Consider the following 57,671-nt stretch of genomic DNA (forward strand, 5'->3'; position numbering starts at 1 on the left):
TAATGCACGAGCGCAATGCTCACAACTTCCCCTTAGATTTGGCAGCAGGTGATTTTGCTCCTGTAGCTCTTAGTGCTCCTGCTATCAACGGTTAATCATAATCTGATATCCGCTCTTCACACTTATCTATAAGTAAAAGACGCTCTCCCGAAAGGGGGGCGTTTTTGCATTGGGTTAATTGGGACATTAAGCATCGCATTGGACACTTTTTTGAAGTGCAAAAATATTGATTGGTGTTGCACCAAAACTAGAACGCTATAGTTCAGAACTTAGGCAATAATGATCAAAAAGTAAATTTTACGGGTAATAATTGCTAGCAGCGCAGATAATTGCCTCAAAGCTCAAGATATAAGGATAAGCCAAGAATGATTTTACACCGTGGGCGGAAAGTGGTAGCTGCTTTGTTGCTGTCAGTGTTACTACTGACAACAGCCTGTACTGCAAAGGTACCTGGACGTTTTGATCAGGTGCAAAAAGAAAGCACTCAACAAAGAAAGGGTCAAGCGGTGACTAAGACCGCAACTCAGGGTAGCGAATTTAATAAACTTTTCCCTGATGCAGGTGATGGCTACCAGCGCGTCTATACCCAAGAGAAAAAAGGCTTTGCGGAAGCCAAGTTGAAAAAAGGCGGTAAAGAAGTAGCGTTGCTGTCTATTTCTGATACCACCAGTACACCAAGTACAGCAGCCAAGTTCTCGAAAAGCACCAAAAAAATTGGCGGTTATCCCGCAGTCGAAGTTGGTAAGACGCAAACTGCAATTTTGGTAGGAAAGTACCAAGTAAAAGCACTTTCTCGCGATTCGTCATTTACAGCTAGCGATCGCGCAGATTGGCTAGAGAAGTTTAATCTTAGTCGTCTAGCTAGCTTGAAATGAGCCGCATTACCGACATTAAAGATAACAAAACCTAAATAAGGAGATTTTTGTGAGCAAATCGATTTTTGAGTTGGTTGATCAATTGCCAACTAGTGGCTTGACCATTTCTATGTTGAATTCTCTCGATTTTGTTGCTCCTGGTCAGTGGCAAAATACTGTCGGTTTTGTCAATACTATTAAGACCGTTACTGGCGAAGACGACGAAGATTTAATTCAGCAAATTGGTGAAAGAGCGATTTATCTATTCAACGACAAATCCCAAGGATACCAAACAGCTTTGTGGCTATATCAAACCGTTGATGGTACAGATAAAGCACTTGGTGCAGCAGCTTTAGCTAACAAAGTTGGCGAAAAAATTCCTTTATTGGGTTTTTTAAATTCTGTCACTCCCAAACCTGATAAAGCCCAAACCATCGATTTGACATTGAAACTAGTCGCTGAGTTGGTAGCCTTTTGTCAAATTAACGGCATTCCTGGAGACAGTATTGGGGATTTTGTCGCCTCTTTAGGAGAGTATAGTGGCGAGTCACTCATCCGCATGGTGGCGTTAGTTTGTGTTGATGGTTTGATACCTTTGGGGCCAGACTTCATCAGCAAAGCGATATCCGGGCTTAATCAAACAAATCCACAGGAGTTAGAAAAAAACTCGACTTTTCAAAACATCAAAGATGTGATTCCAGGGGAGAATGCTGGTAGTAAACTCAATTTTATCGGCGAAAGCTTTGACTCAGTTAAAGGTTGGATGAGTGATATTGTCAGCGCCAATAATTTAACGCCACAAAAGGTAGTTGGCAACTTGCAAAGTTTTGTCGATATTGCAGATGACAAGTTAGACTACCTCGCTGCGTTCCTAGATGTAGCAACAAATTATTATGAACATACTGGCACGCAAACTTTAGCACGTCGCTTGATTGAACGGGCGGTGGCTGAAATTTAAGTTGATTGGGGGACTGGGGAGTGGGAATTTTAGATTTTAGATTTTGGATTTTAGATTGAAATTTAATCTAAAAGACGTTCGCGGACTCGCTCTACTAAGCGTTGGCGCAGCCTCTCATAGAGAAGGCTTTACGCTGCGCTGTCATCAATCCAAAATTCAAAATTGAATTGCCCAATGCCTCATGCCCCATGCCTATTAGGGTAAACGCAAATCTGCTGCGATCGCATATAAGTAAGGTTGAAAAATAGCCAAGTTTTCCAGTTTTTCAAACTTACCTGTTTGCGTACCTGGGTCAAAGGCAGTGGTAATTACGTAAAGTTTAGTGCCATCAAAGGCAACATGACTGATATGTTGCTCTTGTACTCCACCTTTTTGCTTAAGTCCGGCAAACCCATAGCGGATTCCCTGAAGCTTACCAACAGGTACTGGTTGCGGTGGGTAAGCTAAGAAAGTAATCTGTTTTCCATATTTATCCTGACGGTCTTTCGCAAAAGCAGCGTAGTTATCTTCAACCCAAGCCTTGAGTGCTGATAATACCTGGGTTTGGTATTTGGAACTTTGGTAATCCACTTGGGAACCAGCTGGTATTCCAGCTGCTATAAGTTTCTTTTGGAAATCCTCGTTGTTTGCTAATGGGTAAACGTTAATCTCAACTGTACCCAAAAGTTCCTCTTTGGAGGAGACACACAACAAAGGCGTATTTCCCTTACAAGCAGCAACTTGCCAGTTAGTTGGAGCAGCAGCATTTCCCAGGATTTTCTGCCAGATATTTCCTTCATTAGGGTTGGGAAGTTTTGCCACGGCAGGGGGTTTTACCACTTTGGGTGGAGAAAATTGGGGAAGAAAAAATTTTGCTCCCAGTGGTATTAACACCAGCAAAATAGAACCTAATAATAAATGATAAAGTCGTAACATTTTCTTGAAAATCCAGAGCCAAGGATTGCAGACTAACGATATTTACAATACTTTATGGGTATAGAGGAAGAATAAATTTATATTGCTGCGAGTTCCGCAAATGGAACTCAACAAACTATAGCGCTTCTTTGTGGAATGAGGTAGAAGATAGGGGCGCACAGCGGTGCATTACAGCTATTTTCAGGTAAATAGACCACGCGGTAGGGGCGCAAGGCCTTGCGCCCCTACGACAGATGTGGTTCAAATACATGAAAACTACTCAGGACTTACGCAAAAATAACGTAATTTCGTCATTACGAGCGATAGCGAAGTAATCCCCCCTGACGCCCTTGATTGCTTCCCTACACTCCGTTTCGGTCGCAATGACAATATCGGCGTTGCGTAAGTCCTACTACTGTAAACACACGGCTATTTGACTTGCTCTCAATAAACTTCTCTAATGAGAATATATATTGTCGGCTGTAAAAATGGAAAGGACAGAAGTTAGGTTTACCCTGCTTCTGTCCCATTTAGGATTAGTTACCGTTCACAAAGTCAAGCAAGTGGCTATGCAGGCACCATTTCCTTTTGAAATCTCATCCAATGGCGATGTTGAGCGATCGCACTGATAAAATCATCAGCTACAGACTTCAAGTCAGATTCACTAGAAGTCACCACACCCTTGTCAGAGCGCGCACCATCTTGCGACAACTTCACGCCTGCAATATCAGCCACCGATAGGAGTTCAACCCCTTCGCTAGTCGCGGCGATTGTTTTATAGTGCTTGAATGCCTCGTTAATGAAGTTAATTGCTTCTCCCTCCTGCTTGAGCGTCTTAATGCTCTGCGCTCCACCAGGTACATACACCGCATCAAACATCACAGAAGCAGCTGTGACAAAGGTCATCTCAACTGGGATTTCCTGGCCATCATCGCCTTTGATTTTACCGTCATGAGTCGCAACGATTTTCGCCTGAGCGCCCTCTTGCATTAGTGCTTGGTGGAGTGTGTTAAGTTCCTGAGCATTTACACCATCCGCCGCTAGAATTGCAATCTTGCGACTCTTAATCGTTTTTTCTGGCATTTTCTCTAGCATAGTTTGGATACTGAGCGCCGGAGATTTTTGCCCGTGATTCGGTGTGACTTCTTTAGGAACAGGTAAGCCCAGTCCTTCTGCAACGCGGGTTACCAGCTGATGATCGACAGAGTTAAATAACTCCAGCATCCGCTCTTTGACGGCGGGGTTCATCACTTTGCCCAGTTCAAAATGTGCGGCTTTCACCAAGTGTTCTTTCTCCGGATCAGACAAACTGTTCCAGAATAAAGTCGCCTGACTGAAGTGGTCTTGGAAACTAGGGCTGCGTTCTCGGATTTTATTACCTTCCATCCGCTCCTGATAGCTGACAAAGCCGCCGAGATTTTCCGGAGCCGTCATCGGGCAACCATTACCGAGGGAATTGGGATAGTAGTTCACCTTTGAAGTGGGAATGTTGTACTGCATAACGCCGTCCCGTTGGTTATTATGGAACGGACAAACGGGGCGGTTAATTGGTAGATCGGTATAATTTGCGCTTCCTAAACGGTGTACTTGCGTATCAGCGTAGGAGAAGATCCGACCTTGCAGCAGTGGGTCATCCGAGAAGTCGATGCCCGGTACAATATTGGCAGGTTGGAAAGCAACTTGTTCGGTTTCGGCAAAGTAGTTATCTGGGTTGCGGTTGAGTACCATTTTGCCGATTGGCTTTACAGGAACCAGTTCTTCGGGAATGAGCTTGGTGGAATCAAGGATATCAAAATCAAATTTAAATTCGTCCTCTTCCTCAACAATCTGCACACCGAGTTCAAATTCAGGATAATCGCCCATTTCGATCGCGTCCCCTAAATCGCGGCGATGAAAATCAGGGTCTTTTCCGCCTGCCTTCTGCGCCTCATCCCACACTATTGAATGAACGCCCAGAATCGGCTTCCAGTGAAATTTCACAAACCTTGCTTTGCCTTGTTCGTTGACAAAGCGGAAAGTGTGAATACCAAACCCTTGCATCATGCGATAACTTCTGGGAAGGGTGCGATCGGACAGTATCCACATAATCATGTGCATTGATTCCGGCATCAACGAGATAAAGTCCCAGAAGTTATCATGAGCGGTTCCCGCTTGGGGTATCTCGTTGTGCGGTTCGGGTTTCACGGCATGAATCAAGTCAGGAAACTTAATCGCATCTTGGATAAAAAATACCGGAATATTGTTGCCGACTATATCGTAGTTGCCATCTTCTGTGTAGAACCTAACAGCAAATCCACGTACATCGCGGGCGGTATCAGCTGAACCCCGGAACCCAGCAACCGTCGAAAATCGAACGAAGACCGGAGTTTTAACGGAGGGATCTTGGAGAAATTTTGCCTTTGTATACTCTGCCAGGGATTCATAAGGCTGGAAGTACCCATGAACACCTGCTCCTCGCGCATGAACTACCCGCTCTGGAATGCGCTCTCGGTCAAAGTGTGCCAGTTTCTCGCGGAAGTGAAAGTCTTCTACCAATGTGGGACCACGCGATCCAGCTTTGAGCGAATCATTTGTGTTGCTAACCCGAAGTCCCTGATTGGTGGTCAGATATTCCCCGGCTTCTTGACGAGAAGAGTCTAGATCCTTCTGCTTGCTTTGCTCGTTGATCGGATTGTGTTCAGTCATATTTAGGTGGTGTGAAGTGCTATTTAACAGTTGAATTAATACGCTACGCAAATTAATTAATTTTGTTTAGCAGGTAAATGAGTTTGCCGGGATAGGTCGTTGCCGCTCCTCATCCCTTTTAAGGTAAGTCATTCAAAGCAACTCTACTATCTTCTCTAAGATAGTACAATGGTACCTCTGACTGAAGACGGAGAGAAGCTACGCGTGTGTCATTTGCTAGTTGCTAAGTGGATTACTTACCCAGAAATCCAGAGCGCAGTCCAGCTGCTGCTTCCCTAACCGCCTGCTTCGCCTTATCTACTACTGCTCCGGTGCCAAAGAATTCATGAGTCACGCTGTTATAGTTGGTTGCCTTTACAGCGGAACCCGCCTCACGCAAACGCTTGGCGTAGGCTTCTCCTTCACTACGCAGTGGATCAATTTCTGCTGTAATCACGGTCGCAGGTGGCAGACCACGCAGGTTTTCTGTTCGCAGTGGTGAAGCATAGGGATTACTGCCATCAGATTCACTGTTTAGATATTGCCTCCAGAACCATATCATCATCGCTTTGTTGAGCGGTTTGGCGTTGGCATTCTCCTGGTAGGAAGGTGTGTCAAAGGCGTAATTGGTAACAGGGTAGATTAGCATCTGATGTACAGGCATCTTACCACCTCTGTCACGTGCCATTAAGCAGGTGACAGCTGCCAAGTTGCCACCTGCGCTCTCGCCACCGACTGCAACCTGCTTTGGGTCGCCATTAATTCGGGTAGCATTCGTTATAACCCATTGAGTTGCAGCATAAGCATCTTCCGCCGCTGCGGGAAACTTATGTTCTGGGGCTTGGCGATAGGCGACAGATACAACTATACAGTTAGCTGCATTAGTCAAAGCGCGGCACGATGAATCATAGGTATCTAAATTGGCGATTACCCAGCCGCCACCGTGGAAGTAAACTAGCACAGGGAAGGGCCCCTTTCCCTTTGGTAGATAAATGCGCGCTAGAAGATCGCCCCCCGGTCCTGGTATAAGTTGATGGTTGACATCCCCGACCATTTCCACCGCAGGTTTACGACGTTTGGCAAGCACGCCCATAACTGCATCTGCCACAGTCGGGTTGTTGCGAGCATTCATGGGCGACAATTTCTCAATGGGCGGTGCGTTAAAAGAGGTAAATTCATCTAATACGGCTTTCATCTGGGCATCAGGTGTGGATACAGCCTCTGCTGACTTTGCCAAAAGTGGATTACCTAAGGCGATCGCCACCACCCCTGACCCTGCTAGCGTGGCAAACTCTCTTCTCGATATTTTTTGATTCATAAACTCCTTAAAAAGGTACTACAGCAGAAGTACAATTTAAGTCTGACTGGTTTTTCTATCCAATTCCAGGCGACGCCGATAGCGTAGCGTTAGCGACGCAGGAGCGTCATAGCCCGTCGTAGACATCGCTACTGACATCATGTGAAGTACTGCATCATTGCCCGTCTGATACAAGTGGCTCATCTCGCAGTAAGCTTACTTCTGGATGGCATTGAAGAGACTTACTCAACCTTTAAAAAGTACCTCATCAGTATTAATCTTAAAAAGCTAGAAGCAATCCTGCCTCTAGCATTGGTCAGTAATACCTAAGTTATTCAACTGGAATAAACTACTGCTAAATGCAGATGTGATTATGAATACAAAAGAGTTAACCAAAGCGTTGGCATTGAAGCAACATGGTATTTGCTCTGTTTCGGCTGCTTGGCTATTAATTTCTCTCAAATGTTAGAAAATAATTACATACGTATTTAGTATAATAATCCTTACGCAATTGAAAATATATACGGCTAGTAGGGCTAAAAACAAATACAGCACTACTATGAACAATGTTGTTTATTTATGTATGTCTAATTACTTGTGGCTTACCAGAGGTATGTCCACGATGAAGAGATGCTGGCTGCATGTCAAATCGAAAGGCAAATTTACTTGCACTTGTTATTAGTTAAACAATTTCATCCCAAGTTAAACCCCTTTGATTATACTTGACTATATTCTGTTTAAACTTTTAGCATACCTTCATTTTTGCCTAAAACTACTTGTGTCATTTTCATTCCTCTTTAATGTGGATGAATTAATCAAGACTAAATACAAAATAAAATATTCCAGCAGAGTGGAGCCTTTAACTTTATCTGCTGGAGACTCTAAAAGTGAAATTTTCAAGAATCGACTTAGTAGCGATTACTGTTGCGACGGGCATTACCGCCACCCCAGCTACCACGAGAGGAGTTACTTCTTTCCTCACGAGGTTTAGCTTTGTTCACTTTCAAATCACGTCCCATCCACTCAGCACCATCAAGTGCATCAATGGCAGCTTGTTCTTGTGTGTCTGATTCCATTTCCACAAAAGCGAACCCACGCGGCCGGCCTGTTTCCCGATCTGTGGGTAGTTGAACACGATTTACTGTTCCGTATTCTGCAAAAGCCCGCTTCAGGTCCTCTTCTGTAACCTGATAAGACAGGTTTCCGACGTAAATTGACATAGAAATCTCCGAATTCAGGGAGTGTAGAGAGTTAAATTCGGAGAGACACTTTTTAGAAATCAAAAGGAGTTACTCAACCGAAAATAATCCTTATGTCCATGAGTTTAGCACAGCCTTCAGCCTTTGAATATCGTCTCCTAATGAATTTTATTGCCAAATAAAACTCATTAGGACAGGTCTACAGACCTTCCAACGACGGGCTTTTGTTGCTTGTACTAGATAAAGTCACACTATTAATAGCAAATCGGTATCAACTAGCGATCGCCCAGTTATTTAGTGTTTTGAAAATTAAGCTGTGGACTAAGGAGTAAAGATTATTATCGGTAGTGGGGCTAATTATACCATGACTGAGTGTTTTAAAAGCAAATTAAAAAATATTCATCCTCGCCCCATTAGCTATGCTCCAACTGCGCTAAAATCCTTTCTGCTTCCTTACACAGCACCTGATGATATTCACCGTTACTAGCCAGCAAGCCTCCCCATTGATTGATATCATCGGTGTTATACTGCAATGCAGTGCCGTCGAAGTGGGTGAATTTACCACCAGCTTCTGTTAAAATCAGTTCTGGTGCTGCTATATCCCAGTCTTTAGGCGCAGACTTACCGGAAAGTGAAATGTAGATATCTGCCTGTTGCTCGACAATGGTGGCGATTTTGCAGCCTACACTACCCACAGCTTTCTGGTTTTGACAGGGTAAGTTTTGTAGTAAGTAATCTAAGCGTTGGTTGCGGTGAGAGCGACTAACGACTAAGGTTAAATCCTCAACTCGTTTGCCTGACGACACTTGTAAAGGAACAGATCGATCACGGGTTTCTACAAATGTACCCCCACCTTTTGTCGCGTAATATAACTTTTGAGCCTCTGGTACTGCCACCACTGCTAACACTGGGCGTGTTTCCTTGACTAAAGCAATGTGAACCGCATAGTCCCCAGTTTTTTTGATAAAGTCTCGTGTGCCATCCAAAGGGTCAATTATCCATACCCAAGGGGGAGAAGGATGTGCGCCCGTACTTGGCGATTGATAGGTTTCTTCGCTGATGTAAGCAAAATCTTCATTACCCAAAGTTGCTTGTAGCCTCTGCAAAATGTATTGACTCACTGCTACATCAGCAACGGTAACAGGCTCATCCTGTTTATATTGTACTTCTAAGTTAGGGTCTTTTGCAGTACTGTGGTAATAAGATTGCAGGATATCTGCTGCTCCCCAACCTACCTCACGAGCGATCGCTAATATTTCTTGTAAGTCTTTCATTAAATTTGACCTGATATAACTTTACTAAATATAGTTTTGCGTAAAAGCGTAGTGTTTTTAATGCAGAGGAACGCATTAACATTGCATCGGGATGCATTGGCATTGTAAAGGGACGCATTCGCAATGCAGAGGAACGCATTAACGTTGCATCGGGATGCATTGGCATTGTATCGGGACGCATTCGCAATGCAGAGGAACGCATTAACGTTGCATCGGGACACATTCTACAATGCGGACGACGCATTGGCGTTGTATCGGGACGCATTCACAATGCATCGGCATACATTGGCATTGCAACGGATTACCAAATTTAATTCGCTACGAATTAATGAAATGCTGTACTAAACCGACTACTCAGCCCTTTAAATCCATCCAGCGTCGGCTACCAAAAAATTTGCACGAATCAGCAGCAATATTAGCTGCCAGTGCCAGGGCATCAGTAAAACTTTCCCTTAAAATATAATTACAAAAGGCTCCGTGAAAAATATCTCCAGCCCCTAATGTATCAACCGCTTGCACCTGTGGCACATCTACGATACCAGTTTTAGTGCAACTTAAGTATTCAATTGGTTTTTGTCCGTGGGTAATGGCGATGTCACGAATGTAAAATCCGCCCAGATAGGCAAAAACCTCCTCTTCAGTCTGGCAATTGGGGGGATAAAAATTAGCCGAACAAATGGCATAATCTACAAATGGCAGAACTTGCTCAAATCCTGCTTTCCAACTACCACCATCAATTACTACAGGGATATTCTTGGCTTTAGCCATTTGGGCTATGGAATAACTAACTGCCATCTGATGTCCATCAATGAGTACTATATCGACATTTTGCAAAATATCTGGCGGGATAGATGCGCTGCTAGCTTGAGTTTTGACAGCATTGATGGAAACTACAGCTCGTTCACCCGTGTCTTGGGTGACAATGATCGAAGAGACAGGCGGTGCTAAATCAATGCTAGGCTCAAGGTCTGCGATCGCAACTTTATAATTTGCCAAATCAGCTCGAATTAGCTGCGTCATGGGGTGAGAACCCACTACACCCAAGACTGTAGCCTGATTTCCTAAATAATTGAAAGTCACAGCCGCGTTTGTAGCTGGGCCCCCTGCTGCTACAGTATAGTCAGTAGCAACAATCTTCTGATTATTTTTAGGGGCAGACTCAGCAAGGTAAATCAAATCCAAGGTTATTAAACCTACAAATAAACCATGAGCCGATTTTGGATTTTGGATTTTGGATTTTAGATTATCCATTTATCATATATTTTCGTATAGGTGCATCAATTATTATTTTTAACTCTTAACTCTTGTACAGACGCGATTAATCGCGTCTCTCTTACTCATGCAAACCGATCCAAAACCAGGAACACTTTACATTGTCGGCACACCAATTGGCAATCTGGAAGATATTACCTTTCGGGCGGTGCGAATTTTGCAAACTGTGGATATGATTGCGGCAGAAGACACGCGTCACACAGGGAAACTGCTACAGCATTTTCAAGTTAAAACACCACAGGTGAGTTACCACGAACATAATCGTACCAGCCGCATCTCAGAATTATTAGAGCATTTAGTTAACAATAAAGCGATCGCCCTTGTGAGTGATGCTGGGATGCCAGGTATTTCCGATCCTGGATATGAACTGGTGAAAGCCTGTATTGAGGCAGGAATTCCAGTAGTTCCTATTCCTGGTGCTAGTGCAGCAATTACCGCTTTGAGTGCAGCTGGATTACCAACGGATCGGTTTGTCTTTGAAGGCTTTCTGCCAGCGAAAAGTCAACACAGACAAGAACATTTAGAATCTCTGCAAACAGAATCTCGCACATTGATTTTCTACGAATCGCCCCACCGCTTACGAGAAACTTTGCAAGACTTAGCAGACGTTTGGGGAAGTGATCGCCAAATCGTGCTAGGGCGGGAGTTAACAAAATTGTATGAGGAATTTTGGCGGGGGACAATTGCTCAAGCGATCGCTTACTACAGCGAACGAGAACCCCAAGGTGAATATACATTAGTAGTGGCAGGAATTCCACCCAGTCAGCCCCAACTGACACAAGAGCAATTGAAAGCCGAATTGAAACAGTTAATTAGTCAGGGAATATCGCGATCGCAAGCTAGCCGTCAGTTAGCAAAAGCCACTTTCCTTCCCCGTCGCCAACTCTATCAACTAGCTCTTTCTATAGTCCTTACTTCTGAGTCTTGAACAGCTAATAGGTGGATGAGTGTAAATAAATATCATATGTCATTATGCCTGCCTACTTACCGCTTTGAGAAAATCCCAATATTTGCAAAGGTTAAGATCCTACCGACTAGAAGTTATGGTTGTAGTAACTTCTAGTCAGATTTTCATGTGTGTAGGCTAGCAAAAACCGCAGGCATCACCTGAATCAACGATTACAAAGCAACCAATACTTGGATTATATAGTTAAAGTAAAGAAAGTATCAGTTAAAGTAAAGAAAGCATGACTACTATACCAAATACATTATTGTTACTAAGTTACTAAGTTATATATTCATCCTCAAAGACTACCTGGTGAATATACAAATGATATCTAAAGATTTTTAATATTAGTTCTCTAGATAGATTATAAAATTTGTCGAAAAACTTTAAGATGGAATAGTCAAGAGCAAACAAACCACATTCTCCTGAAGGAAAAATTATATGATTACTAACATTATTGCTTGGCTGGTTTTGGGTTTAATTGCAGGTGCATTAGCTAAGTTATTTTATCCTGGAACCCAAGGTGGCGGTATTCTCTCCACTATTGTCTTAGGAATCCTTGGAGCGATAGTTGGAGGTTATTTGGGTCAAACTTTGCTAGGAAGTAGTTCGGCAGCGGCTGCATCTGTAGGAGCTTTTTCCCTTGGAAGCATTTTATTTGCTGTTCTTGGTGCGATGCTACTGATTTTCCTTTGGGGTTTATTTACTCGTCGAGCTGTGTAATTACTTGATGTCTATTACCTCAAATTAGCAAACAGTCTTGGGAATCACTTCTAGTTGCAATCAACCGATAAAATGACATTAGAAAATGAGCGAAGAACCATAGGAGTTTTCGCTAAATGTTCGGATGCACAATTGGCACTTCAGGAACTAAAAGCTTCTAATTTTCCAATGCATAATATTTCTGTAATTGCACGGAATGCAGAAGACCAAAGTGATATTGCTGGTGTTGAAATTAAAGAGCGCACCGGCAATATATCCTCAAAAGATGCTGCTAGAGCCGTTACTGGTAGTGCTTTAGGCGGTGTTACTGGCTTATTAGTCGGTTTAGTCCTCTGGGTAATTCCTGGTATAGGCCGAGTCATCCTAGCCGGAGCAGAAGCAACAGCGATCGCTACCACTTTAGCAGGTGGTTTGCCTAGTATCTTGCTAAGTTTAGGAATTCCTAAAGAGCAAGCACAGGGTTACAGCGATCTTGTCTGTAAAGGTTACTATTTGGTGATAGTAACCGGTATAGACATAGAAATTCGTCTTGCTAAGAGGATTTTTAATCGCCGTGATATTCAACAGTGGGGTGTTTATCAGCCATACTCGACCCCAAATAGTCGCTATAAACAAGCAGTCGGTGTTTTTTACATCCGCCAAGACGCACAAAGAGCGCTTACTGAACTGAGATCAGCTGGCTTTCCGATGAGTCAAGTATCTATAGTTGCTAAAAATATAAGCAACCTAAGTGATATTTTTGAAGTAAATATCAGCAGTTACCAAGATAACTATACCACTTTAGGAATTCCTGATGAGCTAGCTAAATATTATGAGCATCAGGTGTTCCTTGACCATTACCTAGTAGTTCTAAAAGGCACTGATATCTACATAGCAGGTGCAAGAGCTATTTTAGAAAGTAATAACATCCAACATTTTAGTATCTATAGCCAATTTGAACTTGATGCCGCTAGAAGCGATCGCCAGATTACTACTAACTTCTAGTTAAACCTCAAGTTAATTTCAAAAGGTTTGATGGCATATCGTGATTGTGCATATTTCGGTAAGTTTATAGTAAAAATATATTTATATAAATATAAATTCCCTTTTGAAACCTTAACTTACCACTAGAACACTGCTTGCAATAACTTACCTTTTGCATAATTTTGGTCTTGCTAGATTAATTATTGTACTCATAAAAACTACCATTTTTTAGTTAAAGTCTGTTTTAAATTTATAATTTAATAATTAATTATCCACTGCCAGATTAAATTAAAAAACCAAGTGACTACTTTTTTTGAATGAAAAAAGTCATACTGTTTCAATGTTTAAACTTCAGCTATAGCAATCTTAAATAAGTTATAAGAAAATTCACCTCCCGACGCTTTGAGGAGCCAGTGTGGTCTAGGAGGTTTCCACGCCACTTGACGCCAGTCGCCTCAAGTTAGGAAGCCCGCCCGCGCTGGCTCCTTTATGCCGGAGAACCCGTTTACCGCAGTGGCTTCATATTAGCTACTGGCGTTCTCCGGCGAGCTACTCTTGTTGCATCTCGCGTGGGACACAGGGGGTCGCAATAATTTTAAATTCTGCGCGTTTGATTTAGGACTGCTAAAGATATCAAAATGTTATTAAATGATATAATTAGTATTATTTTTTTACAAAAAGGTTGTATTTATAAAGGTATTTATATATTAAGATACAATTAATATTGTTTAACGTGTAAAAAATTAGACATATGCCACGTTAACTAAATATTATAAATCTGTATAACTAAAACATAATCCGAAGAGTGCCAAAAATATAAATAATTGGAATAACTGCCTGGAATAATGTTTAACCGTTTGAAGATTGGAACCAAGATTGGAGTAAGTTTTGCCCTGAGTTTGGCAACTCTGACCACCATTGGTTTAATCTCCTACCAAAGCACCAATGACCTAATTGAAACTTCGGTCAATGAAAGCCATACCTACCAGGTGCTAAGTCAACTCGAAGACCTGAACTTGCAACTAACCAATGCTGAGACTGGGCAACGTGGTTACGTAATTACTGGAAGACATAACTATCTGGAACCTTATAATGCTGCCATTAATGTATTGGATCAAAAAGTCAACGAACTTCAGAGATTAACGGAAGATAACCCCAACCAACAGCGGCGACTGGATATTTTACAGCCACTAATTGCTAAGAAGCTAGCCGAACTTAAAGAAACCATTGACTTGCGCCAAAATCAAAGCTTTGAAGCTTCCCAGAACGTTGTGCTGACAGACCAGGGTAAGCAACTGATGAGTGAAATCCGCAAAGTCATTTTGGCAATGGAAAATGAGGAGAATGTACTCCTGAAGCAGCGCTCTCAAAGGGCACAAGCAGCTGCTAAAAAAACACTCGCTAGCATTATCTATAGTATTCCCCTATTTTCTTTGATCTTGGTTCTGATCGGATTCATCCTGACTAGACATATCTCAGTACCGCTGAAGCGAGTTTCGGAATCGGCAGAAAAGTTAGCGGATGGGGATTTATCGGTAAGTTTACCACATAGTGATCGCCATGATGAAATTGGCGTATTGACGCGCACCTTCAATCAGATGATCGTTAATCTGCGAAACACAACTCGAAAAAATGACGAGCAAAATTGGCTAAAGTCTAATTTGGCTGAATTTACCCAGATGCTCCAAGGGCATCGAAATCTAGAAAGTGTGTCTCGCCTGATATTGTCGAATTTAGCACCAATGGTTGGGGCATCGCAGGGCGTTTTTTATTTTATGGACTCAATAGACGACGAGCCTATATTGAAGTTGTTGAGTAGTTATGCTTATAAAGAGCGGAAAAATCTGGCAAATCAGTTTCGTTTGGGTGAGGGACTGGTGGGACAATCTGCCCTAGAAAAACAAAGAATCCTCCTAACGGAAGTTCCTAGTGACTATATCCGCATCAGTTCAGGCTTGGGAGAAGCTCCACCGCTAAATATTATTGTGTTGCCTATACTGTTTGAGACGCAGGTGAGTGCTGTAATTGAACTTGCCTCTTTTGGGCCTTTTAACGAGTTGCACCTGAGATTTCTAGAGCAATTGAGTGAAAATCTGGGTGTGTTTTTGAATAACATCGCCTCACAATTGCAAACTCAGCAACTACTTGAAGAGTCTGTTACTTTAACAGAGGAACTGCAAAGCCAGCAAGATGAACTACAGCAGAGCAATCAACGCCTGGAAGAGCAGGCGCAGGAGTTAGAAGAATCACAATTTATTGTCAAGCAGTCTAACGAGGAATTACAACAACTAAATGAAGAGTTAGAAGAAAAGGCAGAATTGTTAGAAGTTCAAAATCGGGAAGTTGCTCGCAAGAACCAGGAAGTTGAGCGGGCAAGGCAGTCTTTGGAAGAAAAAGCTGAACAACTAGCGTTGTCTTCCAAATATAAGTCGGAATTTCTCGCAAATATGTCCCACGAGTTACGGACACCGCTAAATAGCCTGTTAATTTTAGCAAGGCTGTTAGCAGATAACTCTCTTAGCAACTTGACCGAGAAACAGGTAGAGTACAGTCGGACTATTTACTCCGCTGGAACTGATTTGCTGGAGTTGATTAATGACATTCTAGATTTGGCAAAAATTGAGTCAGGTACTATGGTGCTCGATATTGAGCAAATTGCTTTTGCAGATTTAGAGACATCTATAGAGCACACTTTTCGGCAAGTTGCCCACAATAAACAACTCAGTTTTACTATTGAACTGGATAAGAAGTTACCCCCGACAATTTCTAACGACTCCAAACGTCTGCAACAAGTGCTGAAAAATCTCCTGGCTAACGCCTTTAAATTTACTGAAAAGGGAGGCGTGAAGTTACAAATTAGTATGTCTTCTGAAGCAGATCAATTCCATAATCCGATGATTGCTTTTGCAGTTAGTGATACGGGCATAGGCATTGCAGTCGAGAAGCAGAAGATTGTTTTCGAGGCCTTTCAGCAGGCAGATGGCACAACCAGCCGCAAGTACGGGGGAACTGGCTTGGGCTTGTCCATCAGCCGCGAACTGGCTCAACTTTTGGGGGGGAGAATTGAACTAGTCAGCCAACCAGGACAGGGAAGCACCTTTACTCTTTACTTACCCAAGCGACAGGAAAATAATGATAAAAATCCTCTCACCACAGCACCCCCTGAGCAAACTACCTCTATCCGCACAGCATCGACCATAAAAGAAGTGCCAATGGTCGAAAACAGATCCACTGTGGACACTTCTCCAACCGCGAAAGTACTTACCACCTTGGCCAACGAAATCCCAGATGACCGGGAAATGATTCAACCGGGCGATCGCATTTTGTTGATTATTGAGGATGACGATAAATTTGCCCGGATCTTACTAGATATGGCCCGTGAGCAGGGTTTTAAAACCATTGTTGCTTTACAGAGCAAACAAGGGCTAGCACTAGCGCAACAGTTTAAGCCCGATGCGATTATGCTAGATATCCATATGCCAGAGATGGATGGTTGGACGGTGCTCGATCGTCTGAAACATAAGCCAGACACCAGACACATCCCAGTACATATCCTTTCTGTTGATGAAAGACAGCAACGGGGATTACAGCTAGGAGCGATTACCTATCTCCAAAAACCCGTCTCTCCAGAAGCGCTAACTCAGGTATTGACTGAGATTAAAGGCTTTATTGAGCGTCAGGTAAAAAATCTCCTAATTGTAGAAGATGACCCCGTACAAGCCCAAAGTATTATCGAACTGATCGGTAATGGTGATGTCCAGAGTACAGCAGTGGGTACGGGGGCAGAAGCACTTTTGATTTTGCGATCGCATCACTTTGATTGTATGGTATTGGATCTCGGTCTGCCCGATATGAGCGGGTTTGCACTAATTGAGCAGATAAAGCTTGAACCCAGGCTTTTGAAACTGCCGATCATTATCTACACCGGCAAAGAACTCAGCCGACGAGAAGAAACCCAACTGCGGGGACTAGCAGAGACTATTATCATTAAAAATGTGCGATCGCCAGAGCGGTTGTTAGATGAAACTGCCCTATTTTTGCATCGGGTGCAAGCAAATTTGCCCCCACCAAAGCGTCAAATGCTAGAGCAACTACACCAAACTGATCCGGTGCTAGCTAATCGGAAAATTTTGATTGTGGATGATGACCTGCGAAATATTTTTGCCCTTACCAGCTTTTTAGAAAGCTATCAAATGCAAGTGCTGTTTGCCGAAAATGGCAGAGATGGCATAGAGAAGCTGCAAGCTAATCCTGACATTAATATAGTTTTGATGGATATCATGATGCCGGAAATGGATGGTTACGAAACCACCCGCGCCATCCACCAGCAACAACAGTTTCGCTCACTACCAATAATCGCTTTAACTGCTAAAGCCATGCCAGGCGATCGTGAAAAGTGCATCGAAGCTGGAGCCTCTGACTACATCACCAAACCTGTAGATACTGAGCAACTGCTTTCACTACTCCGGGTTTGGCTGTATCGCTAAGTACAGCATTTCATTAATTAGTAGCGAATTAAATTTGGCAATACCTGGCAATGCCAATGCATCGAGATGCAATGTCAATGCGTCCCGATACAATGTTAATGTGTCCCCCTGCAATGCCAATGCATCGGCTGCAATGTTAATGTGTCCCCCTGCAATGCCAATGCATCTCAATGCATTAAAAACGCTACGCTTTTACGCAAAACTGTACTAAGGGAGTAAGGAATCAGGGTAGGGGGCAGGGAGAGAAAAAGTTTTCTGTAACCCAGTTTGGAAGCTCGAACTATTTATATTTAGGACTTACGCAAAAAACCTCTCAAACTCTCATTCCTCCGTGTACTCTGTGTCTCTGTGGTTCGTTCTTTCATGACCCGTGCCTAAGTCCTGATATTGTAATCTCAGTACAGAAATTTTAGAGATGTTAAAAACCCACACTTTACCCGATGAAGGGGTGAGTGTGGGTAATTTATGCCTGTAACACGAATGACAGTCTTTTATCGGTTAGCGGAACATACTACTGACTGAAGTATCTTCATGAATCCGCCAGATAGTTTCTCCTAACAGATTAGCTACTGACAGCACCACTAATTGTGGAAAACGATTGTTTTCTGCTATGGGAATCGTATTGGTGACAATGACTTCCTCAAACAAACCACTGGACAACCGCTCCCTCGCTGGTGGAGAGAACACTGCATGAGTTGCACAGGCGTATACTTGACGCGCTCCTTCTTCACGCAGTAATCGCGCTCCTTCTGCGATCGTGCCCCCAGTGTCGATCATGTCATCCACCAACACTGCCGTTTTGCCTTTAACATCGCCGATGACATTTAACACTTCTGCAACATTATGTGCCTGACGACGTTTGTCAATAATTGCCAGTGGAGCATCATTCAGTTTTTTCGCAAATGCTCTGGCTCGTGCTACACCGCCAACATCGGGGGAAACAACCACAAGATCGGGCAGTTCTTTGCTTGTGAGATAATCCAGCAATACTGGCGAACCGTAAACATGGTCAAAGGGGATATCGAAATAGCCTTGAATTTGAGCCGAGTGTAAATCCATTGCTAGAACGCGATTGGCACCTGCTTCGGTAACCAAGTTAGCAACCAGCTTGGCGGTTATTGACTCTCGTCCTGCCGTTTTGCGATCGGCACGGGCATAGCCATAGTAGGGAATTACTGCCGTCACCTGTCGCGCAGAAGCTCGACGACAGGCGTCAACCATAATCATTAATTCCATCAAATTATCGTTTACGGGTTGACAAGATGGCTGGATTAAATAGACATCACAACCCCGAATTGATTCTTGGATTTGAATGTAAAGTTCTCCATCCGCAAATCTTTTGCGAATCATTGGCCCCAAGTCCATGCCCAGATAACGAGCGACTTCTTGAGACAGTTGTACATTGGCAGAGCCAGAAAACAGCCGCAGGCGATGATTATCGGTCAGTCCTGTTGCAGATGGTTGCATTTTGAAAGTTGCAGAACTGAGTACAGCAGATCCTCTATGTGCATTCATAGCAATATTATCATTAGAGATTTAGTAGATTTAATCAGGAAATCGCCTAAAAAAACATTTGTAAGTTTTGTTGAAGATTTCATACAAAATTTAAACATTTTTCCATACAATTATCATTTGCTAACTGTCTAATTTTCTTGGCAAGCAAACTATTGATAGCTTAACGGACATCAAGTCCGTCCACTAGGTCTATACTTCAAGTTTTTTAGGTTGAGGTAAATGACCCTAATCTCTTTAAAGATTGGTGTGATAGATTGCTTCTTCTAACTACCTCATTTATAACTGACAGTAAAGCATTTACAACTTAAGTAATATTGAACTTTGTTTTTAGACAGCAGAACACTTGCGACTAAGTGTTAAACAGGTATCTGATTATATTCTATGATACTAGCGGTAAATAAATAAACTAGCAGACTTAATTTTTAGTTTTAATTAACCCAATAAATTCCCAGATAACATTGGTATTTATACCAGTTTTTTCTGAAATCCTTGCTAGATAAAGGGACTATTCTATGTAGGCTCACATAGAATTGGTATTAACAAACTCTCACTTGCGTGGGTTCTGGTGCAGGGCTGACAGCAGTTCCAAGCGTTCAGAGAAGAAGAAAAGGGGCAGGGGGCAAGGGAGAGGACCCGATACATAAATTACTCTAAACACTTAAGAGAGTTGCGTAAGACACTTGAAGTGTGACTTTGCGTATACTCCTAACTATTATGTAAGGTAAAATATCGCTGCATGTGACTGTGTCGCCTCTTGGACTTAATCTTTGTGGGTGACTTCCTCCTCAGTTGCTAATACACTCAATCAATCGATCATGCAACCACCGATTAAAGTTGGCACTGTCTTGCAAAACCGTTACCGCATAATTCAAATTCTCGGACAAGGAGGATTTGGTAGAACCTATCTGGCAGAAGACCAGAGGCGCTTTAACGAACTTTGCGCGATCAAGGAATTGATTTCAACAGCAACGGAGGCTTTGGCTTGGAAGAAGGCACAAGAGCTTTTTCACCGAGAAGCTGCCATTTTATATCAAATCGAACACCCACAAGTGCCTAAATTCCGGGAAAGATTTGAGCAAGACCAACGCTTATTTTTGGTGGAGGACTACGTTGCAGGTCAGACGTACCGAACTCTACTCGCTGAACGTCAAGCTGTGGGTAAAACCTTTACAGAGGCTGAAGTATTGCAGCTAATAAAGTTGTTGTTGCCTGTTTTAGAGCATATTCACAGTCGAGGGATTATTCACCGAGATATCTCCCCAGAAAATATTATTTTGCGAGATAGTGACGCTAAACCTGTATTAATTGACTTTGGGGTGGTAAAGGAACTGGCAGAGCGTTTACGATCGCCAAATAGCCCAATGCCAGAAACCACTGTGGGAAAATTAGGCTACTCTCCTAGTGAACAAATGCAAACAGGGGGAGCTTATCCTAGTAGTGACTTGTATGCATTAGCGGTGAGTGCGATTGTTTTGCTGACTGGTAAAGAACCAAGGGATCTATTTGACGAAAACCAACTAACTTGGAATTGGCAGCGGTGGGTAAGAGTGAATCCGCGATTTGCTATAGTGTTGAATCGAATGTTGAATCATATACCGAGCGATCGCTACCAAAGTGCTGCTAATGTATCCCAAGCACTGCAATCTTTGGCTCAACCCAGTGTCTCTACCCCTAATAATGTATCCAACTTGGAAACAATGGCTGTTGGTCGCCGGCCTAACTTAGTACCACCAACTGCTTCGCCCAAGAAGAAACAACCCGCTCCTGTGATTCCACCAAGTAATACTAGCTCAATCTTGGATAATCCGTTAGCGATCGCAGCAATTGCCATTGCTGTAGTGATCATCGCCGGATTTGGTTCTTGGGCATTGGTAAGTTCCATCCGCAATCAGTCAAAACCATCAGCAAGTGAGACACTTCCACAAAATTTCCCTTCACCAGTGATTTCTGGTGGTACTACATTCACATCCACACCCACCAACGATCAACCTGTTGTATCTAGTAGGCGGCTCAATCTGCAAGCATCTAATAACACAGCTACGGTTAAAGATACTCTCAAAACAAATCAAATAATCCGCTACACTTTTTTTGGGCAAGAAGGTGACAAGTTAACTGCGTTTCTTGACCCAGGAAGCAGCGTTTTGCTAACAGTCTTCAGTCCCAATCAACAACCAATTGATCAGAATATCCAGCAAGTAACATCTTATGAAGGTACATTGCTGGTTACTGGTAGATATACTATTGAGTTAACACTGCTTTCAGGAGTTGCCGAAAGCAATTACAACCTCAATGTTGCATTAGAAAAAACAGTCAGACCAACACCGACAGAGACACCTCTGCCAATTCCGACAGAAACACCCTTACCAATACCGACACAAACACCTAACCCAATTCCGACAGAGACACCTAACCCAATTCCAACAGAGACACCCCTGCCATTTCCGACAGAAACACCCTTGCCAATTCCGACACAAACACCTAACCCAATACCGACAGAAACACCCCTGCCATTTCCGACAGAGACACCCCTACCAATTCCGACACAAACACCTAACCCAATTCCTACAACTGGTGAAACGCCAACTTTTCCGCCGACTGATGGAACACAACCATTTTCTGGCCAATGAAATTAATGTTAAACACACTACTGATTACTGGAACTGATACAGAAGCTGGTAAAACTGTTTTAACAACAGCATTAGCAACCTATTGGCAAAAATATTACCCGCAGCGTAGCTGGGGAATCATGAAACCGATTCAATCGGGAATTGGCGATCGCGAGTGGTATCAAAAGCTATTTGCACTACAACAATCTGCTGAAGAAATTACACCTTTGTACTTTCAAGCACCTTTAGCCCCTCCCATAGCAGCAGCACGGGAAAATCGCCGAGTAGATTTAGCACTTGTGTGGCAAGCTTTGTCTAAGTTGCGATCGCATCGTGATTTTGTGCTTGTAGAAGCTTTGGGAGGGTTAGGTTCGCCAGTAACAGAGGAATTAACGGTAGCTGATTTAGCCGGGGAATGGCGTTTACCAACGGTATTGGTAGTGCCAGTTAGATTGGGTGCGATCGCTCAAGCAGTGGCGAACGTAGCATTAGCTAAACAATCGCGCATCAATCTTAAAGGCATTGTTCTAAACTGCGTACAACCTCGAACGGATGCAGAAATAGCCGACTGGACACCACACCAATTGATTCAATCACTCACTAACACGCCAGTTTTAGGCTGCTTGCCCTATTTAGATAACCTGACTGATTTAGATAAACTTGCTCAAGTAGCATCAGATTTAGATTGGGAAACACTAACACTTTAAATTGGGCATTGGAGAAAAAGACTTGAGTAACTGATCGTAGTGAACGTTTAATCCCTGTTTACAACTGATACAGTCACAGTTCTGACATAACTCGGTAATAGCTTTGTAAATAAGATGTGCAATGGTAAGAAAAGATGAAATTAATCTAACTTTAGTGACACACAAGGCAGGTAAATCCTGCCTTATTTAATTTTTGGGCATGGAACGGGAGACATCTGCCCGATTTCTTTTTTGTTGGGCTTACCAGCCGTGATTTTGGCAGGTGCTGTAGAACTCCACACTCTTTTCATGGACGCGGATGTGATTGTTGCCGTAACCGGACCACATGTCATCTCTGCTGACCAATAGGTGGTACAAATGGAAACACTCATGAATAAAAACAAAAATCAATCGGTTTACGATGTAATCATTTCTGGGGCTGGTCCAGTAGGACTTTTCCTAGCCTGTGAACTGGCCCTGGCCAAATGTTCAGTCCTAGTACTCGAAAAAGCGGAGAACCCGCACTCGCCCCTGAAGCAAATTCCTTTCGGGATACGGGGACTCTCAGCGCCTACTATTGAAGGGCTTTACCGCCGTGGCCTGCTAAAAGAACTGGAGGTACATAAACGTCTTAAAAACCCCCACCAAAATGCCGGACAAGGGCCACGCCGTCAGGTAGGGCACTTCGCGGGCATTCCATTTCATGACGGAAATATTGACACCTCGCAGTGGAGGTATCGCCTGTCAAGCTCTACCGACACCAGTTTAATTTCTGAAATGGAGGAGCTTGAAACGGTGCTGTCTCGCCGCGCAGAATCCTTGAGTGTAGAAATCAAGCGCAGGCTTGCCATTACTGACTTTCATCAAACCGAGGACGGGGTAACTGTTCTGTCAGGCGACCAATCTTTTCAAAGCAAATGGCTTGTGGGTTGTGATGGGAGTCGTAGTGTTGTTCGCAAGGCGGGCGGTTTTGAATTCGTCGGTACGGAGCCAGAATTTACTGGCTACTCTACTCAGGTGGACATTGCAGACCCGGAGAAACTAAGCCCGGGCCGAAATGTAACACCAACAGGTATGTATTTGCAATCGCAGCCAGGTTACGTAATAATTCAGGATTTTGATGGCGGGGCATTTCATAATTCAGAAAAGCCAATTACGCTTGAACACGTTCAGGAAGTGTTACGTCGCATCTCGAATACCGACGTTACCATCAGCGCCCTGCATATCGCAACCACGTGGACTGACCGAACACGGCAGGCTACAACCTACCGCAACGGACGTATACTTTTAGCCGGCGATGCCGCGCACATTCATTCGCCGTTGGGAGGCCAAGGGCTTAACCTTGGACTGGGCGATGCCATGAACTTGGGCTGGAAGCTCGCCGCAACCATCCATAATATTGCGCCGTCAGGCTTGTTGGACAGTTATTATACCGAACGTCACCCAATTGGTGCACAGGTTCTGGATTGGTCACGCGCCCAGGTTGCAATCATGAAACCATGCCCACATGCCCGCGCATTGAATGCAATTATCCGCGACCTTATGAATACGCACGATGGTGCCACCTATATTGCAGGAAGGGTGTGGGGCGTTTTCACACATTACAATCTCGGTGGCGACCACCCTTTAGTAGGCCACAGCGTTCCCAATTTTGAGTTCAAAGATGGTACAACGATTGGCGAGCTAATGCGCGATGGCCACGGGATACTGCTTGATTTCGATATGAATGCTTCACTTAAAACTTTGGCGGGTGAATACGGCGACCGAATGAAGTATGTTTCGGGCCGGGCGAAAGAACAATTAGGCTTGAGCACTGTACTGATACGTTCTGATGGGATTATCGCCTGGGCTTCTGACAGCGAACCTAATGAGCAATCAATCAGACAAGCGGTTGCTCTCTGGTTTGCTCTATAGCCTGGAGTTCCAACATCATCTAACCGCGCATCATCCGGTTCAAATTGTAGTCCTGAAGAAGATTCTGATAATGATTCTTCGCCATTCCCTACGATAAACTAAGTTAGCTGTATTTAAACTAGCTTGTCTTCATAATGGTTTCTACCTTTCCCAATCCCTCTTCTGTTGACCTATCTCGCATCCGACTTTCAATCCGCTCATTGCAACCACAATTGATCGAGTGGCGGCGGCGATTGCATCAACAACCAGAGTTAGGTTTTAAAGAAAAACTGACCGCTGATTTTGTATCACAAAAGTTACAAGAATGGGGAATTGAGCATCAAACTGGCATTGCTCACACTGGCATTGTTGCCACCATCAAGGGTAACAAATTAGGCACAGAGAAAGTTTTAGCGATTCGGGCAGATATGGATGCTTTGCCAATCCAAGAACTCAACGAAGTGCCGTATAAATCGCAGCATGATGGAGTGATGCACGCTTGTGGACATGATGGACATACAGCGATCGCTTTAGGTACAGCTTATTATCTCCAGCAGCATCGTCAAGATTTCTCCGGTACCGTGAAAATTATCTTTCAGCCAGCGGAAGAATCACCAGGAGGCGCAAAGCCAATGATTGAAGCTGGAGTCCTGAAAAATCCTGATGTTGACGCAATTATTGGTTTGCACTTATGGAATAATTTGCCCTTGGGAACAGTGGGTGTGCGGGCTGGGGCGTTGATGGCAGCTGTGGAGTGTTTTAACTGCACAATTTTGGGCAAAGGTGGACATGGCGCACTACCTCATCAAACTATTGACTCCGTTGTAGTTGCTGCTCAAATTGTGAATGCTTTGCAAACCATTGTCGCTCGGAATGTTAATCCCATTGATTCGGCTGTGGTGACAGTAGGCGAACTTCATGCTGGAACCAAGCGGAATGTGATTGCTGATACAGCGAGAATGAGTGCCACTGTCAGGTATTTTAATCCTAGTTTGAAAGGCTTTTTCAACCAGCGTGTCGAGCAGATTATTGCTGGAATTTGTCAAAGTCATGGTGCGAGTTATGACTTAGAATACTGGTCACTTTATCCACCAGTAATTAATGATATTAAGATGGCAGAATTGGTGCGAACTGTAGCAGAAGAAGTGGTAGAAACCCCGATGGGTATTGTGCCAGAATGTCAAACTATGGCTGCTGAAGATATGTCATTCTTCTTGCAAGAGGTTCCTGGTTGCTATTTCTTCTTAGGTTCTGCTAACCCTGAAAAAGACTTGGCCTATCCTCATCATCATCCCCGGTTTGATTTTGATGAAACGGCGTTGGGAATGGGTGTGGAAATATTTGTCAGATGCGTGGAGAACTTTTTAAATTAATTGAATGGGTGTAAATTAGCTGTTTTTAATAACTACAATTTTTTAGTCTGGCTTAGGCTCAAAGATTTAGCTTATCAAACTGGTCAAACAATCTATCAAATTATTTAGTTCAGCAACTAAAACGTTCGGCTATTCCCATGTTTTTCGCCTAGTTGTTTGGCGCGCGGCGCATCTACACCGCGCCATTGCTTGTCACAGTTGCCTAAGTCCTGACTACGCTTACTTTGTTACTCGTGAGTTGATATTTCTTGCTGCGATAAATTTGCTAACTCTGATGCTAAGGTTTCTTCCAATAAGTCTACAATTGCGTGTGCATCAGTAGGGGACTTCATTATTTCAGCCTCCGAGTCAGAGCGATTTTTGACATTGGGAATATCTTGGCGTAATTCCTCAATCAAAGCGATGAGTTTAGCGATTTTCTGCTCAGAGAGCAGGTTGAGTTGAAGGCTAAGTTGCGCCCGTTGCTCTGCTAACTTTTCTTGTCGCTCCTGTTTAATCAATACCCCTGTTGTCACCAACAATGAACCCGCAGTCAGTGAAAATTGTAACCAAGGAAATGGAACTTCCTCAAATCTAGGTACACCAAAACGTCGTGGTAAGACATTAGGTGCTACCCAGAGAATAATCCCAAGCAGAATGCTATACAGGAATATAGGACGACCAAAAAAGACGGTTATCGTTTCTACAAGGCGCTGGTGTCGTGGGACATTTTTTTCAGAACGTCTGTGCAATGCGATGATAGTCTCGATATTTTGACTAATAGATTCTGGTAATGGGGCAGTAGGCAGAATTTTTTGCGATACCTGCGGTGAAGCAGTCGGAGTCTTGGCGGCTCCCGTCGAGTCCGAACTGCCGAACGCGGAGGGTGAATCACTTGGATTTGGTTGATTGTTGGTTTGCATTGGTAGTCTAGCGTTATAAATGATTCCTTCAACTGACTAACTTCAATTTTGACTGGAATGCGATACTTGAAGGTAAAAAAAATGCATGAAAGTACCCACAGATAGATTTTGGTAGATTGCTATTGAATCAAACAAGGTTTTTGGAGTTTATTTATGGTCTTCTGGTTGCTGCTGAACCAACTATTGGAGTCGCAAAAGCAACAAATGCGACTTTAAAACTAACTTTTGGAGTCGCAAAAGCAACAAATGTGACTTTAAAACTAACTTTTGGAGTCGCAAAAGCAACAAATGTGACTTTAAAACTAACTTTTGGAGTCGCAAAAGCAACAAATGTGACTTTAAAACTAACTTTTGGAGTCGCAAAAGCAACAAATGTAACTCCAAAACTAACTTTTGCGTAGACGTGGCCTACTACCTATTTTGTGGTTGAGTGGAAGACAATGGGGTTTGTTGTGTCGGGGGTGCTGGTTTGTCTGGAAACCAATCTTTGAATAAGTCTGTGCCATATCAGTATTTAATAAAAAAGGGTTAAATGTCTACTAGTTTAGAGAATAAGTTTTTTACAAGTCTGAGATGATCTCTTTGAAAATTTATTTTTCATTAGTGACACTAACCCTAATTATTTGCTTCGAGATACTTAATCTGTCAGCCAAGACAATATGTACTGATATCCTGGGCGAAAAGCTCTTTGAGCATCAACAATTCGATACATATTTGTATGAACTCCGAATGTTTTCGCTTTGCTCAGAACCAGGTCGTATTTGCCTAACTCATCTATATCTGTTGCACCATTTGTTTGTGAGGGATCGTTGCCTTGCAATTCTGCTATAGCTCGAAAGGAATTATTACCTTTGCGGTTAAATAACAGTAAACCTTTCCACCAACTTACAGGCTCTTCAAGACGTAAGATGAACTTAATTTCTTTACTAGATTCATCAGGACCGACAACGCTTATGCTAATAGTATCTCCATCAGGGAGTTTCTTTTTATCATAAAGGTCTGCGGCATTGATCTCATAAACTGCATTGCTCATAATCATCTCCTTTCTCTTTGTAATAGATAATTCAATCGAAGTAAGTCCAAGCTACTGTTATTTAAATTTTGAACCAATTGATACAGCCATCGAAGAAATAGAAAAAGCGCTCAAAGAAGTTATCCCAGATAAAAACAATGAGGCATAACTTGTGTTGCACATCCCAATATTTCCCTGCATAGATGGGAATTATATCTTCTCTTGTCCGTCATCATGTATTTGACAGACTACTAGTTTGTAATCCATCTTGCAACTAACTGATTACGCTTTCCGTTAAATTCATTTATCCAGATCATAGAGAGTTTAGTTTGAGTTGTTTTTGTATTCTGATTTAGAGACTTGTCTGACCACACTGCTAGCTGTGGATTAGGTAAAGACTTGCTAGAAGTACTTAAAAGTTGCATAAGTTTGTACCTTTGATTGTTTGAGAACTAGTTGACTTGGTGTCTTCGTAACCTGAATCTAAATTAAGCTTTTAATAAGAAAAACACAGCCCGAAAAAGACTTTAATAGTATGAAGTCGAAAATAAAATTCAAATTGCTTGGTATTACTTAGTCATAAAAAGTCTGTTTTGTTCAAGAAGGCAGTTCGAGCTTGCGGCTAATCCTCCAAACCCTTATGGGTCATAGTTTCTAGCCAACGATTCGCACCCTACTCTCTACTCCCCACTCCCTACTCCCTTCTTCATGACTTTTCCCGTTAAGTCTCAAAAAGCTTTCTCACAAAGGATTTTGGGTAAAGTAATCCGGTACAGTAATTAAAATTCGGTGTTAAAGGTGACAAGCAATGTTGGACTGGTGGGAGAAAAATTTTGCGACTTGTGAGTTAGGCGATCGCTTCGAGGTACCAAGTCCTATCAAAAAAGATGTTGTGACGGAACGCTAGTGTGGTAACTGTGAGAAATGGCACATTTACCCAAAAAAATAATCTCAGAACGAATCGACGATGTTGTTCTGTTGCTAGAGGTGATGAAAAAAATGGGACTGCCAGAAATCCTCAACTAATATTTGCCACGTCACTGGAAACAGGAAGGGCTAGATTTGGGGTAAGTGGTATGTATTTGGCTATCGTATATTATCTCACAGGGCGACCATCGGAAAGTCTGGGTAAGGGAATGGGTAGAACAACGACGCTACACCATAGAGCAAGTTTGCTCAATCAACATTAGAGAAACAGATTTTACCGATGACCGTTTAGCTATTCTCTTGAAGCGGTTAAGCAATCCCAAAACACCATCCGCGTTTATGACTTATCGGTAGAGAAAGTGCGAATAGAAGCAACAACAATCAGTGGACACCATCTAATCAGCGAGGAAGGTTTATTCCAATTTGGACACAGCAAGGATGACACCAGCTAACCACAAGTAAAATTAATGATGGTAATGATAGATCCATTGGGGATGCCTCTTGTAACCCAGGTGGTATCTGGAGAACAAGCAAACGATGGATTGTACATTCCCGCCTACCAAAAAATAGATGTAATACACCTTTTTCTCAAAAATGTGCTGTAGCTTGTACCCTGACATCTAATAGTGAAGCTGTTATGCTTCAAAAAATACAAGATGACGCGATCGCAGAAGTTGTGTTATAAAAACGGGCAACCTCTGAGGATTTCTGTATTTTTCCCTACTCGCTAAGGTATACTCGAATTTTTCCTTAAATGCGTAATTCCTACACCAATGGAATCAAATGCTACTGTAAGCAATCAACCTTTAGCGTTTAATTATTTAGTAATCTTTAAAAATCAAAAATAATTATGTTAAGTATCCCTATTAACCTAAATTTACCTCGTACACCCCGCCTTATAACTTCCTTACCTGGGCCTGGTGCTCAAGCAATTGTACAACGTGATCGCGCTGTAACTTCCCCTTCTTATACCCGCGATTATCCCTTAGTTGTATCTCGCGGACAGGGCTGTATGGTAGAAGATGTGGATGGCAATGTATTTCTGGATATGACCGCAGGTATTGCTGTTACCGCCACCGGACACGCCCACCCGGAAGTCGTCAAAGCAATTCAAGAACAGTCAAAGCGTCTACTGCACATGTCAGGGACGGATTTTTATTATGAGCCGATGGTGGAACTAGCGGAACAACTTGCGATTCGTGCCCCTTTTCCCAATCCACAGAATAACGCTAAGTTCCCTGCAAAAGTATTTTTCACCAATTCCGGGGCAGAATCCAACGAAGGAGCCATCAAACTAGCTCGATATTACACCAAGCGATCGCTAATCGTAGCCTTCTTAGGTGCATTTCACGGACGCACCTATGGGGCAATGTCTCTCACCGGTTCCAAAGCAGTGCAGCGAGCTAATTTTGGGCCTTTAGTTCCTGGTGTGACTCATATTTCCTACGGCACTCACGCTAGCTTAGATTACTTGGAAAAACAGCTATTTACGACAATTTTACCAGCGCAAGAAGTAGCAGCGATCGTAGTTGAAGCGATTCAAGGGGAAGGTGGGTATATTGTACCAGAGGATGGTTTCTTGCAGCGGATTCGGGATATTTGCGATCGCCACGGTATTCTGATGGTAGTGGATGAAGTGCAAGCGGGAATGGGGCGAACTGGTCGCTTATTTGCGATCGAGCATTGGGGAGTGATGCCTGATATCATTACTACTGCCAAAGGCATCGCTAGCGGTCTGCCATTAGGAGCGATACTTGCTAGACCAGAGTTAATGACTTGGCCTCCCGGTTCTCACGCTACCACATTTGGCGGTAATCCCGTAGCTTGTGCTGCTGGTATTGCCACACTGCGACTGCTGGAAAGTGGTTTGATGACCAACGCTACCCAGATGGGAGAATTATTACAAGCTAGTTTGACCAAGTTGCATCAAAGATTTCCCAGAGTATCGTTGCCACGAGGTAAGGGTTTGATGGTAGCGGTAGATTTATTTGATGAACAAGGTAATCTCGATTATAAATTGCGCGATCGCATTATCCAAGAAGCTTTTTTACGGGGTTTATTGTTATTAGGTTGCGGTAAAGCAGCAATTCGTTTTTGTCCACCTTTAGTTATCGACAGCGACCAAATTCACATAGCCCTTGAAATTATTAGCGAGGTGTTAAGCTGCTAAAGAAAGTAGATTTAATCAGGATCTAGGATATATCTAGTTTAAATTTATTTAAGCTCTAAGCAGTGCTGAGAACGAAAAATGTAAATTGTTGACGATGATTTCCAGTTCCTCTATAAAGTGGTTTTTTGGATGGAAACTTTGAGCAAGTTTTTTTGACAACTCTGGGTGACACTTTTATGCAGAAGCAATGACACTCGGGCGCTGCTCAATTTTTATTTGCCATTCTGTCAGGCTGGTGCATTCAACCGGGATCATAATTTTGGCCAAGTTAACACAGGCTAGCCCAGCAAAAACTGTGATATCAGCCATTGTGAAGTGCATCCCAGCCACAAAAGGCTCTTTTTCCAATACCTTGTTAAGGTAATGCATACCTTCAATAGCACGTTCACGCTGTTTATTTCCCCACTCCGCGCACTGGTATGTTTCTATCTTCGATCCCAGTCCAGGGGTTGCGTGATGAAAGTATGTAGCTGCTGCATCAAGAAGACATGCTTCAGCTCGACGCTGCATCATGTGTATCACAGCCTTGTCTTTGGCTGTATTACCAGTTAACGTTGGTTCACCGCGAAGGTTATCAATATATTCTGTAATAGCTGTGCATTCAGAGATAATCGTTCCATCATCAAGTTCGAGAATGGGCACAAGACCGAAAGGGTTCTTAGCTAGAAACGCAGCGCTCTTGTGCTCACCCTCAGGTAGATTGACATTAATGAATTCCACATCATTTGTCATGCCCTTCTCGGCCAAAGCGTGGTTTGCGGCAAACTGCAACTCAAGCAGTAACGGAAATGGTCACAGTGTTAGATGATAACAGTGGCGCAGAAATTCAGATCCCTTGGACTTACGCTTATTATGAAATTGGCCAGCGCTATCTAGTAGAAGTGGAATCTGGAGAGCAGGTACTTTTCGATGCTTTTTTAGGAAGTAATGCCCACCAATTATTTGAAATGACTCGTCTATCTAAATAGCCCAAAGTTGTTAGTGAAGAAATAAGCTTCAAGGTTCTGAACTCGAAGTTTTATGTTCTGAACTCGGAGTTTGGTGTTCTGAACTTGGAGTTTGGTGTTCAAAGCTCGGAGTTTGGTGTTCAAAGCTCGAAGTTTTATGTTCTGAACTCGAAGTTTGGTGTTCAAAGCTCGGAGTTTGGTGTTCAAAGCTCAATGTTTCGTGTTCAAAGCTCGAAGTTTCGTGTTCAAAGCTCGAAGTTTCGTGTTCAAAGCTCAATGTTTCGTGTTCAAAGCTCAATGTTTCGTGTTCCAAGCTCAATGTTTCGTGTTTTGGGCGAACTAGGCTTGCAACACAAAATCAGATGCCGTGAGAGTTGGCGCACCAGTTAGAGTCGCAAATTGACCACCGCTGCTAAAACCAGTGTTTCAAGCTTGAAGTTTCGTGTTCCAAGCTTGAAACTCTTTGTTTTGGACGAATTATGCTTGCAACACAAAATCAGATGCCGTAAGAGTTGGCGCACCAGTTAGAGTTGCAAATAGACCACCACTGCCAAAACCAGTCGCGCTGCCATTTTGGTTGTAGAACAACTGCCCACTCACAGAATCGTATACAATTTTCGCCGTGCTAGTCCCCGCTGAAGAAGTGATTTGAAAATCACTCTTGTTACTAAAACCAGTTCCGGCAGCTGAAGTAATTGCATTAAAGGTAGTTTTATCTAGGATAATGTTGTCACCTTCAGAACTCTTGAAGTCACTAATGGCATCTACACCAACAGCAGTCAGGGCAAAGGCTGCATCGGTGTTGTAAAGGAATCTGTCAGCACCCGCACCGCCAACGAGAACATCATTGCCTACACCACCCACAAGAGTATCATTATCTTCTCCACCGATGAGAATATCATCGCCTGACCCGCCCCGCAACAGGTCATTGCCACTGTTGCCATTAATAATGTCATTACCCCCTTGACCATTAATCACATCATTGGAGTTGTCAAAACCCGCAATGTTATTGTTTAAGTCATTTAGGAAGGTGACAGTGTTTTTATTGAAAATGTTAGCTTGAGTAGAGTTGGCAGTAATCACATCAAAGCTGTCGGTGACGCTGCTTTGCCCATCAAACTCTATATTGCCGAGTGCAGGTCTTGAAGAACTTGCTGGCAGGTTATCCAGGTTTGGTAATTTGAAGTTTTGCAGAGTTACTTTGGTGGATGCCACATTTTCAAAAGTGACTTCTAAGTTGTTGCCATTTTCAGTTAGTTGTAAATTTCGAGCAGTTAGTCCCGAACCGATAAATTGCAGTGTATCAACATTGGCAATTACTGCTGCTGATGGGTTTGAGCCTTTACCTCCGACGCCACTAAAATCGGTAATGATGTCATTGCCATCGCCGAGGCGAATCACAAACTTATCTTGACCACCGTTGCCCGTGAGGATATCGTTACCAGCTTTGCCGTCGATGATGTTGTTGCCAATTGTGCCGAAAAGAGTATCTGTACCAGCAGTTCCCGTTAGGATAGGGCTGGTGCCACTGCCGATATTTTTTCCACCAAACAGCACGTAACTTTGCCCTGAGCCGTTGCCGTTGGGGGAGGCATCAGGTGCCCCAATAATCAGGTCGTCGATGCCGTCGCCGTTAATATCTCCTGCACTGCTGACAGACGTGCCTGATTGGTCAGATTCATTAATCCCGTTGATGGCAAAGCCATTACTGCCGTTGAGTGTGGAAAGGTTGAATTGAGCACCAAAACCCCCCTTGCTGCCAAACAGCACGTAGCTCTGCCCTGAACTAAAGCCGTTGGGGGAGGCATAAGGTGCCCCAATAATCAAGTCGTCGATGCCATCGCCGTTGACATCTCCCGCACTGCTGACAGAGTTGCCTAAACCGACAGATCCATCAATGATACTGTTGATGGCAAAGCCGTTAGTGCCGTCAAGGGTGGAGACGTTGAATTGGGAATAATAAACCTTATTGGTGCCAAACACCACGTAGCTCTGCCTTGAAACATCAGGGTTGGGCTCGGCATAAGGTGCCCCGGCGATAATCAGGTCGTCAATGCCGTCGCCGTTGATATCTCCTGCACTGCTGACAGAACTTCCTAACTGACGTGTATCGATGCTGTTGATGGCAAAGCCATCAAGGTAAAGGTTGAAGAGGTTGAATTGGGCATCAAAACTTGCATATCTGCTTTTGCCATATACCACGTAGCCGCGCCTGCCACCAAATGCCCCGATAATCAGGTCGTCGATGCCGTCGCCGTTGAAATCTCCTGCACTACTGACAGGATAGCCCTCGCCGTTGATGGCAAAGCCATTACTGCCATTGAGGGTGGAGAGGTTGAATTGGGCACCAAAACCCCCCTTGCTGCCAAACACCACATAGCTCTGCCCTGATAAGGTGCCGATAATCAGGTCGTCGATGCCGTCGTTGTTGATATCTCCCGTTCTACTGACAGAGATGCCTGATCTGTCATATGCATTGATGCCGTTGATGGCAAAGCCATTACTGCCGTTGAGGGTGGAGAGGTTGAATTGGGCACCAAAACCCCCCTTGCTGCCAAACACCACATAGCTCTGCCCTGAGTATTTGCCGTTGGGGGAGGCATCGCTTGCCCCGATAATCAGGTCGTTGATGCCATCGCCGTTGATGTCTCCTGCACTGCTCACAGATACGCCTGAATTGATGCCATTAATAGCAAAGCCATTACTGCCGTTGAGAGTAGAGAGGTTTAGTTGGGCACCAAAACCCCCTTTGCTGCCAAACACCACGTAGCTCTGCTCTGATGAGGTGCCGATAATCAAGTCGTCGATGCCGTCTGAGTTGATATCTCCGGCACTGCTGACAGAGTTGCCTGATCTGTCAGATGCATTGATGCCGTTGATGGCAAAGCCGTTAGCGCCATTGAGATCGGAAAGGTTAAAAGTTGATTTTGCCATCATTTCTCCGGTGTTAGTTTTCAATGAGTTACTTGTCGTTAGTCATTAGCAAAGACACTAATGCCGCAAGGCGTAATTCATAATTTGTAATTACGATCGCCTAAGGGTTTTAGAGATTTCAAATGGGTGGCATATTTACGCGGCCACTGTACTAGGAGGATGAATATCAAGCTACTCGGTCAGAATTTTTCACAAAAATCCTAATCCAATTTACTCCCTCAGCCTCCCCCGCACGCGTTCTACACAATTAAAACCACAGCCTTAGTACAGTTTTACGTAAAAACGTAGCGTTTTTAGTGAAAAAAACACATTAATATTGCAGCCGACGCATTGGCATTGTAGAGAGATGCATTAACATTGCAGCCGACGCATTGGCATTGTAAAGCGATGCATTAATATTGCAGCCGACGCATTGGCATTGTAGAGAGATGCATTAACATTGCAGCCGACGCATTGGCATTGTAGAAAGATGCATTAACATTGCAGCCGACGCATTGGCATTGTAGAAAGATGCATTAACATTGCAAGGTATTAGCAAATTTAATTCGCTACGAATTAATGAAATGCTGTACTTAGTAAGGACAATTGCAATATTTGTGACAAACCATCGCGATGTTTATAACCACAATCGCGATGTTTGTCACCAAAACCAGGGTAGATGTTCAGAGAGTGTCGCGCTTTGCGAGATATTGGTACATCTGCCAACGTGCATCAACCTCAGCTTGCGCTTGTTCTAACAAGTACTTGGCAACGTCGGGTTTGCTCTTGGTGAGCATCTTGAAGCGATTTTCTTGATACATCGAATTTTCTACAGATTGCTTAGGCGATCGCATATCCAATTGCAATGGATTTTTACCCTGGTTAAGCAACTCTGGATTATGCCGATACAGCAACCAACGACCTGATTCTACCAGAGTTTTCTGATGATTCATCCCTGTGGTCATGTTGATGCCGTGGGCAATGCAATGGCTGTAAGCAATAATTATTGATGGCCCATCATAAGCTTCTGCTTCCAAAAATGCTTTCAGGGTATGTTCATCTCTAGCACCAAGGGCTACACTCGCTACGTAGACATTCCCGTAGGTCATGGCAATCATCCCTAAGTCTTTTTTTGGTGCTGGCTTACCACTGGCGGCATATTTAGCAACTGCTGCTCGTGGCGTAGCTTTAGAAGATTGACCGCCTGTATTAGAATACACTTCTGTATCCATGATCAAGATGTTCACATTTCGACCACTAGCAATTACATGATCGATACCGCCAAAGTCAATATCATAAGCCCAACCGTCACCGCCAACAATCCAGACGCTTTTTCTCACTAAGTAATTTGCAAGAGATTTGAGATTTTGGATTTTGGATTTGAGATTGGGGTCGAAAGTGACAATTTCATCTAACCTTTGCTGCAACAGTTCTATCCTTTCGCGCTGTTCCCAAATATCAGCTTCAGATTTTTGTTCAGCTTTCAGGATGGAGTAGACAAGGTTTTCATCTATTTCACTCCTCAACTCGTGCAACAATTCCGCCGCAAACTCAGCTTGTTTGTCGAGGGAAAGGCGAAAGCCATAACCGAATTCGGCGTTATCTTCAAATAGATTATTAGACCACGCCGGGCCGCGTCCTTCGGCGTTTGTTGTCCAAGGAGTTGTGGGGAGGTTACCACCATAGATTGAGGAACAACCTGTAGCATTGGCAATAACGGCGCGATCGCCAAACAATTGTGTTAATAATTTCAAATAAGGTGTTTCACCACAACCTGCACAAGCACCAGAGAATTCAAATAAAGGTTCTTGCAGTTGTTGTTGGCGAATCTGGTTTAATTTTAGCGATCGCCTATCAGGATTAGGCAAACTCAAGAAGAAATCCCAGTTTTCCCGCTCTTGCTCTTGTAAAGGCAACTGCTGTGCCATATTAATCGCTTTCAGCAATGGCTCAGATTTATCTTTAGCAGGGCAAATATTTACACAAATAGTGCATCCGGTGCAATCTTCTGGGGCAACTTGAATGGTAAATTTTTGATTGGCAAAGTCTTTATCTTTTGCACCAGTTGACTTGAAAGTTTCTGGTGCATTAACTAACTCATCCGCTTGATAAGCCTTTGCACGGATAGCACTGTGCGGACAAACCATGACGCACTTACCACATTGAATGCAGACATCCGGCTTCCATACAGGTATCTCTTCGGCAACGTTACGTTTTTCCCACTTGGCAGTACCTACGGGAAAGGTGCCATCAACAGGTAGTGTACTAACAGGTAAGTCATCACCTTCCCAGACCATGATTTTGCCCAGAACTTCCCGGACAAATTCGGGAGCAGAGTCTAGCAATTTTGGATTTTGGATTTTGGATTTTGGATTATTGATTGTCTGTGGGACATGTACTTTATGTAAGTTGTCTAAGGTGTTGTCTACAGCTTGCAAGTTCATGCGGACAACTTCTGCACCTTTTTTACCGTAAGTCTTGTCAATCGCTTGTTTGATTTTAGTGATCGCTTCTTCTTGTGGCAAGACACCCGCTAAGGCAAAGAAGCATACCTGCATAATAGTGTTAATACGCCCACCCATGCCACTTTCACGGGCAACCTGGCTAGCATTGATTACGTATAACTTCAAATGCTTCTCAATAATTTGTTGCTGCACCTTCAGCGGCAGATTTTCCCAGACGCTATCTGCATCATAGGGACTGTTAAGTAGCAAAGTCGCCCCAGGAATAGCAGCCTTTAAAACATCTATGCGTTCCAGAAATCCCCAATGATGACAACCAATAAAGTTGGCTTGGTCAATTAGGTAGGTGGAGCGAATTGGTTCTTTGCCGAAACGTAGGTGAGAGACGGTCATTGAGCCAGATTTCTTGGAGTCATAGACAAAGTAGCCTTGGGCGTAATTATCGGTTTCTTCACCAATAATCTTGATGGAGTTTTTGTTAGCCCCAACAGTGCCATCAGCACCTAATCCATAAAACATTGCCCGAACAACGTTATCCGATTCTGTGGAGAAATTAGGGTCAAAACTCAAGGAAGTATGACTAATGTCGTCATTAATCCCAATAGTAAAGTGATTTTTTGGTTTAGCTTGGGCCAGGTTGTCAAAAATGCCCTTCACCATCGCCGGAGTAAATTCCTTAGAAGAAAGACCGTAACGACCACCAATAATTTTGGGGGATGAGAAAGTATTTTCTCCCCCTGCCTCCCCTGCTCTCTTATCTTCCCACGCCTCATGAATAGCAGCCACCACATCCAAATACAACGGTTCCCCGGCGCTACCTGCTTCTTTGGTGCGGTCAAGAACTGCGATCGCTTTTACACTAGTTGGCAATACTGCAACAAACCTTTGGACATCAAAGGGGCGGTAAAGTCGCACTTTCACTACACCAAGTTTTTCACCACGGGCGTTAAGGTAATCTACTGTTTCATGGACGGTTTCACAGCCTGAACCCATGAGAACGATAACGCGCGAGGCATCGTTGGCGCCGTAATATTCATAGATTTTGTAATGCCTTCCCGTGCGTTCTCCAAATTCATCCATGATCCGCTGGACAATTTCTGGACAAGCATTGTAGTAAGGGTTAGCACCTTCACGTCCTTGGAAGTAGACATCGGGGTTTTGGGCAGTTCCCCGCAAAACTGGACGATCTGGGGTGAGCGCACGGCTGCGGTGGGCGAGTATGAGGTGATCGTGGATGAGCGATCGCAAATCGTCATCTGAGAGCAGTTTGACTTTCTGCACTTCATGGGAAGTGCGGAACCCGTCAAAGAAGTGCATAAACGAGACTCGCGCTTCTAGGGTAGCAGCATGGGCGATGAGAGCAAAATCTTGACTTTCCTGCACCGAAGCGGAACACAGCAAAGCAAAACCAGTAGCACGAGCTGCCATCACATCGCTATGATCACCAAAAATTGATAAAGCGTGGGTAGCCAGGGAGCGGGCTGCAACGTGAACCACAGCGCTAGTCAGTTCACCAGCAATTTTGTAGAAGTTGGGTATCATCAACAATAATCCCTGAGATGCCGTGAAGGTGGTACTCAGGGAACCTGTTTGCAATGCTCCATGCACTGCACCTGCGGCTCCTCCCTCGCTCTGCATTTGCACCACGCTGGGAACAGTACCCCAAAGGTTGGGACGATTTTCTGCTGACCAAGCATCTGCCCATTCACCCATTGCTGAAGAGGGGGTGATAGGATAAATGGCAATCACTTCATTTAATTTGTAAGCAACACGGGCGACAGCCTCATTCCCATCAATGGTTGCAAAAGTTTTGTTCATAATATGATTTTTGTCCCCGCCTCTAAGCTGCATTATCAGAACACGTGAATATAAGAATCAGAAATAGCCAGAACTAGAAAGTGAGTGAATTATATACATTAAAGAATTATCGGTAGGATTTACTCCGTGTTTAAAGGATAATTTATTGATGGCTTTTGGCTCTTAAGTTAACTTTCAACAAATACTGCATCTATTAATATCTCATCTGCAATATTGCATCTATTAATATGTATTAATAATGTACTCAATAACTGAAGTCTCTGTTTGATAAGACTTTCAGGCAGTTTCTTCTTTTTTGTGGGGTATAGGGTCGGGAATCTCTAATACAAAATATTCCCAAAATGAGGAAATTTACCAAAATGAGGAAATCTTATTGACTTTTGACTTCTCAATTCGACCACAAGATAAATCTCCATTTGCTTGCAAGACAAAGCATCCTCTGAAGTTTGGAGGCTCGCCACAAGAGATTTATACACAAACAATGCTTATCGAGTTTGAGCTATCAACTCACTTTTTTGCATTGCTACCATAAAGTTTGACCAAAGGTAAACCTTTATTGGGAATACTACTAATAAAAAGTTGTTTAATATCGTTCGATTTATATGATAATAAAGAACTCAATACTGCAATGATGGTTGATATCAATACCAAACTTAGATGAATACCTGTCAAGATAAAAACTAATGTTAAGAGTGCAAATATTAAAGTGCAAATATTAGAAAATCTTTGTACCTTTTCTATAATAATCAGAGAATTCCGACAACTTGGACAATGCTTTGTATGTCTATGCCATCGGTCATATAGTTGTTCATCATTCAATTGTTTAAAACTGCCTTCTACACACCCTTGCCATGAAGGACTACCTCCAGCAAATTCGTCTAGCCATTTTCTGAAAGTTATAATACCCACGTCAGCCGGAGAAGGCATAAAGTATGCCTTTTGCCATTTTGTATCTAATGATGACTGGTTTACTTCCTGAGAATGCATAGCTGATAAATCTTGGTCACTTAGCTTGTATGTAGATAAGTGCTGTAACCCAGTTTGTAAATCCTTTGGGAGAATCTCAAGCCAAAAATTTCTTTTAACTAAACTTCCATCAGAAATAAACTTGCCAATGTACCTACAGTAACCTGGTTGTATAGGAACAAAATACAACTGAAAAATATTAGTTTTGCCGTTGGGGTAACGATATATCGTAGTATTACAAGAGGGTGGAGTAAACTTCCGCATCGCCTCCATATCTTTGTTGAAGAGATTGTAGCCTTGATGTTTGAGAGTAAAACCTTCTTGAGCAGATATTTCTCCAACAGATTCAAAATGTTCCATAGGCACAGCTGTTTTAGGTGAAAAAATACCTATTCCTTCATGAAGAAATTCTGCATGAGAAGGATCAAAAGTACTTTCAACAGATACGGTATAACCAACAGGAACTTCTGTCATGTGCCAGGAGGTAGAAGATATATCTAGTTCAGAGTCAGGTATGATAGCTGGCTGCTTGAAGTTACAATCCTCAAAGGCTGTTGAACTATCATCTGGCCATACCCAAAGCAATTCTTGAATCACTTGTGTAGGATATGTTGTAACTTTTGACCTTAAACTATTACAAGCAGTTACTTCTGCTTGGTTACCAGCCAACATGGGAATATGAGTGCATTTCCCTTCACTGTTAAAACACCAACCGTGATGTCTACACATTAAGTTTCCATCTTCAGTGATGCTTCCCATAGATAGTCGCGCCAACTTATGAGGACAAACATCATCCATTACTATCCACTTTTGATTTTTGTCTCTCCAAATCACCAGCTTTTTCCCCAGAAGAGTGATAGGAGTGGGATTAAAAATATCTAAGTAGCTTAAAGGAATAATAGGATACCACTGTTTAGTCCATGAAAACTGAGTTGTCATAACCAGAGCTAGAAACCTAATTTATAAAACTATATTAGTACACTAAGCCGTTGAACGATTTTTGCTGAATGAATCAAAGGCGTAGGGTAGCCCGTCGTAGACATCGCCTGGTAACGGCTCAACGATACACTAAAGTGAATGCGTGAATTACTCAAATGAGAAAGCAATCAAGCATTTAAAGAAAGCAATATGCCATTTTGCTTGCTGAATCGACCGATCCGCATTACCCCACCCCGGCTTTACTGACGCAAAACCTCCCCTCCCCTTAGTAAGGGGAGGGGATTAAGGGGTGGAGTAGAACCGTTGTGCAACAAAGGTTTGAGCTTAAGTTGACACCAATGAGCAATCCTGTGCCCCTACAACATATATGGTTCAATTAAATGAAAACTGCTGTAAGTAAGTTTGACGAATTACGAATTGGTATTACTTGGCTGTTGTAGCGGTATCTGTGCTATCGGTCTTAAACTGACCATCTTCCATATAAATGATGCGATCAACAATATCAAGGATGCGGTTGTCGTGGGTAACTAGCAAAATCGTACAGCCTTGTTCTTTAGCTAGCTTCTGGATTATTTCTACAACATCGCGCCCAGATTTTTTGTCGAGTGCAGCAGTGGGTTCGATAATTCTTCACTCCTAACTCTTGTACAGACGCGATTAATCGCGTCTCTGAAACTAAAAAACATCGGCAGGGTCAGCAGATCGGAGTTTTCGGATAGCGATCGCACAAGAAACACTACACATGATCACGGTCAAAATCCAAACTTGTATTGCCCGTTCCATTTTCATAAAAATAGGAAGCATTGTGGCAGGGTAGGTGACTTGATACAATCCAAAAGAAAGGATGAATCCAGGAAGAAAACCTAAAATAGCTAATAACAATGCTTCTTGAATTAGAACTCCCAAGAGATAGTTATCAGTGTATCCCATTGCTTTGAGGGTAGCGTATTCTGGCAAGTGGTCAGAAACATCAGAGTAAACGATTTGGTAGACAATCACGATGCCAACAATAAACCCGACTGCTGTACCTAAACCGAAAATGAAACCAATGCCAGTACCCGCTTGCCAGTAAGTTCTCTCTACTTTGGCAAACTCTTCTGGAGTCAAGACTCTAACATCTTTAAGTAACCCACTGACAAGTTGCGATCGCACTTTTTCTGGATCGGCATCTGGTTTAAGTGTGATTAACCCAACTTCGATGCGATCGGGTCTGCGATTTAAGTATAAGACTATGATTTGATTTTGGAAAAACACCGTATATCTCAATACAGTTCAGTTAAGGATAATTGTAGGTTGGGTTGAACGTAGACAAAAGAGGCGGCTTAAGGCACGTCTAGGTTGGGTTTCGTTCCTCAAACGCTACTTGCTTCTCTTTACAGCCCTTTGGGCATCCTACGGCAGGCGTTAGCCTCTCCCTTTGGGAGAAGGGGAGACATGCAAGGGACAAGTCGGGAAACCCGCTTGGGCACTGTGACTCCCCAACCTACGCAATACATTTTTGGGCTTAACCCAAGCGTATTGCCGTATATCTGGATGAAGACCGATAAATACTTGGAATTTTTTGTTAGCATTAGCACAGTATTTTTTTAAAAAATTACTGAAGGGGGAGACAAATAGTAGCTTTAGCTCTTTGGAATGCAATGACTTTGTGGGAATCATTACTAAACCTCCAAAAGTATCAAAAATTATTCTGTAATATAATAAACTATGTGTTTTTTATTAAGTACAATTTATGCCTTATCGGAGAAAATTTTTAACAAGAGCAGGATACACTACCCTTTCTACCTTATTGACTATGGGGTTTTTACAAAAGGATAAGCAAAGAGAAGACCAGAGCACAAATTCTATCGCAGTAAATAATCCAATTAAAAATGTAAATTCTCCACTTCGGCAATTAGCTGCCGCCAAAGGAAAGCGTTATGGTACAGCAATTGATGGTGACTTTTTGCGAAAAGAGAAGGATTACGCTGACCTGATTGCTCGTGAATGTTCGATTGCGACACCAAATGGTGAATTAAAATGGGCCGGCACTGAACCACAGCCAGGAAAATTTACCTTTGAATCAGCAGATGCGATCGCCAATTTTTGCCAAAAGCATAATATGACAATGCATGGTCATACCCTTTTTTGGCACTTGTCAAAACCAGACTGGGTTCCTTACCCCCCTACTCTTAAAATGCTCGAACGCCATGTTAATGGTGTCATGGGGCATTATCGCAAGAGTCCGGTTTTAAAATCTTGGGATATTGCCAACGAAATTATCGCTGATACTCCAGATGGAACTGACAACCGCTATGGTTTGCGTAGAGGGGTAAAACCAGAATTGATTCGAGACTTATTTTTAATAGCAGCTGAAGTTGATAGAAATAAGAAATTTTGCCTAAATGATTTTGGCATTGAAGGCGCTACATGGAAATCAGACCATTATTTAAAAATGGTGGAATATCTGAAAAATAATGAGGTCAAACTTGACTGGGCAGGTCTGCAATCGCATCTATGGTTTTCTAAGAACTATCCTTTTGACGAGAAAGGATTTAGTAAGGTCTTAAAACGGTTAAAAGACCTGGAAGTTAAACCAGTAATCACTGAATTAGATATTATTATTGATACTCCATTTCCTGATAGTATTGAAAAGCTCGATCAAATGATAGCGAATGGTTACAAGCGATTTCTTGAGTTGTGCTTTGCAGGTGGAGTTGATACCGTGATTACATGGGGAATTACTGATCGTCACACCTGGATACGTTATCCTCAATGGATGCCACAAAAATACAAGGATAATCCAGAGTTCCAGAAATTTCTGCGTCCGCTTCCCTTTGATGAGAACCTGAAACCTAAACTTGCCCGCAACGCTATTGCCCAGGCTTTTCAGTAAGCAACTTATCGCACCCAGATGTAAATAGCGCTTTTAAGTATCATTCTGAACGAAGTATGTGGCGAGATTCTTCCTTATTTACAACGATGAAAGTTGAATAAAACATCTTGACTGTAGCGCTTTTTGTTTGTACGCAATACACTTTGACCTCTCTCCTAAAAGGAGGAGCCACTGCGTTGGAGAGCCAGCGCGGTCTTCTCCCTTTGGGAGAAGGGGAGACGCGCCCAAGGCACTGCCTCCTTTATCCCGGGGAATCCCTCCACCGCAGTGGCTCCCCATGAGCGACTGGCGTCGGGCTCTGCCGACGAGCCTTGCATGTGGCGTCAGAGGCTTTGAATTTACTCCCCAACGCTACAAGGGTTGGGGCTGTTCTTGTTAGGTCTGTGCAGCATTCTATTTCTTTTTTGTTTACTTGAAATACTCCAAATTTCTCGTAAAAATAATGTGCCAACAAACCAAGGCTCAAGTAAGTAACGTCTCCAAAGTCTTTCAGGTTCACACAACAAGCGATACAACCATTCCAAGCCGACCTTTCCCATCCAGCGAGGAGGAGTGGGTATTGCTCCTGATACATAGTCCATGCAGGCTCCACTAGTCAAAATAGTGTTGGTGTGAATATGTTCAAGATTTTCGGAAATCCAATACTCTTGGCGTGGCATACCCATCCCCACCATTAATACATGGGGTTTGTAAGCATTAATTGCAGCCAGAGTGGCAAGATTTTCTTGACTATCTTTATCCATATCAATGTAGCCATGAGCGCAAGAAATCTGTAAACCAGGAAATCTCTGGCGCAAAATACTTGCTCCTTGTTCAGCAACTCCTGGCTTTGAACCTAAATAAAATACACGCCAGCCTTTATCAGCTGCTTCTGCCATCAGAGGCCATACCCAGTCAGCATAGGTTACTCTTTGTTCTCGTTTCATTGGAAAACCCAACAGCTTTCCAATAAACAATAGAGGCATACCATCAATGTGGATATATTCTGCCTTGGCATAAAAAGCTTGCATTGTTGGATCATTATGGAAGAGATAAAGACTATGCAAGTTGTGATTAGCAATAATCAATTTCTGATTTTGCTCAATAGATTCTTTAATCAAAAAATTCAATTCAGGGATAGAAAGGGCATCCACTTGAACACCAAGAAGTTTATAAGATGAAGTGCGGATCATAAATTTTTTTTGTATTAGATTATATGAGTAAATTTTTAATCATACTGAGTATGCGATCGCTGTTTTTTCAAAATTTGTTCAGCACCTTCAACTAAGTTCTGTACCCTAGCAGCCCAACTGTGATGATTTACTATCTCAATGCAAGCAAATTGTCCCATTTCTGACAGTGCTTCTCTTTTCTGATAAGCTTCCAATAAGGTACGTTTTAAATCATTTTTATCACCTGGTTTAAATAGGAAACCTGTTTTGCGATCGCAAATCAACCGTTTAGCATCTTCAAAAGCTGATGCTATGACTGGTTTAGCCATTGCCATGTATTCATAAAGTTTCATAGGTGAGAGATACATTTTTCCCATTTTTAGTTGAACTTGCCCAGAGTAACCAACATCAAATCCAGCGATATACTGGGGTACTTCTAGCCAAGAAACTCGACCTATAAAAGCTACATAAGGCGAAATACCTAATTCTTGACTCTGCTTTTCCCAAGCAGATTTCATTGCACCATCGCCTACTACTACCAGCGAAATGTCTAAGCCTTCGGCTCGTAATTCAGATATTGTTTCTATTAATAAGTCTAAACCAGCCCAAGCATATAAACTACCTATAAAACCTATAGTAAAACCTGAAAAAATTCGCTTTGGGACATGTAGTTTAGGATTAAGGAAATCAATATCAACTCCGTTTGGTATCAAGACAATTTTTTCACTTGAAATTCCATAATTTTGTACTAAAATTCCTTTTAAAGTTTCACTTACACAGGCTAAAACATCACATTTTTGATATGCTTTAATTTCTATCCATTGAGCTAATCTATACAGGATCAATGCTTTTCGTTCTGCCTTTGCTTCATAAAAAAGTAATGCTTCAGTTTGCAAAATCCAAGGTATTCCCTGACGTTGGAATATCCAGCCCAGACATTGCAAAGTCGCAGCGTACTCATACACCCAATCAACTTGATTTTTAAGTTCTTGGTAACTTCTCCACGAGTTAATGACACCAAGCCCGAGACGCATAAAATCTACTGCTAAAGTGTAGAAAAATCCTTTGCTGATTAATTCACCAGAACCATTCGCCGACCATTTTTTTGAAACTTTATCTCCGACAATAAATGTTTCGATTTTCCACTCAAGTGTTTGAAAGGCCTTCAGGATTCCTAAGATTCGGGAACGGGGCCCAGACATTTCTGCATCAGGATGTGTTGAAATCCGAGGTGCTGCCGCTAAAAAACCAAGCCGTCGCTGCATTTTGGAACTCCTTAAGGTTGCGAACTACTTTGTGGAATTTCTTCTGCAAATGTGGGAGATGCAGCCAAGTTTTTGTAACCAGTAATGGCTCGGAGATAAGGTAAACACCAATAAATTACCCAGAAAAACCCGGAGTGGCGACGACAGAATTCAGTCCAAGGTTTGAGTGGAAATGCTTTGACTTGAATTACCTTTCTTAAGCGTTCTAAAACAGATAATTTTGTATCTACCCAACTATTACGGATTGAGTTTTTACCACAGGTTCCAACATATCCAGGTACAACCCATATCGAGCAACCATTTTTTCTTGCTCTCAAACCATAATCTAGGTCTCCTAAACTGTGGATAAATGCTGCATCAAGATTCCCTACTTTCTTTACAACCGCACGAGGAATTAGCACGCAGTTACCAAACATCGTGTCACATTTTTGAAAAACCTGAGTTGAGCCTAAAAATTCATATTTATTAGAGTACCATTTGCAAGATTTCACTGCACCGCCGTATGAAGCTTCTTTTGTTATTGAATCTTGAGTCGTACCAACTAATATTGAATTTTCTCCGATAGATTCTGATAATTGTTGATGAAGCGTCAATAGACGTTCTAGGGTGTTTGATTCTAGTATTGTGTCGTCATTCAACCAGAGATAATAGTCATAATCTTTTTGCATTGCTTCAGCAAACGCTAGTCTCATTCCTCCCACCCAGAATAGATTTCCATTGCCTTGAAGAATCTGGACTTGTGGATAAAAAACTTTCACTGCTTTTGAAGTACCGTCATAACTTCCATCATCGGTTAAGTAAACATCAAAAGACTTTGTTTGTTGAGCTAAGGCACGCAGACAATTCAGAGTTGTCTCACGCCTATTAAAACAAGTCATTATTACTGCTAACTGTGATTGCTTCATAGAGTATTTTTTTATGTTAATCTAATTCTTTGCAATACAAATTAAAGGGTTACTTCGTTTTTTATATAGAAAAAAAATCTTGAAAATTTTTCCAATTATATTTATACAATTCTTCTAATTTTATATATCGAGATTGGATGCCATTGGGTGCAGCAAAGTATTTTTCTCTCATGGCATCTGGTTGGATTTTTTTACCACCTTCTTGTTCAATAAGATTAGTGATATATGTGCAATAAGCTAACCTCCAATCATTCATTTTTTTCAGAGTTTGTTCTCGAATCTTTTTTGGATCAGGTGCTAACTGTTTTAAAGTTTGCACAGCTTCAGCAACTTTTTCAGACTCTGGAGCAACAATAACGGAGTTCTCAGAAGTAAAGAATTCATCTCGTCCACCTTTACTTGGAGTACTGACAACAGGAATTCCGCATAGTAAGTACTCGCTTGATGCTAGATTTGCTCCTTCGACTGCTGAAAGAATCAAACCGACAAAGGACTGATTATACTTTTTTGCTAACTCTGTACGTGCAATAAAGTCTTTGTTGAAATCTGCATGTTTCAATTCCGGACAAAATTTATGTAAGTCACCACCATAGGATACAACCATCAATTTATCTACGTTTTTTGCCAGCCCAAGACGCTTTGATTGATTGAGTTGTGCCGTGTAAATTGCATCATAAAGCTTTGGTTGATCGATAACTTGATATAAGTATTCATTAATATAAAAATTTTGGTTAAAGTGCCCTCCACGAATTAAAAAACGTTTTCGCAATTCTTCTTCATCTGACGCATTTACCATTAAGTGATGCGTTCTTCCCTCAATGCCATGTAGGGTTGCCTTTATCTTTCTTAGTAACATTTGCTTAGGGGTTCCACACCACCCAGGGATATGTTCTAAAACGTGTTTGGGACGAAACCATTTAGGTAGAGGTTGATATGTAATTTTGCTTTTTTCGTAAACCACTCCCCCCAAGAAAGGATAGCTTCCAAGAAAGGAAACTATAAGCGGCCGAGTACTAAAAATATAAAAACCGTGAAATAACATTTAAATACTTTTCCTTTATTAACTATGTAACTCAAAAGTGATAATAATCATTTAAAATTTTGCAATTTTTTCTATCCAATTACTCACTTGACTATTCAATTTAAACACCCGTAGCTTTTGTTCTATTTTCCTCACAGTCAACATATATCGGTGCATTACTGATGTGCGCGGCATCTTATGTCTAACAACTCCTTCGCATAACCATTGATATTTCTGTGAACTTCGATTAAAGTTTTTTAAACTTATAATTTGTGCATTCCAATCGTGATAAAAAAACAAATTAAAATAATGTATCGACACTATGTCATCCCAAGCTTTAAGTCTTGATTCTTTAGATAAGCGATTGTGTAAAGGTAATGGATAACTATAAGCAGAAGAAAAATGAAAAATCTTTTCTTCCAGCGAGCATAAAGTCACAGATAAGACTGACTGTTCCACAAAATAAATCCCTTGAGGAGGGGTAATATTCATACGTATTACCTTCTCAAAGTTTTCTTTCCAAGCAGTAAATATACCTGCACTCCTTCTTACAGCAACCAAACCAGAATTCCAGTAGGCTCTGATTTTTTTATTACCAATTGGTGTGTCAACAAATACCTCATGCTTCACATTCAGCACTTCATATAGTTTTTGCCAGTACCATTCTTGAGGGTCTCGGGGACCTGTAGAACCAATTCCTTGACCATACTCAGGACGTATGCGAATGTTACAATTTACTGGCAATAAAAATTCGTTCGGCTCATAAAAAAAGCATTTGTCACTGTCTAAAAAAACTAATATTTCTGCATCGATATGTTGCTCGGCATAGGCACAAACCAAGGGTTTATTGGCTAAATAATATTCATTAAATTCTTGATTGATAGGAACTTGTTGATGAGTCACCTGCAACGCTTCAAACGCTTGTTGGGTTTGCTTTGATATCGGTTCACCCACTCTAGGATGAAAACTATATATAGGTGTATTTTTCAATTTACCGCAGAACTTACGAATACTTTCTGCAAGCATCAAAGATTGACCTTCTAAACGACCAGGTTCTGTACAAATTATAAACGCTATAGGTATTGACATATTATGAAGTGTTTATTTACTAAGTTAATTAATGAATGAAGATTTTTTTGCTATGAACAATATTTCTTGAAACAAAGCTGAATAACGACGTGCTTGAAGTTCCAGAGTGAATTCTTGTTCGGCTTTCTCACGAGCATAGAATGACAGCTTGTGCAGCCTCTGCTCATTTTCAAGTACCCAGGTAATTCCTTTAGCAAAATCCTCAACTTCATAAGGTTTAGCCAAATACCCGTTCTGCTGATGATCAACAATATCTTTTAAGCCAGTAGAATTAAATGCAACAACTGGAGTACCACAAGCGAGTGATTCAGAAGCTGTTTGTCCAAAAGATTCTTGAAGAGACGGTACAAGCATCACATCAGCTGCTGAGTAAACAGTTGCTAAAGATATATCATCGTATAAGTGTCCCAAATAGTGTATTTTTAAGCCCAAATCAGGTGGATTATCGGGTTGAGATGCCCCAAAAATCGCAACTTCCAAGTCATCCTTCCAGCCAGATTTACTCAATTCTTGTAGAGCTGGTTGTAACAAATGAAATCCTTTATTTCTATCGCTTGTTGCTTCTATCGCTCCAAACAGCATCAGCTTTTTATCTTGGGGTAGATTGAGTGCTTCTCGTGCAAAATGTTGATTAATAGGTCGATATTTTTGAGTATCCAGTCCGTGGGGAATTACCTCAACTCGCAAATTCTGAAACAAAGAACTGGAATGAGCGCACTGCGCTAACCAATGACTGGGTGAAACTAAAGTTAAATTCAAATTTTTCCAAGCTTTTACTTTACGTTCCCATACCCAACGGGATAAATCCCATTCTTTACCACTGTTGAGTTGAGGACAAGCTCCACAGGATACTTTATAGCGATCGCATTCTCCAGTAACGTGACACCCGCCAGTAAACCCCCACATGTCATGGAGAGTCCAAACTAGAGGACGCTTCAGTTTAGGGAATGTTTCTATCTGCATAAAACCTGCACTAATCCAATGCAAATTAATTATGTCTGGATTAATCTGAGCAACTTTAGGAATAACTCTATCCGGCAACCATTGAATAAAAAATGGAGTCTTTTTCTTTTGAGGATAAAGCTTTAATGGTAAACTTTCAATTGTCAATTTTGCCTTAGCGATGCCTTGAAAGAGTCTAATCTTAGGTGCAATTACTGTTTTATCATTACTATATTTTTCCTGAACTAACATTTTTGACTCTAGTCCTATATCCTTTAAACCTGTATGCAAACGATATGCAGCCCTCGCTGCACCTCCACTGATATCATTAGTGCTAATATGTAAAACTTTCATTTTTATTAACGTTATAATTACTAAAATTATTTCTGACTGCCATAATAGCTAATCGACTAAAATATTTTTATGATTTCGTTGATATTCAAGAGTCAAAGATAACGACGTGGTGACATACATTAACCAATTCCAACTAGGAGTTAATAATCTAGCTTCTGAGAAATTCACTATGACAATGATAAGTAGCATCTGCATTGGACAATAATCTTCCGGTTTTTTGGCCACAGAAATAATTCGAGTCAATGCCATTACAAAGAACCGCACAAACCCTGCTACAAAAGTCAAAAAACCTAATAAGCCTAATTCTAACAATAGTTCTAAAAAACCATTGTGAGCATTACTTGCCCAATCGTAAGTAGCTCTAAGATTAGATGCAGTATTACTAGTCCAAAATCCCGAAAATCCATAACCTAGCCAAGGTCTTTCCAAAATCTTGGAAATCACTAGCCCCCAGAGGTCAGAGCGTCCATTGAATGTAAGGTCTTTACCAGAAGTACCAACTACAGTTTCAGCATTATTGAGAAGTAATATTGAAAAAATAATGAGTAGCATTAAAGCTGAAGTTATCATAATAACTTGTAATTTATAATTAGTTTTTTTCAGCAATTTGTAGAAAGGTAAAAATAATATCATTGCTAATAAAATCGTTAAAGATGTTGTTGAACGTGAGAGAATAATTAGACATATAGATATCCCACATAGTGCCCACATCAACCAGCGATATTTATGGCTACTAAGAGCAAGGTGTAAAAAGACTCCTGCACTCCAAGCCATCATGTAACCTAATTCATTTTTATGACCAAAAATTCCACTCCACATATTTACTAATTCAGGTGATTGGTGAATATAACCTGGTATGAATGTAGAGAATATCATAGATAATAATGCCGCTACACCAAGTGCCCAAGCTATTAGCCTCATTTGTTCCCTAAGGGGATAACGCATTGCCAAATAAATTGCAATAAAATATATTCTGATTAGACCTTTTATATCTTTTAGAGTAGAATTTAGGTCTTCTGACCACAATATAGAAAATATAACTATTGTTAGTAAAAAAAACTCTAATGGACTTTTGGTAATTACATAAATAAAACCTTTCCAGTATAAACTTATGAAATAAAATAAAATTAAATATGAAACTATATTCAAGAAAGTATCTACCTTATCGCCTCCAAGGGTAGACATAGAAATTTCTTGTGCAGGGTGGATTGTTAATGCCCCTACAGCAATGAGTAATAGCAAAATAGTTAATAGTTTTTCTGTTAATTTTACCTTCATTGCTGACAATTAATTTATTAATTTACTAAATATATTGCTATTTTTTGACCGTTGAGTAATTCAATCTTTTCTTCACTTCTTCTTTAAAAATATCCAATGCAGTTGCTTTATAGACTGTTTTCTGGGTAAATTTATCTGCCTCTATATTCCTCACAATAAACGGTGGATGTTTTAGAGGAAATTCCATCGCTTGCATCGGCATATTAATGAACGAAAATTCTTGATTGGAAGTGAAATGAGTTGCGTCTGCACCAACACCAATATTAGAGATTAAATTGATATTGGGAATAATACTTAAGCTACCCTGTATCCAGCAAGTAAATGTCCATTGGTAATCCCAGGTTATACCTGTAGGATTGTTATAAACAGACTGAAATATTCGCCGCCAAAAATTTACTGCTTTTGGGTCTATAAGAATATCATGTAAAAGATTTTCTGCTTGTACCTCTTTCCAGAGTTTAATGGTCAAATCATAATGTTGCCAAGCACGTCTCCAACTTGCCCAACCCCAGCAGTGGTTATAGCGAGAAAAATAGTAACTGTAATTTGTGTGTTTTCGTCCCAATTGAAGATTTTGAGCAGAGATTGTCGCGATTCTAGTATCATTTCTATATTTTTCCAGCAATTCTTCACTAAATCTGAAAAATGTTGGGTGAGGGATACAATCATCTTCTAAAATAATTGTTTCTTCAACACTATTAAATACCCAATCTAAACCACTAGATACTCGTTTTGCACAACCTAAGTTGATATTAGAATAATTCTTGATCACTTCGCATTCCCAATCAACTCTTTCGATGATTGCCCGAGTTGCTTCACACTTTTCGGCCTCACCTTCACGATCAGTGCGGGGACCATCTGCAATTACAAAAAGTTTTTTTGGCTTGGCTTGGCGAATAGCATTAAAAACTTTCTCTGTTGTTTGTGGACGCTTGAAAATAATAAAAGTTACTGCTGTTTGCATAATATAAAGATTAAATATAAACGCTCAATATTTGTAAAAAGTAAGAAGCGATCGCACCTGAATCTGAAATATTTTTTGTGTTCTTGAATCAAATGCATTGCATATAAAAGTAGCAGCAGCTTGAGAGATTATGGTTGCGATCGCAGCCCCAAGTCCTGCATATTTAGGAATTAGTAATAAATTGAGAATAATGTTTAGTATGGCTCCAAATAAAGTCTTACCTAAAGAAACGTGGTTTAAACCTTCAGCAATAAACCACGGTGATGTTGCAAGACCCATAAATACAAACAAAGAAGTCCAAATATGAACTGCTAATATTGACCCCGCTTCTGCATATCCACTTCCAAACATCACTATAATTATATTGTCAGACAGGAATGTCATTGGAAGAGCAATTGCCAAAGATATACATGTCATTAAACTGAGTAATTGTCCTATTCTGTGATAGTAAAGACTTTCTGATTTTTCCTTGGCTGCATAAATTGCAGGAGCAACAGAAGAAACAATAGCTGCCGGAATAAAATACCAAATTTCAGAAATACGCACAGCAGCAGAATAAACTCCAACCTCGCTATCTCCGATCATTTGACCTAACATCACCTGATCAATTCTCATAAAAATCATGATAGCGAACCCCGAAAAAATTAGAGGTAAACTCTCTTTCAAAAGAATTTTGGCAGCCGCAAAACTCCAACGCCATAACTGCAATGAAGACCCTTTGAGTTGATAAACAATCAGCAAGCTAATTGCACTCATCGCAAATTCTGCTAATGTTACCCAAGCAAAAGCTAGCAATGGTGCTTTTATTAAAATTAGTGCGATTTTGATGACACTATTTAGCAGAAATGCTGTGTTCTTAGCAATCACAGTGTATTTTGACTGCACCTGTGATTGAAACCACAGTTCAATAGTATCAGCCGCCCTAAAAATTCCTACCATTCCTAAAATTGCAACTAGCCATATCTTCAGTGTTTCATGCTCACCTAAGAAAAACATAGTGCTAACTGCCAATAACACAGAAGCAATTCCACCCAGCAATTTTAGCCAAAAAGTGGTTCCTAAAATTTCCTCTTTGTTTGATGATTGACGGACAATATGGCGAACTACTACGTCGTCCAGTCCTAAAGTGAAAATTGGGCTAAATAAGCTAACAAAAGCTAAAGCATAGTTAAAGAGACCATACTGCTGTACTCCTAAATACCGTGCTACCCATATTCCTACGACCAAGCTTGCACCCATACGTAGAATGCGGTCAGCAAACAACCAACCTGTATTGGCAATAATTGCACGCAGTCCAGAACGAGATTGAAATTTTGATAAGTTTTTAAATTTTAATTTGCTTAACATTATTTTTTTTAGTTAATCATGTAGAATTATTTACCTTTTTTAATATCGTGACTTTTTTATTTCTTAACGGATAAAACAACGTATATTGATGTATAATTTTAGATTATTTATTGTCTATAACATTTTTACTTTACCAGTCATCAAAGCTTTAAATAAATAGCTAAGTAATAATACTATGCCTTTGATTTTCCAAAAAAAACTATACTCAAACAAAAATATTATTTTCAAATATAAAATAAAATCTTGATACTTTGGACAAGGGATTGTTTTTAACTCCTTGAGAGATGTGAAAGCCAAGAATAATGGTGAACTAAAATTATTTCTTTGCAGAATGTAATTAAATAGTGAATTGCGTTTCCAGAACCTTTTGTATTCATAGTTATTGTCTATCTCTAAAGATTTATTATTATGATACTGGTTATTTTGATGAATTCTATACCTTACTAAAGGTTTAGAAAGATAAAACTTTTTAGCTCCTACCAAAGAAGCTCCCCAGATGAGACAGTCATCAGCCCTTACACGCCAATCTTCTATATATGGAATAGGTAAAAATTTTTTTATTATTTCTCTACGTATTGATAATGTTGAAGTTATGGAACCAATCCATTCACCATTATATAAAGTTCTGATTACTGAATAACCCAAATCTAAATCAACTGCATCACTTTGAAATGTTCCTTCTACTGCTCCAAATTTTTTATATGCACAAAATAGAAAATCACATTCACTACGTCCTTTATAAAACTTTAAGGTGGTTTCTAAATATTGAGGTTCATAAATATCATCGGCATCTAAAAAAAAGATAATGTCCCCAGTTGCAGCTAAAAATCCTTCGTTAAAGGATGATAATTGTCCTTGATTTTTTTCTTTCAAGATAGATTTAACATTAGCTACTTTAGTAAATTTATTGATGACTTCCGCAGAATTATCTGTGGAGGCGTCATCAACAATAATAATTTCATCAAATTTAACTGTTTGATTTAAAGCGCTATCAATTGCCTCTGATAGAAATTCAGCGTAATTGTAGTTATTAATTAAACAAGATGTTTTGATTTGATTTCTATCCATGTAAAAATTTCTTGCTAATAAAAAATAAAATGGGTTGAGATGGTTGTAGTAAGGGTCACTTTCAGGATTTATAGGAAAACTTAACGCTCTTTAGAAAATTTTGTTAAGCTGCTAGATACTAAATCTTGTTCAATTTGTCGTTTTTTGGTGTCATAAAAATAATTATTAGGTTCATTTTTAGTATTCACACCATTGATGACTATCCCTAGTACCTTCTGACCTGACTGAGTTAAAAACTCTTTAGCTGAATTCGCACTGTTAAGGTCAACCACTCCAGGACGAACAACTAATAAGATACCGTCAGTCAGGGTACTTAAAACAGCAGCATCTGCTATTCCTGACAGAGGAGGAGTATCAAAAATTACAAAATCGTAATCTCTCCCGAAGTTACTAACTAATGTTGCCATCCGTTGAGAATCTAGCATTGCTACTGGATTGGGAGGCAAAGCTCCGGAAGTAAGAACCTCAAGATTAGGCATCACTTCTTGCACAACTGCATCTAAAGAAACTTGACCGACAATGACATTACTTAGTCCTATTGTATTTGTTAGCCCCCAGATATGATGCTGTATGGGATGACGCATATCTGCATCCACCAATAACACCCGACGCCCCGCCTGAGCCATAGTTACAGCTAAATTTGCAGATACGTCAGACTTTCCTTCTTTGGTAACGGAACTTGTAACTACAATGCTTTTGAGCGGTTTATCAGAACGGAGGAACTTCAAGTTCACTTGTAGTATTTGGTATGCGTTACCAAGAGGGAAGTAAGGAATATCTCTGCCAATGATTTTGGGAATAGCTCTATCAAGTCCTGTTATAGAAGAATGATCTTTACCATTTCTAACTTGTGTGGGAATTACTCCCAAAATACTGTATTTCAAGACTTCTTTGGCTTCTTTGACAGTTTTCACCGAGCGGTCTATCAAGTCTAAACTAAAGGCGACAATGATACCTAAGAAAAGACCAATTCCTCCTCCACCAACAATAAACAGGATTTTGCGAGGTCCTTCTCCTTTTTCCGGGATTAAGGCATAGGAAATGACACGAGCATTAGGAATCTTTTGGTTCTGTGCAATATCAATTTCTTGGCGTTTGTTTAAGAGCGTTTCGTAAGTTGTTTGAGCTGCTTTCAGCTTCCGTTCTAGTTCTCGTTGATTCTGTTCTAGCCTTGGCAAATTATTTGCTCGTTTGATGTAAGCATCTTGCTGTCGCTGAAGTGTGCCAATTTGTCTCTCTAGACCAACGCGGTCTGCCTGAGCACGAGTAATATCTGCAATTAGGCTTTGCCGCAGTTGTCCAACCTGTAAACTTCCCTGTGTTATCTGCGCTGTACCAGCGACTTGTGCTGTCCGCTGTTTTAGCAAGCTCTTAAGAGCTACGACTTTCTCTTCTAAGCTAGTAATTGTAGGGTGTTCAGGTTCAAAACGGGTACGCTCTAGTGCCAGTTGGCTTTCTGTTTCTTGGAGTTGGGCAAGCACTTTTTGAACTCCAGGTGCTTGACTCAATTCAGATGCGATTACGCCTTGCTGTGAATCTACCTGAGCTTCACTGCCTAACTGTTCTAAACGACCTTTGACATCATCTAGTTGAGCTAATGCTTGAGAAATTTGGTTTCCTAACTTGGAAATTGTATCGACTGCTGCGGTTGCTTCTTGTTCTAGGACAACAACTTTATTCGTTTCTTTAAATAGCCGCAGTTTTGATTCGGCTCTTCTAACAATTTCTTCAGCTTTGGGTACTTCGGTTACAAGAACCTCTTTGGCTGTCCGCGCTTCATTCTGATTAGCCTTGATATTTAGGTCGATATAACTGTCGATAACTTCATTGACGATTTTGGCAGCCAGTTCCGGATCACCGCCTTGATAAGAAAGTTGTACAACATCAGTGCCTTTGATTCCTTCTATTTTTAGTTGTTTTGCCAAACTGGAAATCGAGAGTAGTTTCCCTTGACTATCTTTGAGATTGAGGGAATTAATTGTTTTCTCAATCACTGGATTTGATCCAATAACTTTCACCTGAGTTTCCAGGGGATTGTCGTTCATATTCAAAGCTTCTAGGCGTCCGATGTCTTCTGGTAAGCCTGTGAGTGAGGAAGAGCGATTTGTTTTAATCATCAAACTTCCTTCTGCCTTGTATGAAGGTTTTAGTGAAAATGCATACAAGCATCCAAAAGTAACAGATATGGCAACAATTCCGACTAGAGGTAGCCAACGGCGTTGAAAAACTTCTAAGTATTTCTGAATATTTACTTCTTCAAAGTTGGGCAAAGATTCCATCGTCATAATATATATGCAAAATTTTATAAAAAAAGACTATTTTATTACAGCAGATTTTTCTCAGTATTTTCCTGACAGTAGCACTGTAGCCGACTTCGCGATGGTAATATTTGCGTTAATGTTAGCTAATGTCTTTTTCCTGAAGTTGTTCAATAGGTGAAGTAAACTAATAGTTTGAGCAGTCGCAATTTGAATTTAGATTGTTTGATATTATCCTGAGAGCAAAACAAGATAACTAACAACTTTATCTATGATTTAGTGGCGTTCCATTTTTTTGTTAACTTAGTTTTGTGTTACTAATGATGGAAGTATTGATTAATAATCTAATACTCAACATCATATTATGCAATAACACTGAATTGCGTAACTTTACAAAAAATTCATAGAACATGCTGTATATTAGCTGTCGATTTACTGATTTTGAAAAGACAAGAGGAATTAATTACTTAAGGGTAAGGAATAGAACCATTGTG

General features: G+C 41.5%; 41 protein-coding genes and 4 pseudogenes. 16 read left to right on the forward strand and 29 right to left on the reverse strand.

What is annotated here, in order from left to right:
- The 3 genes and pseudogenes from V7K40_RS01670 to V7K40_RS01680 form a co-directional block, all read left to right on the forward strand.
- Window positions 1-95: pseudogene (locus V7K40_RS01670) on the forward strand (photosystem II protein D1); the annotation flags it as partial.
- A 270-nt stretch (window positions 96-365) separates the two neighbouring features.
- Window positions 366-875 carry a hypothetical protein gene (locus tag V7K40_RS01675; protein WP_334956120.1) on the forward strand — a complete coding sequence of 170 codons (510 nt, stop codon included), beginning with the start codon at window positions 366-368 and terminating at the stop codon, window positions 873-875.
- 49 nt (window positions 876-924) lie between these two features.
- Complete coding sequence (locus V7K40_RS01680) at window positions 925-1,812, forward strand: hypothetical protein (RefSeq protein WP_334956122.1); 888 nt, start codon at window positions 925-927, stop codon at window positions 1,810-1,812.
- A gap of 195 nt (window positions 1,813-2,007) precedes the next feature.
- Here V7K40_RS01680 and V7K40_RS01685 read toward each other — a convergent pair whose 3' ends face one another.
- The 8 genes from V7K40_RS01685 to V7K40_RS01720 all read right to left on the reverse strand — a co-directional run bounded on the left by V7K40_RS01685 (window position 2,008) and on the right by V7K40_RS01720 (window position 10,391).
- Window positions 2,008-2,727 carry a hypothetical protein gene (locus tag V7K40_RS01685; RefSeq protein ID WP_334956124.1) on the reverse strand — a complete coding sequence of 240 codons (720 nt, stop codon included), beginning with the start codon at window positions 2,725-2,727 and terminating at the stop codon, window positions 2,008-2,010.
- A 546-nt stretch (window positions 2,728-3,273) separates the two neighbouring features.
- The gene (locus tag V7K40_RS01690; RefSeq protein ID WP_334956126.1) at window positions 3,274-5,391 is read right to left on the reverse strand and encodes a catalase; all 2,118 of its coding nucleotides are present in this window, start codon (window positions 5,389-5,391) and stop codon (window positions 3,274-3,276) included.
- A 232-nt stretch (window positions 5,392-5,623) separates the two neighbouring features.
- Window positions 5,624-6,688, reverse strand: coding sequence for an alpha/beta hydrolase (locus V7K40_RS01695; protein WP_334956128.1), 1,065 nt, complete (start codon window positions 6,686-6,688; stop codon window positions 5,624-5,626).
- 36 nt (window positions 6,689-6,724) lie between these two features.
- Window positions 6,725-6,871 (reverse strand): hypothetical protein, encoded by a 147-nt coding sequence (locus tag V7K40_RS01700; RefSeq protein WP_334956130.1) that lies wholly within the window; start codon window positions 6,869-6,871, stop codon window positions 6,725-6,727.
- A 704-nt stretch (window positions 6,872-7,575) separates the two neighbouring features.
- Window positions 7,576-7,887 (reverse strand): RNA-binding protein, encoded by a 312-nt coding sequence (locus V7K40_RS01705; RefSeq protein ID WP_334956132.1) that lies wholly within the window; start codon window positions 7,885-7,887, stop codon window positions 7,576-7,578.
- A gap of 392 nt (window positions 7,888-8,279) precedes the next feature.
- Window positions 8,280-9,140: a 3'(2'),5'-bisphosphate nucleotidase CysQ gene (locus V7K40_RS01710; RefSeq protein ID WP_334956134.1), complete on the reverse strand. Its 861-nt coding sequence runs from the start codon at window positions 9,138-9,140 to the stop codon at window positions 8,280-8,282.
- Window positions 9,103-9,405, reverse strand: a complete 303-nt coding sequence (locus V7K40_RS01715; RefSeq protein ID WP_334956136.1) for a hypothetical protein — start codon at window positions 9,403-9,405, stop codon at window positions 9,103-9,105. The genes V7K40_RS01710 and V7K40_RS01715 overlap by 38 nt, the downstream gene beginning before the upstream one ends.
- Window positions 9,406-9,494: 89 nt before the next feature.
- Entirely contained in the window at window positions 9,495-10,391 is an 897-nt protein-coding gene (locus V7K40_RS01720; RefSeq protein ID WP_334956138.1) for a sugar kinase, read from the reverse strand.
- A gap of 88 nt (window positions 10,392-10,479) precedes the next feature.
- Between V7K40_RS01720 and rsmI the strand changes: the two genes are divergently transcribed.
- From rsmI to V7K40_RS01740, 4 genes are all read left to right on the forward strand, one after another.
- The gene (gene rsmI / locus V7K40_RS01725) at window positions 10,480-11,340 is read left to right on the forward strand and encodes a 16S rRNA (cytidine(1402)-2'-O)-methyltransferase (protein ID WP_334956140.1); all 861 of its coding nucleotides are present in this window, start codon (window positions 10,480-10,482) and stop codon (window positions 11,338-11,340) included.
- A 459-nt stretch (window positions 11,341-11,799) separates the two neighbouring features.
- Complete coding sequence (locus tag V7K40_RS01730) at window positions 11,800-12,081, forward strand: GlsB/YeaQ/YmgE family stress response membrane protein (protein WP_334956142.1); 282 nt, start codon at window positions 11,800-11,802, stop codon at window positions 12,079-12,081.
- 72 nt (window positions 12,082-12,153) lie between these two features.
- Entirely contained in the window at window positions 12,154-13,065 is a 912-nt protein-coding gene (locus V7K40_RS01735; RefSeq protein WP_334956144.1) for a hypothetical protein, read from the forward strand.
- Between the two features lie 824 nt (window positions 13,066-13,889).
- Window positions 13,890-17,531 (forward strand): response regulator, encoded by a 3,642-nt coding sequence (locus V7K40_RS01740; protein ID WP_334956146.1) that lies wholly within the window; start codon window positions 13,890-13,892, stop codon window positions 17,529-17,531.
- Between the two features lie 498 nt (window positions 17,532-18,029).
- Here V7K40_RS01740 and V7K40_RS01745 read toward each other — a convergent pair whose 3' ends face one another.
- Complete coding sequence (locus tag V7K40_RS01745) at window positions 18,030-19,046, reverse strand: ribose-phosphate pyrophosphokinase (protein WP_334956148.1); 1,017 nt, start codon at window positions 19,044-19,046, stop codon at window positions 18,030-18,032.
- Between the two features lie 815 nt (window positions 19,047-19,861).
- Between V7K40_RS01745 and V7K40_RS01750 the strand changes: the two genes are divergently transcribed.
- The 4 genes from V7K40_RS01750 (at window position 19,862) to V7K40_RS01765 (ending at window position 25,604) form a co-directional block, all read left to right on the forward strand.
- On the forward strand, window positions 19,862-21,673 hold the full coding sequence (locus V7K40_RS01750; RefSeq protein ID WP_334956150.1) for a protein kinase: 1,812 nt from the start codon (window positions 19,862-19,864) through the stop codon (window positions 21,671-21,673).
- A 5-nt stretch (window positions 21,674-21,678) separates the two neighbouring features.
- Complete coding sequence (gene bioD / locus V7K40_RS01755) at window positions 21,679-22,359, forward strand: dethiobiotin synthase (RefSeq protein ID WP_334956152.1); 681 nt, start codon at window positions 21,679-21,681, stop codon at window positions 22,357-22,359.
- A gap of 357 nt (window positions 22,360-22,716) precedes the next feature.
- Window positions 22,717-24,252 (forward strand): FAD-dependent monooxygenase, encoded by a 1,536-nt coding sequence (locus V7K40_RS01760; RefSeq protein ID WP_334956154.1) that lies wholly within the window; start codon window positions 22,717-22,719, stop codon window positions 24,250-24,252.
- Between the two features lie 134 nt (window positions 24,253-24,386).
- On the forward strand, window positions 24,387-25,604 hold the full coding sequence (locus V7K40_RS01765) for a M20 family metallopeptidase (protein ID WP_334956157.1): 1,218 nt from the start codon (window positions 24,387-24,389) through the stop codon (window positions 25,602-25,604).
- A 227-nt stretch (window positions 25,605-25,831) separates the two neighbouring features.
- Here V7K40_RS01765 and V7K40_RS01770 read toward each other — a convergent pair whose 3' ends face one another.
- Window positions 25,832-26,506 (reverse strand): DUF1003 domain-containing protein, encoded by a 675-nt coding sequence (locus V7K40_RS01770; protein ID WP_334956159.1) that lies wholly within the window; start codon window positions 26,504-26,506, stop codon window positions 25,832-25,834.
- A 122-nt stretch (window positions 26,507-26,628) separates the two neighbouring features.
- On the opposite strand from V7K40_RS01770, the gene V7K40_RS01775 reads away from it, so the two are divergent.
- Window positions 26,629-26,907: a hypothetical protein gene (locus V7K40_RS01775; protein WP_334956161.1), complete on the forward strand. Its 279-nt coding sequence runs from the start codon at window positions 26,629-26,631 to the stop codon at window positions 26,905-26,907.
- Between the two features lie 236 nt (window positions 26,908-27,143).
- Here V7K40_RS01775 and V7K40_RS01780 read toward each other — a convergent pair whose 3' ends face one another.
- Window positions 27,144-27,539: a hypothetical protein gene (locus V7K40_RS01780; RefSeq protein WP_334956163.1), complete on the reverse strand. Its 396-nt coding sequence runs from the start codon at window positions 27,537-27,539 to the stop codon at window positions 27,144-27,146.
- Between the two features lie 887 nt (window positions 27,540-28,426).
- On the opposite strand from V7K40_RS01780, the gene V7K40_RS01785 reads away from it, so the two are divergent.
- Entirely contained in the window at window positions 28,427-28,708 is a 282-nt protein-coding gene (locus tag V7K40_RS01785) for a hypothetical protein (protein WP_334956165.1), read from the forward strand.
- A 587-nt stretch (window positions 28,709-29,295) separates the two neighbouring features.
- On the forward strand, window positions 29,296-30,615 hold the full coding sequence (locus V7K40_RS01790) for an acetyl ornithine aminotransferase family protein (RefSeq protein WP_334956167.1): 1,320 nt from the start codon (window positions 29,296-29,298) through the stop codon (window positions 30,613-30,615).
- Window positions 30,616-30,789: 174 nt separating this feature from the next.
- On the opposite strand, the gene V7K40_RS01795 is transcribed toward V7K40_RS01790, so the two are convergent.
- On the reverse strand, window positions 30,790-31,386 hold the full coding sequence (locus V7K40_RS01795) for a glutathione S-transferase N-terminal domain-containing protein (RefSeq protein WP_334956169.1): 597 nt from the start codon (window positions 31,384-31,386) through the stop codon (window positions 30,790-30,792).
- On the opposite strand from V7K40_RS01795, the pseudogene V7K40_RS01800 reads away from it, so the two are divergent.
- Window positions 31,368-31,583, forward strand: a pseudogene (locus tag V7K40_RS01800) (DUF1338 family protein); the annotation flags it as partial. The gene V7K40_RS01795 and the pseudogene V7K40_RS01800 sit on opposite strands and share 19 nt — an antisense overlap.
- A 28-nt stretch (window positions 31,584-31,611) precedes the next feature.
- Here V7K40_RS01800 and V7K40_RS01805 read toward each other — a convergent pair.
- The 6 genes and pseudogenes from V7K40_RS01805 to V7K40_RS01830 all read right to left on the reverse strand — a co-directional run.
- A complete protein-coding gene (locus tag V7K40_RS01805) occupies window positions 31,612-31,875 on the reverse strand; it encodes a hypothetical protein (RefSeq protein ID WP_334956171.1) in 264 nt (87 codons plus the stop codon).
- Between the two features lie 164 nt (window positions 31,876-32,039).
- Entirely contained in the window at window positions 32,040-34,520 is a 2,481-nt protein-coding gene (locus V7K40_RS01810) for a hypothetical protein (protein WP_334956173.1), read from the reverse strand.
- Window positions 34,521-35,158: 638 nt separating this feature from the next.
- Window positions 35,159-38,755, reverse strand: coding sequence for a pyruvate:ferredoxin (flavodoxin) oxidoreductase (gene nifJ, locus V7K40_RS01815; protein ID WP_334956175.1), 3,597 nt, complete (start codon window positions 38,753-38,755; stop codon window positions 35,159-35,161).
- 507 nt (window positions 38,756-39,262) lie between these two features.
- Window positions 39,263-40,660, reverse strand: a complete 1,398-nt coding sequence (locus V7K40_RS01820; protein WP_334956177.1) for a Rieske 2Fe-2S domain-containing protein — start codon at window positions 40,658-40,660, stop codon at window positions 39,263-39,265.
- 423 nt (window positions 40,661-41,083) lie between these two features.
- Window positions 41,084-41,281 (reverse strand): annotated as a pseudogene (locus tag V7K40_RS01825) (ABC transporter ATP-binding protein); the annotation flags it as partial.
- Window positions 41,282-41,335: 54 nt separating this feature from the next.
- Window positions 41,336-41,887, reverse strand: a pseudogene (locus tag V7K40_RS01830) (FtsX-like permease family protein); the annotation flags it as partial.
- Window positions 41,888-42,392: 505 nt separating this feature from the next.
- On the opposite strand from V7K40_RS01830, the gene V7K40_RS01835 reads away from it, so the two are divergent.
- Window positions 42,393-43,535, forward strand: coding sequence for an endo-1,4-beta-xylanase (locus tag V7K40_RS01835; protein WP_334956179.1), 1,143 nt, complete (start codon window positions 42,393-42,395; stop codon window positions 43,533-43,535).
- A gap of 338 nt (window positions 43,536-43,873) precedes the next feature.
- Here V7K40_RS01835 and V7K40_RS01840 read toward each other — a convergent pair whose 3' ends face one another.
- From V7K40_RS01840 to V7K40_RS01890, 11 genes are all read right to left on the reverse strand, one after another.
- Window positions 43,874-44,704: a WecB/TagA/CpsF family glycosyltransferase gene (locus V7K40_RS01840; protein ID WP_334956266.1), complete on the reverse strand. Its 831-nt coding sequence runs from the start codon at window positions 44,702-44,704 to the stop codon at window positions 43,874-43,876.
- A gap of 38 nt (window positions 44,705-44,742) precedes the next feature.
- Window positions 44,743-45,951, reverse strand: coding sequence for a glycosyltransferase family 4 protein (locus tag V7K40_RS01845; RefSeq protein WP_334956181.1), 1,209 nt, complete (start codon window positions 45,949-45,951; stop codon window positions 44,743-44,745).
- A gap of 11 nt (window positions 45,952-45,962) precedes the next feature.
- A complete protein-coding gene (locus V7K40_RS01850; RefSeq protein WP_334956183.1) occupies window positions 45,963-46,856 on the reverse strand; it encodes a glycosyltransferase family 2 protein in 894 nt (297 codons plus the stop codon).
- A gap of 61 nt (window positions 46,857-46,917) precedes the next feature.
- Complete coding sequence (locus V7K40_RS01855) at window positions 46,918-47,898, reverse strand: glycosyltransferase (RefSeq protein ID WP_334956185.1); 981 nt, start codon at window positions 47,896-47,898, stop codon at window positions 46,918-46,920.
- 51 nt (window positions 47,899-47,949) lie between these two features.
- Window positions 47,950-48,966: a hypothetical protein gene (locus V7K40_RS01860; RefSeq protein ID WP_334956187.1), complete on the reverse strand. Its 1,017-nt coding sequence runs from the start codon at window positions 48,964-48,966 to the stop codon at window positions 47,950-47,952.
- 24 nt (window positions 48,967-48,990) lie between these two features.
- Window positions 48,991-50,262 carry a glycosyltransferase family 4 protein gene (locus tag V7K40_RS01865; RefSeq protein WP_334956189.1) on the reverse strand — a complete coding sequence of 424 codons (1,272 nt, stop codon included), beginning with the start codon at window positions 50,260-50,262 and terminating at the stop codon, window positions 48,991-48,993.
- A 48-nt stretch (window positions 50,263-50,310) separates the two neighbouring features.
- Window positions 50,311-51,540 (reverse strand): O-antigen ligase, encoded by a 1,230-nt coding sequence (locus V7K40_RS01870; protein WP_334956191.1) that lies wholly within the window; start codon window positions 51,538-51,540, stop codon window positions 50,311-50,313.
- A 37-nt stretch (window positions 51,541-51,577) separates the two neighbouring features.
- Window positions 51,578-52,504 (reverse strand): glycosyltransferase family 2 protein, encoded by a 927-nt coding sequence (locus V7K40_RS01875; protein WP_334956193.1) that lies wholly within the window; start codon window positions 52,502-52,504, stop codon window positions 51,578-51,580.
- A 24-nt stretch (window positions 52,505-52,528) separates the two neighbouring features.
- Window positions 52,529-53,851 carry a flippase gene (locus V7K40_RS01880; RefSeq protein WP_334956195.1) on the reverse strand — a complete coding sequence of 441 codons (1,323 nt, stop codon included), beginning with the start codon at window positions 53,849-53,851 and terminating at the stop codon, window positions 52,529-52,531.
- 114 nt (window positions 53,852-53,965) lie between these two features.
- Window positions 53,966-54,919 carry a glycosyltransferase gene (locus tag V7K40_RS01885; protein WP_334956197.1) on the reverse strand — a complete coding sequence of 318 codons (954 nt, stop codon included), beginning with the start codon at window positions 54,917-54,919 and terminating at the stop codon, window positions 53,966-53,968.
- Window positions 54,920-54,999: 80 nt separating this feature from the next.
- The gene (locus V7K40_RS01890; RefSeq protein ID WP_334956199.1) at window positions 55,000-57,204 is read right to left on the reverse strand and encodes a polysaccharide biosynthesis tyrosine autokinase; all 2,205 of its coding nucleotides are present in this window, start codon (window positions 57,202-57,204) and stop codon (window positions 55,000-55,002) included.
- Window positions 57,205-57,671 lie beyond the last annotated feature (467 nt).

The organism is Nostoc sp., assembly GCF_036917195.1.
GTDB lineage: Bacteria > Cyanobacteriota > Cyanobacteriia > Cyanobacteriales > Nostocaceae > Nostoc.

Coding starts and splice junctions, on each gene's coding strand:
- V7K40_RS01675 (WP_334956120.1), top strand. CDS start 366: ATGATTTTACACCGTGGGCGGAAAGTGGTAGCTGCTTTGTTGCTGTCA.
- V7K40_RS01710 (WP_334956134.1), bottom strand. CDS start 9,140: ATGAAAGACTTACAAGAAATATTAGCGATCGCTCGTGAGGTAGGTTGG.
- V7K40_RS01780 (WP_334956163.1), bottom strand. CDS start 27,539: ATGAGCAATGCAGTTTATGAGATCAATGCCGCAGACCTTTATGATAAA.
- V7K40_RS01860 (WP_334956187.1), bottom strand. CDS start 48,966: ATGTCAATACCTATAGCGTTTATAATTTGTACAGAACCTGGTCGTTTA.
- V7K40_RS01695 (WP_334956128.1), bottom strand. CDS start 6,688: ATGAATCAAAAAATATCGAGAAGAGAGTTTGCCACGCTAGCAGGGTCA.
- V7K40_RS01790 (WP_334956167.1), top strand. CDS start 29,296: ATGTTAAGTATCCCTATTAACCTAAATTTACCTCGTACACCCCGCCTT.
- V7K40_RS01730 (WP_334956142.1), top strand. CDS start 11,800: ATGATTACTAACATTATTGCTTGGCTGGTTTTGGGTTTAATTGCAGGT.
- V7K40_RS01685 (WP_334956124.1), bottom strand. CDS start 2,727: ATGTTACGACTTTATCATTTATTATTAGGTTCTATTTTGCTGGTGTTA.
- V7K40_RS01835 (WP_334956179.1), top strand. CDS start 42,393: ATGCCTTATCGGAGAAAATTTTTAACAAGAGCAGGATACACTACCCTT.
- V7K40_RS01870 (WP_334956191.1), bottom strand. CDS start 51,540: ATGAAGGTAAAATTAACAGAAAAACTATTAACTATTTTGCTATTACTC.
- rsmI (WP_334956140.1), top strand. CDS start 10,480: ATGCAAACCGATCCAAAACCAGGAACACTTTACATTGTCGGCACACCA.
- V7K40_RS01885 (WP_334956197.1), bottom strand. CDS start 54,919: ATGGATAGAAATCAAATCAAAACATCTTGTTTAATTAATAACTACAAT.
- bioD (WP_334956152.1), top strand. CDS start 21,679: ATGTTAAACACACTACTGATTACTGGAACTGATACAGAAGCTGGTAAA.
- nifJ (WP_334956175.1), bottom strand. CDS start 38,755: ATGAACAAAACTTTTGCAACCATTGATGGGAATGAGGCTGTCGCCCGT.
- V7K40_RS01740 (WP_334956146.1), top strand. CDS start 13,890: ATGTTTAACCGTTTGAAGATTGGAACCAAGATTGGAGTAAGTTTTGCC.
- V7K40_RS01890 (WP_334956199.1), bottom strand. CDS start 57,204: ATGACGATGGAATCTTTGCCCAACTTTGAAGAAGTAAATATTCAGAAA.
- V7K40_RS01865 (WP_334956189.1), bottom strand. CDS start 50,262: ATGAAAGTTTTACATATTAGCACTAATGATATCAGTGGAGGTGCAGCG.
- V7K40_RS01845 (WP_334956181.1), bottom strand. CDS start 45,951: ATGCAGCGACGGCTTGGTTTTTTAGCGGCAGCACCTCGGATTTCAACA.
- V7K40_RS01735 (WP_334956144.1), top strand. CDS start 12,154: ATGACATTAGAAAATGAGCGAAGAACCATAGGAGTTTTCGCTAAATGT.
- V7K40_RS01770 (WP_334956159.1), bottom strand. CDS start 26,506: ATGCAAACCAACAATCAACCAAATCCAAGTGATTCACCCTCCGCGTTC.
- V7K40_RS01820 (WP_334956177.1), bottom strand. CDS start 40,660: ATGACAACTCAGTTTTCATGGACTAAACAGTGGTATCCTATTATTCCT.
- V7K40_RS01850 (WP_334956183.1), bottom strand. CDS start 46,856: ATGAAGCAATCACAGTTAGCAGTAATAATGACTTGTTTTAATAGGCGT.
- V7K40_RS01880 (WP_334956195.1), bottom strand. CDS start 53,851: ATGTTAAGCAAATTAAAATTTAAAAACTTATCAAAATTTCAATCTCGT.
- V7K40_RS01705 (WP_334956132.1), bottom strand. CDS start 7,887: ATGTCAATTTACGTCGGAAACCTGTCTTATCAGGTTACAGAAGAGGAC.
- V7K40_RS01750 (WP_334956150.1), top strand. CDS start 19,862: ATGCAACCACCGATTAAAGTTGGCACTGTCTTGCAAAACCGTTACCGC.
- V7K40_RS01715 (WP_334956136.1), bottom strand. CDS start 9,405: ATGCGTCCCGATACAACGCCAATGCGTCGTCCGCATTGTAGAATGTGT.
- V7K40_RS01875 (WP_334956193.1), bottom strand. CDS start 52,504: ATGCAAACAGCAGTAACTTTTATTATTTTCAAGCGTCCACAAACAACA.
- V7K40_RS01760 (WP_334956154.1), top strand. CDS start 22,717: ATGGAAACACTCATGAATAAAAACAAAAATCAATCGGTTTACGATGTA.
- V7K40_RS01700 (WP_334956130.1), bottom strand. CDS start 6,871: ATGAGCCACTTGTATCAGACGGGCAATGATGCAGTACTTCACATGATG.
- V7K40_RS01765 (WP_334956157.1), top strand. CDS start 24,387: ATGGTTTCTACCTTTCCCAATCCCTCTTCTGTTGACCTATCTCGCATC.
- V7K40_RS01855 (WP_334956185.1), bottom strand. CDS start 47,898: ATGTTATTTCACGGTTTTTATATTTTTAGTACTCGGCCGCTTATAGTT.
- V7K40_RS01720 (WP_334956138.1), bottom strand. CDS start 10,391: ATGGATAATCTAAAATCCAAAATCCAAAATCCAAAATCGGCTCATGGT.
- V7K40_RS01690 (WP_334956126.1), bottom strand. CDS start 5,391: ATGACTGAACACAATCCGATCAACGAGCAAAGCAAGCAGAAGGATCTA.
- V7K40_RS01745 (WP_334956148.1), bottom strand. CDS start 19,046: ATGAATGCACATAGAGGATCTGCTGTACTCAGTTCTGCAACTTTCAAA.